This is a genomic window from Ensifer sp. Root127 (assembly GCF_001425225.1).
Taxonomy (GTDB): Bacteria; Pseudomonadota; Alphaproteobacteria; order Rhizobiales; family Rhizobiaceae; genus Ensifer; species Ensifer canadensis.
Genome location: NZ_LMDX01000020.1, coordinates 55,106 through 111,533 on the forward strand (window position 1 = coordinate 55,106; position 56,428 = coordinate 111,533).

Consider the following 56,428-nt stretch of genomic DNA (forward strand, 5'->3'; position numbering starts at 1 on the left):
AGGAACGTCGCGCCGTCCTCGAGCTCGACATCGAGCGAGCGTGTCAGCGATGCGCGGTCGAACAGGATCGTCTCCTGCGGCAGCCAATCGACGCGTGCGCCAGCCGCCACGTCGATGCGTGTCGTGACATCGACCGTGCCGGCACTCGCCTTGTAGATCTTCTCGCAGGCCTGCGTGGTGACGGTGAGCTCGGTCGCCGCACCGGCCTCGATCTCCCAGAGCATGCGGTCGCCGCCGGTGAGCCCACCCGACGAGTTGATCAGCACGGCTTCCATCGAAGTATCGAAGGTTTTCGGCAGCCGAATCTTTGCGCAGCCTTCCTGGTAAAGCTCGGCAACGCGCGTTTGACCGACGGCCACTTTCGCGACCAGTCGTCCTTTTCCGAACGCCCGCTGCGGGGCGATGATAGCCGCATTGCTCATGTTCATCGGCCGACATCGTCGGCATCCCGAGGCGCCAAGTCAAGCTATTGTTTTGCAAAGAAAATCGGCAAGGTGATTGCTTTATGGGCAGCGTTTGCCCATCAAACAGCCACCATCTCAGGCGACCCTATCCGGCGGCTCTCGCCCCTCGAAGAAGGCGGTGATGTTGTCGACCACCTTCATGCCCATCGCGACGCGTGTCTCCTCGGTCGCGCTGCCGAGATGCGGCAGCAGAACGACATTTTCGAGCGCCCGCAGGCCCTCCGGCACATTCGGTTCCGCCTCGAAAACATCGAGGCCGGCGCCTTTGATCACTCCGTTCTTCAGCGCCTCGATCAACGCCGGCTCGTCGACCACATCGCCGCGCGCGGTGTTGACGAGATAGGCGCCCTTTTTCATCATCGCCAGCCGCTCGGCATTGATGAGGTGCCGGTTCTCGCCACCGCCGGGGCAGTGCAACGAGACGAAATCCGCAATCGCAAGCACCTCGTCGACGGTACCGAGCTGGCGCGCGCCATAGCGTGCGGCTTCCGCCGCATCGACACGCGAGCGGTTGTAGAACACCACCTCCATGTCGAACCCGAAATGGCAGCGTTTTGCCATCGCCTTGCCGATGCGGCCGAAACCGATGATCCCCAGCGTCTTGCCGGTCACCTTGCTGCCAATCATGTGGGTCGGCCGCCAGCCGGTCCATTCGCCGGCCCTGATCTGACGCTCCCCTTCGCCCGCACGCCGCGCGACGGCAAGCAGCAGCGTCATGGCGATATCGGCAGTGCAATCGGTCAGAACGCCGGGCGTGTTGGTAACGGCGATGTTTGCGGCCTTGGCGGCGGCAACATCGATGTGGTTGTAACCGACACCATAGTTGCCGAGGATCTTTGCCCTGATGTCGCCGCCGTCGAACAGGCTTGCCGGCAGGCGGTCGGAGACCGTCGGCAGCACCGCGTCAAAGCCGCGCAGCGCCTTTGCCAGCTGATCGGCCGACATCGGTACGTCGCTCTCGTTCAAGACGCCATCAAACCGCTCGGCCAGCACGCGCTCCACCGCTTCGGGCCAACGGCGGGTGACGAGAATGCGCGGCTTGGAACTCATGGGACAACCTCTAAAAACAGAATCGTTCGGCGATAGTGCACGAAATGACGGCGAGAGACAGCCCGCGCGGCCCAACGAAAGAGGCCCGGTGCAATGCCTTGCCGAGGCGAAGTCCGACGAGAATCATCGCCATCCCCGTTAACACCCGTCCAGAAACAAAAAGCCCGGCGATCGCTCGCCGGGCTTTCGAAGTTCTGACGTGGTTCAACGAACCTCGAAGCGAGATTTACTCGTTTTCGAAGTAGCTGTACTTGCCGTCTTCACCCTTCTTCCAGGTGTACATGACGTAGTCCGGACGGGTGATGTCGCCCTTTTCGTCATAGCCGAGTTCGCCAATTGCGGTCTTGAACGGGCCTTTGGCCTTGATCGCTTCGGCAACGGCCTGCGGATCGGTCGTGCCGCCAGCCTTGGCAGCTTCGGCGACAACCTGCAGAGCAGCGTAGGCGTAGAGCGTGTAGGCTTCCGGTTCGAAGCCGGCGGCGCGGAACTTCTCGACGAGTTCCTTGGCAGCCGGGTTCTTGCGCGGATCCGGAGCAAACGTCATCAGCGTGCCGTCAACAGCGTCGCCTGCGATCGAGGCCAGTTCGTTCGAAACGATACCGTCGCCCGACATCAGGGTAGCCTTGAGGCCCTGGTCCTTCATCTGGCGCATGATCAGGCCAGCTTCGGTGTGCAGACCGCCGTAGTAGACGATCGAGACGCCGGCTTCCTTCATCTTGGCGATGAGGGCCGAGAAGTCCTTGTCGCNGCATGATCAGGCCAGCTTCGGTGTGCAGACCGCCGTAGTAGACGATCGAGACGCCGGCTTCCTTCATCTTGGCGATGAGGGCCGAGAAGTCCTTGTCGCCGGTGTTGATGCCTTCATAGAGGGCTTCATTGAGGCCGGCTTCGTTCATCGACTTCTTGGTTTCGTCGGCAAGGCCCTGACCATAAGGGGTCTTGTCGTGAATGACGGCGATCTTGGCGTCCTTGTGGTTGGCGGCAAGGAAGGCGCCGGCAACTGCGCCCTGCTGGTCGTCACGACCGCAAGTGCGGAAGGTGTTCCAGAGGCCGCGCTCGGTGAACTGCGGGTTGGTGGAAGCCGGCGTTACCTGGAGAATGCCGTTTTCGGCATAGACTTCCGAAGCCGGGATGGACACGCCCGAGTTGAAGTGGCCGACAACGAACTTCACGCCGTCAGCGACGAACTTGTTGGCGACCGAAACGCCCTGCTTGGCGTCGGAAACGTCGTCGCCGAGTACAACCTTGATCTGTTCCCCATTGATACCGCCGGCAGCATTGATGTCTGCAGCAGCCTGTTCGGCACCTTTCTGCAGCTGTGCACCGAACGCAGCGTTCGGGCCGGTCAGCGGGCCAGCAACGCCAACGAGAATATCAGCCCATGCGGTGCCGCTGAAAGCGACCATTGCCGACAGCGCAACGGCCGACAGAAGAGACTTTTTCATTTTGTTACTCCCAATTATCCGAGCGGGTCTCGTTACCAACCTGCGCAATGCCCACCGTAATTCGCGCCGGTATTTCTTTCGCACCGGCCGCGGCGGCCGGCGCGCGCTGTTCCCATTATTTGGCTTTCCAGGAGAAAGGCGAAGCCTTCTCATAGAGCCAATAGTAGTTATTGGTCATTTGCTTGGTCCGGTAGTACCGGAAACCTGCGGTAGCAAACAACAAAAGTACGACCGTGTCCACGATATAGTAATGCAGACTGAACATCGTACCTCCGAACAGGGCGTGGTGCACGAAGCGGATCCCAAGCCCCAGCAGCGCCACATAGACGAAGAGGCGCGGAAGCTCCTCCCAGCCCTCGGCGACGCTCTTTCCCGTTCTCCACGCGGTCCAGCCGCCCAGAACACAGGTGATGAAAAGAAACTGCCAGACCGACACTTCTTCGTAGAGAATACCCTGCATGTCACAAACTCCAGATGCGGCGCATCAATGGCGGCCGCCTTCGAGATAGGCCGCGCGGACTTCCGGATTGGCGAGCAGTTCCTTGCCCGAGCCGCTCATCGTCACGCGGCCGTTGACCANCATCAATGGCGGCCGCCTTCGAGATAGGCCGCGCGGACTTCCGGATTGGCGAGCAGTTCCTTGCCCGAGCCGCTCATCGTCACGCGGCCGTTGACCATCACGTAACCGCGGTCGGAAAGCTTCAAGGCGCCGAACGCATTCTGCTCGACGAGGAACACGGTCAGTCCCTCTTCCTTGTTCAGCTTCTTGATGGCTTCGAAGATGCCCTTAACGATCAGCGGCGCCAGGCCGAGCGATGGCTCGTCCAGCAAAAGGAGCTTCGGGCGCGCCATCAGCGCGCGGGCGATCGACAGCATCTGCTGCTCGCCGCCCGAAAGCGTACCGCCGCGTTGAGCCTGGCGCTCCTTAAGTCGCGGGAACAGCGAGAACACCTTCTCGGCGTCCTCGTTGAAATGTTTGAGGTTGTCGAGGCTTGCGCCCATCTGCAGGTTTTCGAATACGGTCATGCGCGGAAAAATGCGACGGCCTTCCGGCGACTGCGCGATGCGAAGACGCGCGATCTCGTGCGTCGGCATGCGGGTAATTTCCTCACCTTCGAACATGACCGCGCCGGTGCGCGCCTGCGGGCTGCCGCAGATCGTCATCATCAGCGTCGACTTGCCAGCGCCGTTGGCGCCGATCAGGCAGACGATTTCACCGCGATGCACTTCGACGTCGACGCCGTTCAGCGCCCGGATATTGCCGTAGTAGGTCTCGACGGCCTTTACTTGCAGCAGAGGCGCGCTCATGGCTTGGATCCTCCCTGTCCGCCTTCGATTTCCTCGATTTCTTCGATCACCTCTTCGACCTCTTCATCCTCGACACCCAGATAGGCCGCAATGACCCTCGGATCGTTCTTCACGAAATCCGGGTTGCCGTCGGAAATCTTCTGACCGTATTCCAAAACGACCACGTGGTCGGAAATCTCCATCACCACCGACATGTCGTGCTCGATCAACAGGATCGAGGTGCCGGTTTCGCCGCGGATACCCTGCAGCAACTCGTTGAGCGCCAGCGATTCACGCGGATTGAGACCGGCTGCCGGCTCGTCAAGGCATAGGAGTTCCGGTCCGGTGCACATGGCGCGGGCGATTTCGAGCCGCCGCTGGGCGCCATAGGGCAGATCGCCGGCCGGGTCGTCGGCACGATCGACCAGCGACGCCTTTTCCAGCCAATGGCGGGCAAATTCGATCGATTCTTTCGAGGCCTGCTTGTAGGCGGGAAAGCCGAGCAGTCCGAGGAAGGTATAGCCCGACGCCTGCATCAGCTTGTTGTGCTGTGCGACCAGCAGGTTTTCCAGCACCGTCAGGCCGGAGAACATCCGGATGTTCTGGAAGGTGCGCGCGACCTTGGCGTGCTTGGTGATCTCGAAATCCGGCAGGCGCTCCAGCAGATATTCCTTACCGGANACCGGAGAACATCCGGATGTTCTGGAAGGTGCGCGCGACCTTGGCGTGCTTGGTGATCTCGAAATCCGGCAGGCGCTCCAGCAGATATTCCTTACCGGACTTCTGCTTCATGGTGATCATGCCCATGGTCGGCTTGTAGAAGCCGGTGATGCAGTTGAACACCGTGGTCTTGCCGGCTCCGTTCGGGCCGATCAGCGCGGTGATGTCACCGCGATAGGCTTCGAAGGAGAAGTCGTTGATGGCCATGAGACCGCCGAAGCGCATCGACAGGTGCTCAACCGAGAGAATGGGATCTTTTGTCATTGTCGTTGTCTCGAGGGCCATCAGCCATGCCCTTCCTTGGTGAAGCTGCCGGAGATCGCCTTGCGTTCGCGCAGGAACGCTGTCGGCTCACGCGAGCCGACAAAACCGCGCGGCTTCCAGACCATCACGACGACCATCGCCAGGCCGAAGATCAGCATACGGTAGAGTTCAGGCGTGAAGTCCGGTCCGAAGATCGCCTTCAGGAAGGAAAGCTCGCGCAGGATTTCCGTGCCGCCGATCATCGCCACCGCGGCGATGGCGATACCGGTGAGCGAACCCATGCCACCGAGAACAACGATCGCCAGAATGACCGCGGATTCGAGGAACACGAAGGATTCCGGCGAGACGAAACCCTGGCGCACGGCGAAGAACGAACCTGCGATGCCGCCGAACATGGCGCCCGTTGCAAAGGCGGTAAGCTTTGTCGTGACCGTGTTGATGCCGAGCGAGCGGCAGGCGATCTCGTCCTCGCGCAGCGCTTCCCAGGCGCGGCCGATCGGCATCCGGCGAAGGCGGATGGTGACGAAGGCCGTCAGCATGCAAAGGCCAAGGATCAAATAGAACAGGAAGATCTTGTAGTAGGCCGACGACATGGGGAGCCCCATCATCGCTGCAAAACCATCCTTGGAAGCGTCGAACTTGATGCCGAACAGGGTCGCCTTGGCGATGCCGGAGACGCCGAACGTTCCCTTGGTCACTTCGGTCCAGTTTATGAGGACAAGCCGTATGATTTCCCCGAAGGCGAGCGTGACGATCGCCAGGTAGTCACCCCTTAGCCGCAAGACCGGGAATCCGAGGACCATGCCCCAGCAGGCCGAGAGAATACCGGCAACCGGCAGCAGAACCCAGAAGGAGAGCCCGAAATAAGTCGACAGCAGCGCGTAGGAATAGGCACCCACCGCGTAGAAGGCGACATAGCCGAGGTCCAGCAGACCTGCCAGGCCGACGACGATGTTGAGGCCCCAGGCGAGCATCACGTAGATCAGGATCTGGACGCCGAAATTGTCGACCCACTTCAGCGAGCCCTGCGCACCGACGAGCGCCACGATCACAGGCGGATAGAGAACGAGCGCAATGATCGCGATCTTCGAGAAATTGCGCTTGAAGAAGCTCTCTTCCCTAACGACCTCCTCCGCTTCGGCCTTGGCGGCCTTGCGGCGCGCCATTGCCGGCTGGATATAGGCGACCATCAGGAACCGGCCGACGGCGGCGACGATCACGAAGATCGCAAGCAGACCCCAGCGCTGGTTGAGGACCAGCTCGTTGCGAATGTTCTGGTCGCTCTTCAGGCCGACGAACAAGACGAAGAGGCCGAGAGAGATAAGGCCCGCGAAGACAGCCTCGCGCAGGGCCCGCGCCGTCAGATCACTGCCGGCGCTTGCAGATGTAGAAGCAATGTTTGCCATTGATTTATACCTTCTCGACTTCCGGTCGTCCGAGTATGCCAGACGGCTTGAAGATCAGGACGATTGCGAGAATGGAGAACGTCGCAACATCCTTGTAGTCGATAGTGAAATAAGCGGACCAGAGGGACTCGATGAGGCCGATCAGCAACCCGCCGAGAACAGCGCCCGGCAAGGAGCCGATGCCGCCAAGAACAGCTGCAGTAAAGGCCTTGACCCCCGGAACAAATCCGTCGGTGAAGACGACCACACCATAATACATCAAGTACATGGTGCCGGCGACAGCAGCGAGCGCTGCGCCCATGATGAAGGTCACCGAGATGGTACGGTCGACGTCAACACCCAGGAGGGCCGCCATCTTGCGGTCCTGTTCCGTTGCGCGCTGAGCGCGCCCGAGCGGCGTCTTGTTGACGATGTACCAGAACACGGACAACAGGATCGCCGTGATGATGATGATGATGATCTGCTTCAGCGAGATCGTGATGCCCAACACCTCGTAAACCGAGGAAACGAGCGGCGGGATCGGCTTGTTGCGCGGTCCCTGCGTCACCTGGATGAAGTTCGACAGGGCGATCGACATGCCGATTGCCGTGATTAGCGGAGCCAGGCGGAACGAACCGCGTAGCGGCCGGTAAGCCACCCGCTCGATGGTCCAGTTCCAGAGCGCCGCCGTCAGCATGCCGACGATCATCATCAGCAACAGGGCAAGTACAACCGGTATGCCAGCCATGAATGTTGTGAGAAGCAGAAAGACAATCAAAGCGGCAAAACCGCCGAGCATGAAGATATCGCCGTGGGCGAAGTTGATCATGCCAATGATGCCGTAGACCATGGTATAACCAATTGCGATCATACCATAAATAGACCCAAGAGTCAGCCCATTGACGAGCTGCTGGACGAAATACTCCATCAATCTTCCCCTGGACCAGATCCATAAGGTCCGGTCTCTTGTTTTTTGAGCTCATTGTTGAGCGTTCTGTTGATCGATTCCATACCTCTTTCAAACGAAAAGAAAAGCTAAAAAACGTGGGAGCGGCAAAATCTTCGCCTATAAAATCGATTTGACGCTTTTGAAGTCATAAAAAACAAAAAAAATGCACGTCTCGCCTGGGGAATAGTCAACTTTAGTCTAAAACCGCGTGCAATCCGGCCTGTGGATGAATCGGCAAGCAACAAGACCAGCTCGCCGATTTGCCTCCCGTCAACCACGCATGCGCTCACCGTTTGCGTCGAACAATGGGTAGGGTTGCAACCGCGCCGGCAGGATCTCACCGAGCAGTTCGATCGCCCAGCCTGCCTCTTCATCAGCGATCTCCTTGGGCACGTAACCAAGCGCCACCGACACCCCGCTGGCGTGGGCATAGCCGCCGGATGTCACCCAACCGCGCACCGCGCCGTCGAAATAGATCGGTTCGTCGCCGATGACATCGGCATCGCGCGTCTCGAGCAGGAAGGTGCGCAGACGAAGCTGTCCGCCTTCTGCCTTCTCGCGCATTGCCGCCGCCTTTCCGATGAAACCCGCCGGTTTACCGAGCGCCACAAACCTGCCAAGGCCGGCCTCCAGCGGACCGTAGAGCGGCCGAAACTCGCGCGACCAGCTGCCGAACGATTTTTCGACCCTGAGGGCATTGAGGGCGCGAAGGCCAAACAGCCGGATGCCGAAGGCCGCACCCTTTTCCAGGATCAGATCGAACAGGTAGCGCTGGTATTCCGGCTTCATCCAGATCTCGTAGCCGACGTCACCGGTATAGCTGACCCGACCGACGATCGCCGGCGCCATACCGAGATTCATCCGGCGAATATCCATGAACGCAAAGGCCTTATCACCGACGTCGAGATGGGTCAGCGCCGCCAGCACGTCCCGCGCCTTCGGCCCGGCGATCGACAGCCCGACAAGCTCCAGCTTCAACGGACGGATCGAGACCGAGCCATTCTCTGGCAGGTGCGCCTCGAACCAGCGCATATGATAATCCTCGGCGATGCCGGAGCCGATGAGGAGGAAATCCTGTTCACCGAGCTTGGCGAGCGTGAAGTCGCCGATCAGCTTGCCATCGTCTTTCAGCATCGGCGCCAGCGACATCCGCCCCACAGCCGGGATACGGCAGGCGAGCATCCCATCGAGCCAGGCTTCCGCCCCCGCCCCCTTGATCTCGTATTTGGCAAAGCCGGAGGTTTCCATCAGCCCGACAGCGGCGCGCACCGCGCGGGCTTCGTCGCCGACCGTGTCGAAATCGGTCGAGCGGCGCCAGGAGAAGTGATCCTCGACACCGGCAGGTGCAAACCACAGCGGCGTTTCCAGGCCATAGGAAGCACCGAACACGGCACCGGCCGCCTTCAACCGGTCATAGATCGGCGTCGTGAGCAGCGGCCGTGCGGCCGGCAGCTCCTCGTTCGGATAACGGATGGAAAAACGGCGCGAATAGTTCTCGCGCACCTTGGCGTTGGTATAGGCAAGCGTGGCGAAATCGCCATAACGCGCCACGTCCATGGCAAAGACGTCGAAGCCGGGATCGCCGTCTATCATCCAGTTGGCAAGCGCCAGGCCGACGCCGCCGCCCTGGCTGAAGCCGGCCATGACGGCACAAGCCGACCAGAAATTGCGCAGCCCCCGCACCGGCCCGACCAGCGGGTTTCCATCCGGCGAAAAGGTGAAGGGCCCGTTGATGACCTTCTTGATGCCGGCTCTGTTGAAGGCCGGGAAATGCCGGAAGCCGACCTCGAGTTCCGGCGAGATGCGGTCGATGTCCTCGGCCAGCAGCTCATGGCCGAAATCCCAGGGTGTCGTCACCGGCGACCAGGGGCGGCAGGCTTTCTCATAGGTGCCCATCAACATGCCATTGCGCTCTTGGCGCAAGTAAATCTCGCCATCGAAATCGACACAGTGCATCAGCTCCTTGCCGCGCGTCTGGTTGAACTCGATGACCTCGGGCATATCTTCGGTGATGAGATACATATGCTCCATCGCCAGAACGGGCAGCTCCAGCCCGACCATGCGGCCGACCTCGCGCGCCCAGAGGCCCGCGGCGTTGACCACATGCTCTGCAATGATTTCGCCCTGATTGGTGATGACGCGCCAGGATCCGTCCTCGCGCTGCACGAGATCCTCGACCTTTGTGTGCAGATAGATCTCGGCCCCATTCTTCTTGGCCGACTTGGCATAGGCATGGGTCGTTCCATAGGGATCGAGATGGCCCTCGACCGGGTCGAACACCGCGCCAACGAACTGATCTGGATCCAGCAGCGGCATCAGGTCGTGCGCTTCCTTGGGCGTCAGCAGCTCGGCCTCGAGCCCCATGTAGCGGCCCTTGGCGAGGATCGACTTCATCCAGTCGAAACGCTCCTTGGTCGCGGCCAGCATCATGCCCGACGTCATGTGCAGGCCGATGTCCTGGCCGGAATATTCCTCGATCTCCTTGTAGAGTTCGACGGTGTATTTCTGCAGCTTGGCGACGTTGGGGTCGCCGTTGATCGTGTGCATGCCACCGGCGGCATGCCAGGTCGAACCGGAGGTCAGCTCCGATCGCTCCAGCAGCACCACGTCGGTCCAGCCGAACTTCGTGAGATGGTAGAGGATCGAGCAACCGACAACGCCGCCACCGATCACGACGACTCTGGCATGGCTTTTCATGCGCACACTCCGCTTTCCCGCGCATCCGGGCGAAGCGCGGCTCAGTTTTCAGGAAGAAAGGGTCAGGCACGACTACCGCCCACCCGGTCTGTTCAGGCACGGGAACAGCGTGCGGCGAGCAGGGCAAAGCCTAGTCAGAAAGATGGCCGCGTTAAAGACGTGGCTGCGAAGAACGCTTGTCCGTTTCCGCCATCTGCTGGCGGGTTGGCGACCCAAATGCGGCATTCGATGCCGCATTTGATTTTAGTCGGAAAAAGCGGCCGAAAGGTCGAACGCGCGGCCCATCGCCATCAGGTCGTCGAAGAGCGATTCGGCAAAGCTGCGCGAAACGATCAACTCGAATGCGTTCTCGCCGGTGCGCGCCAGGTTGATGCCGATATGGCCGCAAAGCACATTGGTGCTGCCACCCAGTGCGAAGGCCGCAGGGTGGAGATCGACGCCGATGCCCTTGGCCAGGATCTGCCGCACGGACGGCCCGGAGAGGCGCAACAGAACGCGGCCGTCGCTCTGGTCGACGACATGCGCCTGCGTGCCACACAGCATATCGAGACGGCGCATGAGCCCGACTGGCGTATCGACCTGCGACACCACCAGCCACTCGCCGGGTCCGCAATAACGCAACGACAGGTCGGGTGTCGACGAAAGCGCCCGTTGTACCGCCGCTTCAAGTCCGACATGGGCGAGCACAGTCGCGATTGCCTGCCAATGGCCGACCTCGAGGTGATCCGCATTCGCGGGCTTCGGGGTGCCGCGCAGCTTCTGGTCGAGCGCATGGCGGTTGTTGTAGTCGCGAACCATCACCGCCTCCTCAGGCTTTCAGCTTCTTGTTTTCGGGATCGACGAACGCCGGGTCGCAGACCTCGGCGATGACCTCGTGATCGCGCAGCTTGTCCCAGACGACGATCTTTTCGCCGTAGCGCTCGCGCCCGGACTTGAGGAAGGCAAGCGCGATGTGCTGCCCCAAAACCGGCGAATAGCCGGCGGAGCTGACCCAGCCCTGATCGTTGAGCGTCGACGGCTTCATGCCTTCTTTCAGAAGATGAGCGCCGGCACGCATGTCCTTGTCCTTGTCCACCGGCCTCAGCCCGACAAGCTGCATACGGTCTGCCGCCGTCAGGCCGTAGCGTGCGGACAGATGTTTGCCGATAAAATCGGGTTTCTGCGCCGAAAACATGCGCCCAAGCCCGGCATCGTCGGGTGTCACGCGGCCGTCGAATTCCGCATGAGTCAGAAGCCCCTTTTCAAGCCGCAGCACGTTCAATGCCTCGACACCGTAGGCGCAGATATCATGCGCTCGCCCGGCCTCCATGATCTGCTCGGCAACCGCTTCACCGTAACCGGCGGGAACGGCAAGTTCGAAGGCCAATTCGCCGGAAAATGAGATGCGGAACAGCCGGGCGTGGATGCCGCCGCGAAGCGCCGTTGCGCGTGCCGACAGGAACGGGAAAGCCGTTTCCGAGATATCCTCGTCGACCAGTTGCTGCAGCACATCGCGCGCCTTCGGGCCGGCAATCGCCATCTGCGCCCACTGATCGCTTGACGAGCAGAACCTGACCTTGAGATCGGGCCACAGCACCTGCGCGCAATAATCGATGTGGGACATGACCGCGCCGGCCATGGCAGTGGTCGTCGTCACGAAGAAGTGGTCCTCCGCCAGCCGGCTCACGGTGCCGTCGTCGAAGACGAAGCCGTCCTCGCGCAGCATCAATCCGTAACGGGCCTTGCCGACCGGCAGCTTCAGCATGGCGTTGCAATAGAGCCGGTTGAGAAACTCCGCCGCGTCAGCTCCGAAAACCTCGATCTTGCCGAGCGTCGACACATCGCAGAGCCCGACATTGGCGCGAACATTGAGGACCTCGCGGTCGACGCTTTCGCGCCAGGTCTTTTCGCCGGCGCGCGGGAACCAGGCCGAGCGGAACCAGAGGCCGGAATCGACGAAGGTCGCGCCGTGCTTCTTCGCCCATTCGTGTAGCGGCGACTTGCGGGTCGGCGTCGCGTGGCTGTCGCGGGATGTCCCCGCCAGCGCACCGAAGGAGACCGGCGTGTAGAACGGCCGGAACGTGGTCGTGCCGACCTCGGCCGGACTCACCCCACGCATGCCGGCGAGAATGCCGACCGCATTGATATTGGAAAGCTTGCCCTGGTCGGTCGCCATGCCGCTGGTGGTATAGCGTTTGGCGTGCTCCACATGGCCGAAACCCTCGCGCAGCGCGAGACCGAGATCCTTCGCGTGCACATCGTTCTGGAAATCCACGAAGGCCTTCGACTTGGCGCCGGGCACATACCATACAGCAGCAAACGAAGGTTCAACCTCGGGCTCAGTCACCGGCAGCAGTGCTGCGGCCGCGTTGAAGCCAAGCTCTGAGGCAATCGCAGTCGCCTTCTCGGCACCGTCGCGCAGGCAGCCGGCAAGCGTGTAGACACCATTGGCCGCTCCAGCGACCCGAAGGGCATTGCCGACATCGGGTGCTGCGAATGCGTTAAGGGTATCCGACCACACCGGCCGAGCGCCGCGCTGGCAGGCGAGATGAATGACCGGGCTCCAACCACCGGACATGCCAAGCGCATCGCAGGCGATCAGTTCCTCAAAGCCCGAGCGCTCGACGACGATGCCCGACAGCCGCCTCCTGCCCCTGGTGTCGACGATCGAGCCGGAGCGGATCACCCGCACGCCATCGGGTGCGACATCGTTGGTCTCCGGTCGGCTGTCGATGATAGTCGAAACCGCAACGCCCTTCGCCGACAGGTCGCGAGCCGTGCGATAGCCGCTGCTGCCGCTGGTGAAGATTGCAACCGACTTGCCGGCAGAAACGCCATAACGCTTAGCGTAGGTCGAAACGGCGCCGGCCATCATCACGCCGGGGCGATCATTGCCGCCAAACACCAGCGGCCGCTCTTCAGCGCCGGTCGCCAGCAGAGCGCGCTTGGCGGCAATGCGCCACACGCGTTCGGTCGGCAGCTTGGTCGATGGCTCGGCCACATGTTTCTGCACGCGCTCGACCGCACCGAAGACATTGTCGTCATACCAGCCGAAGACCGTGGTGCGCGGCAGAAGCGTGACGTTTTCGAGTGACTTCAGTTCAGCGACGGCACGATCTGCAAACGCGGGCGCCGACGCACCGTCAACCGTTTCGGTTTCCGACAGCAGCGATCCGCCGAGGCGAAAATCCTCATCCGCCAGGATAACGCGAAGCCCGGCGCGACCGGCCGTCAAGGCGGCCATCAGACCCGCCGGTCCGCCGCCGACGACGAGCAAATCGCAGAAGGCCCAGGATTTTTCATAGCTCTCGGGGTCGCGTTCCAGCACCGCCCGCCCGAGACCGGCGGCCCGCCGGATCACCGGCTCATAAAGCTTTTCCCAGAGCTGGCGGGGCCACATGAAGGTCTTGTAGTAGAAGCCGGCGCCGAGAAACGGCGAAAGCAGGCCGTTGACCGCGCAGACATCGAACCCGAGCGATGGCCAGCGGTTCTGGCTCTTCGCCGTCAAGCCGGCATAGAGCTCGGCGACCGTCGCCTTGGTATTCGGATCGCTGCGGGCGCCCGAACCAAGGGTCACGAGCGCGTTCGGCTCCGACGGCCCGGCACTGACGATGCCGCGCGGCCGGTGGTACTTGAAGCTGCGGCCGACCAGCATCTGGTCGTTGGCAAGCAAGGCAGAGGCAAGCGTATCGCCGGCAAAGCCGCGCAGCGGGTTGCCGTCGAAGGTGAAGCTCAGCACTTTGCTGCGATCGACAAGACCGCCGGCGGACAGGCGATAAGCGGTCATCGCTGCGCCTCACGCGCCGCGGCCGCACCGTCGACAGCCGAATAGACCTCATGGGTGACCGTGTCGCGTTCGACAACCAGGAACCGGCGACAGCCGGCAACATGATGCCAATGTTCTACCGTTCGGCCGCGTGGGTTGGCGCGCACATAGACATAGTCATGCCAGGCTTCATCCGAGGCTGAAGGCGCCGGCCGAATGACCGACGCATCGCCACGGATTGCGAACTCTTCCTTCGGGCGGACCCCGCAATGGGGACAGGTGATCAGGCTTGCCATTGTCTTCCGTATCCTGGAGCCTCAACACAGCTCCCTCAATATTCCTGGTCAGCCGGATGGTCGTCATCCGGCTCGCGCCGATCTAGAGCGCCGTGCGTTCAGATGAACGCACAAAGGACGCTCTAGCACTTTGATTCTAGAGCATCTTATCCGCTTTCAGTGATTCCACTTGAAAGCGGTTGGGCTGCGGCCCGGCCCCTGCCTCGTCGACCGCATAGCCCCGCGCGAAACGATCGAGCCGCAGGGCGCGCGCCACCGGGTGGGTGTCGTTCCTGGCGATGAGATGCGCGAAACAGTAGCCCGAGGCCGGCGTCGCCTTGAAGCCGCCGTAGCACCAACCGCAATTGAGGTAGAGGTTGTCGATCGAGGTGCGGTCGATGATCGGCGATCCATCCATGCTCATGTCCATGACACCGCCCCAGGCGCGCAGCACCCGGACGCGCGACAGGCCGGGGATCATCGACACCCCCTCCTCCATCACATGTTCGGCCGTCGCTAGATTACCGCGCTGGGCATAGGAGGAGTAACCGTCGATCTCGGCGCCGAAGACCAGTCCGCCCTTGTCCGACTGCGAGATATAGAAGTGTCCGCCGCCATAGACGATCACGTGATCGATGCACGGCTTCAGCCCCTCGGTCACGAAGGCCTGCAGCACGTGGCTTTCGAGCGGCAGCTTCAGGTCGGCCATCTCGCCGACGCGCGAGGAGTTGCCGGCCGCTGCCAGCGCCAGCTTGCCGCAACCGATGAAGCCCTTTGACGTTTCCACCCCGGTGACGACGCCATTCTCGCGGCGAATGCCGGTCACCTCGCAATGCTCGATGATGTCGACGCCGTGCTGGTCCGCCCCGCGCGCATAACCCCAGGCGACGGCGTCATGGCGGGCGGTGCCCGCGCGCCGCTGCAGGAGGCCCCCGAGGATCGGGTAGCGCGCATGATCATAATTGAGGAAGGGGATCATCTTCTTCAGTTGTTCGCGCTCGATCAACTCGGCCGCAACCCCTTCCATCCACATCGCGTTGCCGCGCCTGACATAGGCGTCGCGCTGGGCGTCGCTGTGGTAAAGCATGATGACGCCGCGCTGGGAGAGCATGACGTTGTAGTTCAGGTCCTGCTCAAGCCCTTCCCAGAGCTTCATCGAGAATTCGTAGAAGGGTTCGTTGCCGGGCAGCATGTAATTGGAGCGCACGATCGTGGTGTTGCGGCCGACATTGCCCGATCCGAGATAGCCCTTTTCGAGCACCGCGACGTTCTTCACGCCGAATTCCTTGGCGAGATAGTAGGCGGTCGCAAGACCATGGCCGCCGCCACCGACAATGATTACGTCATAATGGGATTTCGGCTGAGGCTGTCGCCATTGCGGTTTCCAGTTCAGGTTTCCGGAAAGGGCGTTCCTGACGATCGAGTATGCGGAATAACGCATGAAGTCATCCAGTTCAGTTGCGTCGGCACATTTGCACAGCCGGCGCGAGGAGCAAAGATGCAAGCTTCTCGCAGCTGCAAAAATCAAGCCGGCCATTTGCCGCAAGGCACGAAAACTCGCGTAACCGGCGCCTGCGACACGACATTTCGTAGGAACCGTCTAAAACTATGGGCAACTTCTGTCGTTGAGTGTGGTATGGCCCGACAAAGGCCCGAAAGACGACAGGCAATGCTCGACATTCTGCAAAAATCCGCGATCGCCGCCGGGCGCGCCATCCTCGACATCTACAACGCCGGCCCGGCAGTGACCTACAAGCCCGACTGTTCGCCCGTGACGGACGCCGACGCGTGTGCGGAGCGCATCATCCTGGCCGATCTTGCCGCCGCCTTTCCTGACATTCCCGTCGTGGCTGAGGAATCGGTCGCGGCCGGCTCCATCCCCGACATCTCAGGCAAGTCATTCTTTCTCGTCGACCCGCTCGACGGCACCAAGGAATTCATCGGCCGCCACAACGACTTCACCGTCAACATCGCGTTGATCGAAAACGGCGCGCCAGTTGCCGGCGTCGTCTACGCTCCGGCACTCGGCATCCTCTACGCCGCCGCCGGCGGCAAGGCACTGAAAGCAGTGGTCTCCGAAGCCTTTCACGTCGGACCTGAAACCGTGATCGGCTGTCGCAGTCGCGGCGATCGGCTGGTGGCGCTTGCGAGCCGCTCGCACAACAGTGCCGAGACCGTTGCCTATCTCGCCGAACATGGGATCACCGACTACGAGGCCGTCGGCTCCTCGCTCAAGTTCTGCCTGCTGGCCGACGGCCTTGCCGACGTCTACCCGCGCTTCAGCCGTACGATGGAGTGGGACACGGCCGCCGGCGATGCCATCCTGCGCGCGGCCGGCGGCGAGACGCTGACGATGGAAGGCACGCCGCTCACCTATGGCAAACGCAATCAGACGAGCGACAGCGATTTTGCCAATCCCTGGTTCGTCTCCCGCGGCAAGACCTGAGGCCGGAATCGGCCAGAACGAGCGTCATTACGATATGGACGTGAGACCGGTAACGCCTCGCCGCCACGCGATGTCATTTCACCATCGCCACCGCCGCTCTCAGCCGGTGGCTTGATGCAGAACCCGGCGAGATTAAGAGACCGAGGCTACGGCTCTAGCCGCCTCACCGCCTGGTGGCCGTGGCGATCAGGTTGCCGATCGAACTCTCGTTGAATGGCTTGTCGATCCTTGGGATACCCCGCAGATGCGCCGGGAAGATCTCCGCGTCGCCGTAGCCGCTGGTAAAGCCGAAACACAAGCCGCGGGCGAGGATCGCATCCGCTACCGCAAAGCTGGTCTCATCCTCGAGATTGACGTCGAGGATGATGAAATCGAACGACTGGGCGGCAATCAGCTTCATCGCCTGATCGGCGTTGGCGGCGATCTGGACATCGCTGATACCCATCGATTTCAGGATTTCTTCGGCATCCATCGCGATGATGAAATTGTCTTCCAGAACGAGCACTGTTCTGATCGACGGTGGAATCTCGATCGTTGGCATTCGGTCCACCTTTCGCGAGAACCATGCGCCGGCCGCAGAAGCGGTCGCCGCATTCAACCTTGATCTATAGACCCCGCGAACCCACCCGGCATTTAAAAAAGACATGTCGGGCACCCCCAGCGATTTTGTCGCATCTCTACCCGCGCCAGCGAAGGAACAAGGCGCGCTGGGGGGCGTTCAATAGGAAGCGGCGCATCGCCGGCTGAAAGCTGCATTCGCGGCCGCGTCTCGATACTCAGGATGAATTTCCGAAACGGATTGGAGAAAGATCATGGCACAGGCAGCCTCCGTGCTGAAACCGAAGGTCAAGGACGAGGAATTCGACATCGGGCTGAAGAAGGCCTATCGCCAGCAGATGGCGGCCGCGCTCTCCGACATTCTCGCCGACACGTACAAGCTTGTCATCAAGAGCCACATCTATCACTGGAATGTCGTCGGTCCGCTGTTCAAGCCGCTGCATGAACTGACCGAGGAACACTACAACACACTGTTCAAGGCCACCGACATCATCGCCGAGCGCATCCGCGCGCTGGGGCACCTGGCGCCGGCAAAGCTTGGCGAGGCCAATCAGTTTGCGCCGACCAGCGCCTCGGTGAACCACACGACCGCCGCCGAGATGGTCGCCGACCTCATTGCCGACCACGAGGCTGCGGCCCGACGCATGCGCGACGCCGGCACCAAGGCCGACGACAACGGCGACCTGGTGACGACGGACATGCTGACCGACCGGCTCAATTTCCATGAGAAGGCGCTGTGGATGTTGAGAGCGATCGTCGCCGCCTGACGACCGATGAACGGTGTCACCGAGCCCCGCCGTCCGGCGGGGCTTCTTGCATATCAGTCCAGACCGAAGCGTCAGATCAGCGGCCGCTTGGCCTCGCTGAAACCTTCCCAGCCGGCGATCGTCAGCAGGCCGTCGATATCGCGAACGTTGCAGCCCTTGTCCGCCCAGCGGATCATGCCACGCTCGGCCAGCTTCTTCAGTGTCTTGTTGGTATGGACGATCGAGAGGCCGAGCGTATCGGCCACGTGCTGCTGCGTAATCGGGATCGCCACGCGGCTGCCGTTGAAGAGGTCCAACGCCTTGGCACGCTGATAGAGAAAGGCGATGAGATAGGCGGCACGTTCCAGCGCCGACCGGCGGCCGATGCTCAAGAGGTTCTCGTCGAGGATGCGCTCTTCGCGCGCGGCGATCCAGGTCAGGTCATAGGCGAGATCAGGATAGCTGCTATAGAGCCGATTGAGCTTGCCGCGTTCGAAGACGCAGAGCGTGACAGGCGAGAGGGCCTCGATCGAATGCTGCATCTCCCCCATGAGGCTGCCCTGTAGTCCAACGAGATCGCCGGGCATGATGTAGTTGAGGATCTGCCGGCGCCCGTCGTCGAGCATCTTGTAGCGAAATCCCCAACCGCTCAGCACGGTAAAGAGATAGGCGCTGTGTGCGCCTTCCACCAGGATCGTCGCCCCGCCGTCGACTGCGAGTTCCCCTGTCTTGAACTGTGAGACGAAGGCCAGCTCGTCCGCGGTGAATGCCCGGAAATGATCGAGCTTGCGCAAGGGACAGCTTTCGCATGGGATGCGTTTGTCGTTGCGGGTTGCCGTTCCTGCCATCAATCCATCCGATACCTGTTGCGGCAGGCCACTCTGGCTACCGATGGTTCTTATCGGAACTAGTGTGCCCGGTCGGGGTGACAAGGTTTGGCGTGCTGAAAACGGATAGATTTCAGGCGCTTCAACGCTAGGCGCAACGGACCACAGTGATGGACAGGCGCCTCCTTGCGCCCTATCTCTTGCGTTCGATCCTGACCGCTGGAGCTTCCGCCATGTCTCACCCCGCCTTTGCCCCCGATCACCTTGCCGTCGTCACCGGCGCCGCTTCCGGCATCGGCCTTGCCAGCGCCCGCCGTTTCGCGCGGCTCGGCATGCGTGTCGTACTCGCCGATCTCGACGACGAGCGCCTGACGCGAGCTGCAGCCGAGGTCGCAGAGTTGTCGTCGCAGGGCACGGACTATGTTGCAGCCATCCCGGCGGACGTTTCTCGCCTTGAAGAGATCGAAGCGCTGGAGCGCGACGCCCGCGCGCGCTTCGGGCCAGTCCATGTGCTGATGAACAATGCCGGCATTCAGCCCGGCAGCGCGATATTCGGCCCGCAGGCAAACTGGGAGGCGGTACTCGCCGTCAATCTCTGGGGCGTCATCAACGGTTCACGCGTCTTCGCCTCGCACATGACCGCCCATGGCCAGCCGGGCGTCATCATCAACACCGGCTCGAAGCAGGGCATCACCACGCCTCCCGGCGACCCCGCCTACAATGTTTCAAAAGCCGGCGTGAAGGCGTTCACCGAGGCGCTGGAACATGAATTGCGCAACATCGCCGGCGGCCAGGTCCACGCCCATCTGCTCATCCCCGGCTTCGTCTACACGTCGCTGACCGCAAGTGGCCGCACGGAAAAACCGGAAGGCGCCTGGACGCCGGATCAGACAGTAGACTTCATGATGGAAAGCCTTGAGCGCGGCGACTTCTACATCCTCTGCCCGGACAACGACGTGATCCGGTCGACTGACGAGAAACGTATTCTGTGGGCAGCCGGCGACATCGTCGAGAACCGGCCGCCGCTGTCGCGCTGGCACCCGGATTATGCCGACGCCTTCAAGGCCTTCCTCGCCAAGGAGCGGAGCTGACTTTTCCGCCCACGTGAACACAGCGTTCTCCGCCGCGGTTCTGGCGCCAGCGATCCGCATGTGGTTTGTGAGCGCATCATCTCGGGAGACGAAAAATGACGAGCGGCATCCACCACATCACGCTGATTGCTCGCAAGGTGCAAGCGAACGTCGATTTCTACGTCGGCTTCCTCGGCCTGCGCCTGGTAAAGCGAACCGGCGGCTACGAGGATGCCACCCAGCTCCATCTCTTCTACGGCGACGCTGAGGGCTCCCCCGGCTCGCTTGTGACCTTCCTGATGTGGGAGGACGGCGCACCCGGCCGCGTTGGCCACGGCCAGCCAAGCGAGATCGCCTTTGCCATCGCGCCGGAAAGCATCGGCTTCTGGCTGACGCGGGCGCTCCAGTACAACATCAAGATTTCCGGTCCTGCCCAGGAATTCGGCGAACCGGTGCTGCGGCTCAAGGATCCCGACGGCGTCATCGTCAAGCTCGTGGGAACCAATGCGCTTTCGGCAGCGGCACCATGGAGCACGCGCGACATTCCCCAGGCAGACGCGATCCGGCGCCTGCGCGGAGCGACGATCCTGACGGAGCAGCCGGCCGACTCCGCCCGTTTTCTCGCGGAGCACTTCGGCTATAGCGAAACCGGCGCCACCGACACGATCCGCCGCTTCACCTCGCAATCGGGCGACATCATCGACGTGCGCGACGCCACCGGTTTCTGGACATCGGCACCCGGCACCGGCACGATCGACCATATCGCCTTTCGCGCCCCGGACAAGGAAACCGTTCTGAAGGTCCGCGACGACCTCAAACGTGACGATGCCGGCGTCATCAACGCCCACGACCGCAAATACTTCTATTCGCTTTATGTCCGCGAACCCGGCGGCTCGCTCTACGAGTTTGCAACCGACAAGCCCGGCTTCACCGTCGACGAGCCGAAGGAGACGCTCGGCACGGAGCTGTTCATCCCCGCCCATTTTGCCGACCGCACTGCGGAAACGCTGGTCAGCTTGCCGCAGTTCGCGCTGCCGGGGGAGCCGCGCCTGGCGGAGCGGGACCTGCCCTTCGTTCATCGCTTCTATCATCCGGAGACGCCCGACGACCGCACCTTCGTGCTCCTGCACGGCAGCGGCGGCAACGAGACGCAGCTTCTGCACCTCGCCCATCAGGTGGATCACGACGCCACGCTGCTCGGCGTTCGCGGTCGCTCCACCGAAGAAGGCTCGCCGCGCTGGTTCCGGCGCTATTCCTCGACCACCTTCGACCAGAGGGATGCGCGCTCGGAGGCCGACGCCTTTGCGGCCTTTCTTGAAGGCGCGCGCGATGGCTACGGTATCGATCTCTCAAAGGCCGTTTTCATCGGCTATTCCAACGGCGCCAACCTGCTGGGCGCGCTGATGACCTTGCATCCAGGCCTGATCCGGCAGGTGGTGTTGATGCGCTCGATGGTGGTTCTCGACGATATGCCGACGCCCGATCTCGCCGGCACGAACATCCTGCTTTTGACGGGCAAGAGCGACGGCTACGGCCAGTTTGCGCCGCGCCTCAAAACTGAGCTGGAGAAGACCGGCGCCAGGCTCACGGCCATCGATCTCGACATGGGGCATGAAATCGGCGCTCCCGATATCGCTGCCATCCAGCAATGGCTGACAGAAAACAGCGTCTGAGGGCTCGCGGACGAAGGAAGAGTTCGCGTTGGCAGCGTAGCAGGCGCACCCTCCATTCTCTCCGTCATGCTCGGGCTTGACCCGAGCATCAGGCTTGACCCGAGCATCCACGGCCTCAAGGCTTTGAGCCACGTTGCACCGACGGTGCGCGCGCAGATGGATCCTCGGGTCAAGCCAGAGGATGACAAAATTCGGTCTTTCGCCACCTCGTGGGAGGCTAGACAAGTGTCCCCTCAGGACTGAAGCCCTTAATTCCCACTCTTTGCCGCAGCAAAGTCTGCGAAAGCCTTGACGAAGGCGCGCAGACGGTCGCTCGCGTCCGTGTCCGTCAGCAGCCCGTCCTGATCGAACAGGCTTTCCGCGCGCGGCAGCATCAGCCGCTTGCCCGACCACAGCTCGGCGCCGAGCGTACGCATGACCGGCAGCCAGGCGTTTTGGCTGAGGATCGTGCCGAAATTGCCCGGCGACGCACCTGCGAGCGCAAAATGTCGCCCACGAAACACCTTGGCGATATCGGCCGATGGCCGGCTCAACCAATCGATCGCGTTCTTGAAAACCCCCGGCATCGAATTGTTGTATTCGGGTGTGAACAGGATCACGCCGTCGGCTGCCATGATCTTCTGTTTCAGCGCGGTAACGGCCTCGGGGATGCCGTCCCTGGCCTCGACATCGCCGTCATAGAGCGGAATGCCATGCAGCGTCGCGGTTCCGAATTCGACACCATCGGGCGAGGCTGACGCGGCAGCCTTCATCAGGCCTGTGTTGAACGACGCCTTCCTGAGGCTTCCTGAAATGCCGAGGATTTTCACCATGATCTGACCCTTTGCTGCTTGTTGCCGCCATCATGGGTCGATGCGACGGGAAAGCCAATGGGATCAGGGGGATGTAAAACCGAAAAAGCCGGGGACGAGCCCCGGCTTTCTGCTTTTGATCGTTATTCCAGCGGCTTCAGCCGTGCCTCGATCTGGGCCCGCTTCGGCTCCAGGAACGGCGGCAGCGACAGGCTTTCGCCAAGCGTTTCCATCGGTTCGTCGACGGCAAACCCCGGCCCGTCGGTGGCGATCTCGAACAGCACGCCGTTCGGCTCGCGGAAATAGAGCGAGCGGAAATAGTAGCGTTCGACCTCACCGCTCGACGGCAGGCGGAAGCCCTGCAGGCGCTCCGTCCACGCCGTCAGCGCATCTGTATCCGGCGCCCGGAAGGCGACGTGATGCACCGCGCCGGCACCCTGGCGGGCGGGCGGCAGGCCGGGCTGAACGGCCACATGCAGTTCGGCTGCGGGACCACCTTCGCCCATCGAGAACACATGCACCTGGCCCTCGCCATCCGGCGACGGATAGCGTCTTGCCTCGGTCATGTTCATCACCTGCGTCAGCACCAGCTCGGTGTTGGTGATATCAGGCACGCTGATGGTGATGGCCCCAAGACCCTTGATCTGGTGCTCGGCCGGAACCGGGCTCTTTTCCCAGGGGTGCGAGGGTGAAAGTCCGCCGTCGTCGATCAACCGGAAACGCTGGCCTTCGCCGTCTTCGAAGTCGAGAGAGATGCGGCCGTCGATTTCGCGCACATCGCCGGCGGTCACCTTCATCTCGTCGAGGCGACCCTTCCACCAGCGAACACTATCGGCACTGCCGACCCGCAGGCCGGTGCGCGAGATGCTGTGCGTGCCGCGGCCTTCGCGTCCGACCGGCCAGTCGAAGAAGGTCAGGTCCGTTCCCGGGCTCGCTTTGCCGTCGGCGTAAAACAGGTGATAGGCGGTTGTATCGTCCTGGTTGACGGTTTTCTTGACCAGGCGCAGCCCGAGAACCTTGGTGTAGAAGTGCAGGTTCTCCGGCGCGTTCGCCGTGATTGCCGTCAGATGGTGAATACCCGTCAGTTGCAAACTCATGATTGCCTCCAATGCGTGGCTTTTCTGTTGAGCACAATATGGGGCGGCACGGCGATTGCGAAAGTGGACAATGTAGAACGCAATGTTCTTCTGGAGTGAACGATCTCCGCACAACCTCGGAGCATTTCCAGGAAAAGCGCGAAGCAGTTCTTCGTCAGGAAATGCGTAAAACTAGGAGACAGAGCGTTTCCACGATCGTCCAAACCGGAGAAGCCTACGTGCGATTGAGATCACCGAGATAGGTATTTTCCAGCCGCGAGATCGCGAAGCTCGCCGGATTGATGTCGGCAAAAATCAGCGCCTCGTGGCCGGCGTCACCCTTGGCCAGCACCTGTCCGTCCGGCGATGCGATGCGCGAGAGGCCGGCAAAGGAGAACATCGGGTCCGAGCCGCAATGGTTGATATAGGCAACGAAGACCTGGTTCTCGAAGGCGCGCGTCTGGATCATGTGGTCGGTGATGAAGGTGCCCGACCATCCGGCCGGCAGCGCCGTCGGCACCAGCACCGCTTCGGCACCCGCCAATGCCAGCCTGCGCACATTCTCAGGAAACTCGACATCGTAGCAGATCAGCATGCCACAGGTGACGCCACGGTGGGCGAACAGCCGTGTCGACGGTTTTTCGGCCCTAAACAGCGACCGCTCGTAGTCGCCGTAGAGATGCGATTTGCGGTAAACGGTCGGCGTCGCATCGCCATCGACATAGACGGCGCTGTTATAGATGTCGTTGCCATCGAGTTCGGCGAAACCGGCGATCAGCGCGATGCCGCTTTCCCGCGAAATCTGCGCCAGGCGCCGGACGATCAGTCCATCCGCCGGCTCGGCGAGATCGCGGATCGCCCCCCCCGCGCCATACCCGGTAAGGCCGAGTTCCGGCGTCATCAGCAGCGTCGCTTCTCTCGCAGCCGCCTCCTTCGCCGCCCGCGCAAGGCGGTCGAGATTGGTGGCGACATCGCCGCAGGCCGATTGCATCTGGAGCGCGGCGAGCTTCATCATTTTCCGTCCGACGACATGGCGCCCAAAAGCTTCGGCAGGTCGCCGAAACGGGCAACGAGACCGAAGATCACGGCGGCCGTAGTGACGAACAGGATCGTCACCGACGCCATGGTCGGCGTGTAGCCGTAGCGAAGCGCATTGAAGATCTTGATCGGCAGCGTTTCCATGGTGAAGCCGACGGTCATGTAGGCAACGATGTATTCGTTGAGCGAAAGCACGAAGGCGAACGCGTAGCCCGAGACGATATAGGGCAGGATCAGCGGCAGGACGATGGTGCGAAAGATCGTGCGCTCATCGGCCCCCATGGTCGCGGCTGCCTCGACCAGCGATCGGTCGATCGCGGTGAAGCCGAGCGACAACGTCACCAGCGGCAGCGTCACGAAGAAGATCGCGTGGCTGACGACCGCCGTCCAGGGCTGGCCGTAGAAGCCGACCGTTGCCCAGAAGGTGAGCATGCCAAGCGCGGTGATCACGGGCGGCAGCGTAAAGGGCGCGACGCCGAGCAACTGGAAGATATTGGCCCAGGGCGCGATCCGGCGCCAGAGGAACCAGGCCAGCGGCAACGCTATCGCAACGGCAAGGGCCGCCGACAGCAACGCCAGCGTGACGGAGGCGAAAAGCGCGCTGCGCCATTCCGGATTGAGGAAGATCTCGCCGTACCAGGACAGCGAAAAGCCCTGTGGCGGGAAAGCCAGCGTCTGCTTGGCATTGACCGATACACCGGCAACGACGATCAGCGGCAGCGCCAGGAAGAGCCCGATCAGGAAGAAGTAGGCCTTGCGGAAGATCGAGGTCATACCGCTTCTCCCTTGCGTCCGGCAATCACGGTCAGCGCCACGAGCCCGAGCGTCACCAGCACCAGGAACACCGCCATGGCCGCGGCAAAAGGCATGTTCGACTGGTAGATCGCCTGGTCGGTGATCAGCACCGACAGGGTCCAATGCTGCGGCCGGCCGAGCAGCTGCGGCAGCAGGTAGGAACCGAGCGCGAAGATGAACACCATGATCAGCGTTGCAGTGATGGTGTTTCTGAGCGCCGGCACGACGACGGTGAAGAAGGCTTTGAGCGGCGATGCGCCAAGCGTCCGGGCAGCCTCCGTCAGGGTCGGGTCAAGCCGCACAAGTGCCGGGAAAAGCACCAGCACCGTATAGGGGAAAGCCTGGTAGACCATGCCGGTCAGCACCGCGCCGAAACTCGGGGTCAGTGCCTTCGCCTCGCTCATGATGCCGAGCGCCACCAGAATGTTGGTAATGCCGGCCGTGCGAGAGAACAGCGTCGACCAGGCAAAGCCGATGATGACTTCCGACAGCGACAGGATCGACAGGAGCGCCACGAGCCAGAGCACCTGCACCTTTCGTCCCATGCGGGTCAGCATGTAGGTAAAGGGCAGCGCCAGCACGACGCAGCAGATCGCCACGGTGATGGCGAGCAGCAGCGAAAAGCCGAGCACACCGCCGAAGAAGGCGGAGAGGAAGCGCGCATAATTGTCGAAGACGAAGGCCGGCGTGTAGAAGCCGCCCTGCTGGCGCTGGAAGAAGCTGACGGCGATCATGGTGCCGAAGGGCACGACGAAGAAGATCGTCAGCATCGCCGCGGGAAAGAGGAGCGGCGCGTAATCGCCAAGGGTCTGGGGCGGTTCGCGTCTCATTTCTTCAACACCACGCAAACGTCGGGGGTAAGCGCAATGCCGACCTCCTGGCCGACGGTGACGTCTGGCCGGCCGCGCGGCGTCGAGACCGCGACGATCTGCCGGCCGGCAATGTCGACGAAGGTTTCGATCGTGCCGCCGAGATCGCGCACAAAGGTGACCTTGCCAGTGAGTGCGCCGGCACCGGGTGCGGTCAGGTGCACATCTTCAGGACGAACCGACAGCGTTCCCTTGGAAGCGCCTGCAGGCAATGCAAGGCCGGCAATCGGCTGCCCCAGCACCTCGACGCGGCCGGCACTGTCGGCCTGCACCTCGAGAAGATTGGTCTGGCCGATGAAGTCGGCGACGAAGCTGTCGGCGGGGCGGCGATAGATCTCGATCGGCGACGCGGCCTGGCGGATCTCGCCACCGTTCATCACGACGACCGTGTCGGCCATGGTCATCGCTTCGCGCTGGTCGTGGGTAACGACGATGGTGGTGATGCCGAGCTTCTGCTGCAGCTGGCGCAATTCCACCTGCATCGCCTCGCGCAGCTTGGCGTCGAGTGCCGACAGCGGCTCATCGAGAAGGAAAAGTTTGGGCGAGATCGCCAGTGCGCGCGCGATCGCGACACGCTGGCGCTGGCCGCCTGAAAGTTTGGCAACGGGCCTGTCGGCATAACCGGTCAGATGGATCATCGACAGCAGTTCGTCGACGCGCTTCTTCTGGTCTTCCTTTGCCGCACCGCGGATGCGCAAGGGGTAGGCGATGTTCTCGCCGACGGTCAGATGCGGGAAAAGCGCCAGCGACTGAAACACCATGCCGAGATTGCGCTTGTGCGTCGGCACATGGGTGATGTCGTCGCCATCAAGTTGGATCGCCCCGCCGGTCGGCAGGTCAAGGCCGGCGATCATGCGCAAAAGCGTGGTCTTGCCGCAACCGGACGGGCCGAGCATGCAGACGAACGTCCCGTGCGGCACGTTGAGGTCGACATTGTTGACGGCTCTGAAGGATCCGAATTCCTTGACGACGTTTTGAAGGGCGAGTCCGGACATTGTCTCTCCGCGGGATAGTCCCCTCCCGTCTGCGGGAGGGGTGGCAAGGGAGACGATGCCCCCTTTCGTTTAAGCTCCGGCCCTCCCCTTTAAAAAAGCGGAGGGCCAACGTCTTGTCATCAGCCGACGATCAGCTCGGTCCACTTCTGGTTGAGCCAATCGGACTTGGACTGATAAAGGTCGTAGCGCGGCACGATCGGCTCGATGTCAGACGAAACGGCTGCAAATTCCTTATCCGTCAGATCGGTGACTTCGCGCTTGACGGTCGGCGACGTGCCGACCTTGCGCGACAGGGTCGCCTGGATCGAAGGCTGGCACATGTAGTCGATGAAGACATGGGCTTCCTCGGACTTCTGCGAGGCGCGCGACAGTGCCCAGCAACCGGAATCCTGGATGCCGCCTTCCTTCGGGAAGGTCGAGCGCACCGGATTGCCGTCGGCGGCCGCAAGGCCGGTCACGTCGTGATAGTACTGGCCCATCGGGATTTCACCCGACTTCAGCGACTGCTCGAACTGTGCCTCGTCGCGGTACCAGAGCCGGACGTTCGGCTTAACCTCGGCGAGCTTTTCGAAGACCTTGAGGATGCCCTCTTCGGTATCAAGCGCATTGGTGCCGCCGAAGTAGGTCTTGGCGGTCACTTCCAGTAGGAAGGAGTTGGAAACCAGCGCCAGCAGGCCCAGCTTGTCGGCATTTGCCGGATCCCAGAACGCGGACCAGGAGGTCGGCGCTTCCTTGTAGACATCGGTGTTGGTGACCAGCGTGATGTACCAGGACACGGCCCCGATGCCGGCAACGCGGCCATCCGGATATTTGTTGACGAAGCGGTCGAGCAGGTTCGAGCTGTTCTTGATCTTCGCCATGTCGATCGGCGTCCACAGCTCGGTCGACTGTCCCTTGAGCATCGCCACCTGCGACATCATCGAAACGTCGGCCGGCGCCTGGCCGGCGCGTGCGGCCTGCTCCAGCTGAACGAGCCAGGCTTCGCCGGTCGGCTCGGCGATCGATTCGATCGCAATGCCCGTCGCCTTGGTGAATTCCGGGAAGATGTTCTTGTCGAACGAGGTTTTGAAATAGCCGCCGTAAACGCCGACCTTCAGCGACTTGTCCTGGGCGCGCAGTACCGAGGGCATCGCCAGCATCGAAGCGCCGGCAAGACCCGCGCCGAGCAGCGTGCGGCGCTTGATGGAAGTGGTGATCATCATCTTTCTCCTTTGTTTCGGCGGTGATCCGCCTTGTTCCCTGTTCTCTTTGATTTCTTGCACATTTTCGGTCTCAGTGCGCGGGCATTTTGCGTTCCAGCATGCGTGCATATTGTGTCAGCGGATAACACAGCACGAAGAAGATCACCGCGACCAGCCCATAGACCGTGAAAGGTTCGAAGGTTGCATTATTGATCGCATTGGCGGTTCTGAGAAGCTCCTCGAAGCCGATGATCGACGTCAGCGCCGTGCTCTTGATGAGCTGGACGAGGAAGCCGACAGCCGGCGGCCGGGTGATCGCGAACGCCTGCGGCAGGATCACCAGGCGCAGTTCCTGCAGGCGATGCAGCCCGAGGCTGGCGCCGGCATCCCACTGGCCGGCCGGCAGGGCTTCGACGCCGCCGCGCCAGATCTCGGCAAGATAGGCGCTGGCATAGAAGGTCAACCCCAATGCTGCCGCGGTCCATGGCTCGATGCGAAAGCCAAGCATCGGCAGACCGAAGAACATCAGGAACAGTTGCATCAACAACGGCGTGCCCTGAAACAGCGCGATGTAGCCCGAGCCGAACCGACGCAGCCACTTCTGTTTCGATATGCGCGCAAACAGGATCATCAGGCCGACGGCAGCCCCACCGGCAAAGGCGACAAGCGATAGAAGCAGCGTCCAGCGGGTCGCAAATACCAGATTGCGCAGGATGTCCCAGAAGGTGAACTCGATCATGACACGCCCGCCCCAAGCATGCGCCGGCCGCCCGCCACGAACAGACGGCGGATCATCATCGACAACGCGAGATAGATCAGCGTGACGACAAAATAGGTTTCGAAGGATCGGAAGGTCCGCGCCTGCAGCAGGTCCGCCTCATGGGCGAGTTCCCGCACGGCGATCTGCGACACGACCGCCGATTCCAGCATCATGATGATCACCTGGCTGATCAGCGCCGGAAAGATGACCTTCAGAGCCTGCGGCAGAATGATCTTGACGAACACCTGCCGTGGCCTCAGCCCGAGTGCAAAGGCTGCCTCGCCCTGGCCCTTCGGCACGGCGTCAAGGCCGGCACCGACGATCTCCGTGGTGTAGGCCGCCATGTTGAGCGTCATCGCCAGGATCGCCGCGACGATCGGATCGAGCCGGATGCCGAGGCTCGGCAGACCGAAGTAGATGAAGAACAACTGCACCAGGAACGGCGTGTTGCGGATCACTTCGACATAGACGGCAACCGCCTTGCGCAGCACGCCGTAACGGCTGCGGCGGGCGGCTGCAAAGACAATGCTGATCAGAATGCCGAGCACCATGGTGCAGGCGATCAGAAAGAGCGTCATCGCAGCGCCATGGGCGATCGCGCCCGCGGCATCCCGAAGCCACCCGAAATCGAGGCTGTAACCCATCGTCGCAACCTTTCCCCGAAAGGCACCCACGGAGACGCATGTCCCCGTGGGCGTCAAGTGCTGATTAGTCTTTCAGGTTTTCGGGGTTGAGCGGCGTCTTCAGCCAGGCCACGGAGCTGGCATTCAGCTTGCCATCGGCAAGCATCTTGGCAACCGCGTCGTTGACGGCCGTCTTCAGGGCTTCCTCGTTCTTGTTGAGGCCGATATGCGACGGCGAGGTCAGGAGCTGGAACTTCTGTTCCGGCTTCAGCGCCTCCTGGCGGGCCAGCACCTGCGCACCGACGTCGTTGCCGACGACCATCAGCTGGGTCTGGCCGGAGATGAACGCCTGGATCACGGCATTGTAGTTGTCGAAGCGCTGGATCGCGGCGGTCGACGGCGCTGCCTCGGTCAGCGACGTATCTTCCAGCGTGCCGCGGTTGACGGCGATCGTCTTGTCCGCAAGGTCGTCCTTGCCGGCAACCTTGAGCTCAGCCGGACCGATGACCGCGATGTAGTAAGGTGCGTAGGCCGCGGCGAAGTCGATCACCTCGGCACGTTCCTTGGAGAAGCCGACGCTCATCAGGATGTCGACGCGCTTGTCGTTGAGATAGGGAATGCGGTTCTGGCCGGTGACGCTGACCAGGTTGAGCTTGACGCCGAGGCCGTCGGCGATCTGCTGGGCGACATCGACGTCATAACCCTTGATGCTCATGTCGGCACTGGCCGAGGAGAAGGGCGGGAAGTCCGAGAAGATGCCGACATTGATCTGGCCGGCCGACTTGATGTCGGCGAGCGCGTCGGCACGTGCGATACCGGTTGCCGCGCCCAGCATCAGAGCGGCGGCGAATGCTGCTTTCATCGTCTTGTGAAGTGTCATTGTCGTTCCCCTGTCCGGAAGCATTGTTGGTTGTGGCATTTGCTGGTCGGCCGCAGCTTCCAGTCCGGCAGCCGACAATCTTTCTTTCAGGCGTCAGGCGGACTTGCCGGTAACGGCCGGGCTGAACACCATGAGGCTGAGGATCTCGAACAGAACCTGGGCGCCGGCATGCGCCGTGTTGGTCGTCGCGTCATATTGCGGCGCGACCTCGACGACGTCGCCGCCGACAAGGTTGATGCCCTTGAGGCCGCGGATCAGTTCCAGCACTTCGCGGGTGGTGAGACCACCGATTTCAGGCGTGCCGGTGCCCGGTGCAAAGCTCGGATCAACGCTGTCGATGTCGAAGGAGAGATAGGTCGGGCCGTCGCCAACGATCTTCTTGGCCTTCTCGATGATCGCGGGAATGCCGAGACCGGTGACTTCCTCCGCATGGATGACGGTCATGCCGGACTCGTAGGAGAACTCCCAGAGATATTCGGCCGAGCCGCGGATGCCGATCTGCACGACACGGGTCGGATCGAGCACACCGTCGAGCACCGCGTTGCGGAACGGGCCGCCATGGTGGAACTTGGTGAGGTCGTAGGCGCCGCCGGTGTCGCAATGGGCATCGATGTGGATCATGCCGACCGGCTTCTTCTTGCCGACGGCTTTCAGGATCGGATGGGTGATCGAATGGTCGCCGCCAACAGACAGCGGAATGACGCCGGCATCGACGATCTGGTTGATGCGCTTTTCGATATCGTCGTGGCTAAGCTCCAGCCGGTAGCGGCTCTGGAACGGCACGTCGCCGATGTCGGCGACACGCAGTTCGTGAACCGGCGCGCAACCGAGCACATGGTTGTAAGGGCCGATGCGCTCGATCGAACGCAGCGCCCGCGGTCCGAAGCGCGAACCAGGACGGTTGGTGACGCCAAGATCCATGGGGATGCCGACGATCGCGACCTGCAGATTGCCGAAATCGGGCTCGTCCGCATCAACAGCCATGTGCGGCGCCGTCAGGAAGGTCGGGATGCCGGAATAGGGCGCAAGGCGCGTGCCGCTCTTGGTGAAGATCTTGTCGGCGACGCGGCGGAAGGTCGGGTCGAACAGCTCGCCGCCATGGCTTTCACCGTATTTCGCCTTGAGTTCGCCAAGCTTCTTTTCGTCCCAGGCCATCCGCTCAAACCTCCGTCATGTCAGCCGGGGAATGCGCACAAAGGCGCCACAGATCAGCATCTGCGGATGGGGCCGGTTCTCTCCGGCTCAATCAAGTTCCCCAGGCTTTTTGCCCTGTTGAGTTCCATTAGGTGACAAATCCTCTGGAAAATCAATTGACATTGTTATAGCGTTTCGTGTGAGAAAAATTCACATGACAACAGCCCGCCGGAACCAAGCTTTTTGTCCAGCCGCCTGCCGCCCCTGAACCCCTTGCGCGCCTTCGAGGCGACGGCGCGCCGTGGCTCCGTGTCGGCTGCCGCGCGCGAACTGAACGTGACGCACGGCGCCATCAGCCACCAGATCCGCGCGCTCGAACTCTCGATCAACGCCACGCTATTCGTGCGCGGCGGAAAGCGGCTGAAGCTGACGCCGCAGGGCGCGCTGCTACTTCCGGCGGTTACCCACGCCTTTGCCGAAATCGCCGCCGCAACAGCCGCCATGACGCGCCCGACCACCAGCGGCGAGTTGCGCATCACCTGCGTCCCCGCCCTGCTCTCCTTCTGGCTGATCCCGCGCCTGCACCTCTTCACCGAGCAGTTTCCCGATGTGCGGCTGACGCTGATCGCCTCCAATGATGCCGCCTATCTCGATGCGTCCGATGTCGACGTCTGCCTGATCTATGGCGACGGCAACTGGCCGGGCTGCTGGTCGAAGCTCTGGAGCCGGCTGGAACTGTTCCCGGTCGTCAGCCCGACATTGCTGAATATGCGGCCGTTGCGCTCCGTGCGCGACCTGCGCGACCATGTGATGCTGCATGGCGACGACGGGCGCGAATGGAACACGTGGCTGGCAGCGGCCGATGCCAGCGACCTGCAGCGCGGTCGCCAACATTTCATGAGCGATGCGCGGCTTTCGACCGAAGCGGCGCTGCACAATCAGGGTGTCGCGCTTGGCGACACCATCACCGCCGGCAGCCTGATCGCGCGCGGCGAGTTGATCGCTCCCTTCGACCTGACGGTTCCGGCCAACGACGCCTTTTACGTCGCCTGCCGCAATGAAGTGCTGGCCGCCCCGATCGTGCGTATCTTCATCGACTGGATGTTCTCGGCGCTGGAAAACGACCCGATGCCGGAACTGCAGACCTCCGCGCGCACGATTATTCGCAGCCGAGCCTCGAAATCCGAGCCGACAGACCGTAAATCGGTGAAGGACGGTTTTCAGCCGGTTTCAGCGCCGGCCCGCGGCCGGCGCACGGAACGCCCACAGAAACGCAAGAACAAAGCCTGAGCCATAGGAACACCTGCCATGCCGCATTTCAATCCGCTCGTCGAAAAGCTCTCGTCGCCGCCCGTGCCGTCGGTGCTCGCCTGGGCGAAAAGCTATGATGGCTCCCGCGGGCCGCTGATCGACCTCTCGCAGGCGGTGCCCGGCTATCCGGCGCACCCGGACATGCTGGCATGGCTGGGCGAAGCCGCGGCGTCGACTGCCTATACCGGCTATGGCGCGATCGAGGGTGAAGCGGCGCTGCGCGAGGCCTATGCCGCGCATGTGGCAGGCCTTTATCGCGCCGCGATCACGGCCGACAACATCCACATCACCTCTGGTTGCAACCAGGCATTCATCTGCACCGCGATGGCGATCGCCTCAGCCGGTGATACGATCCTGATGACCAACCCCTATTACTTCAACCAGGAAACGACGCTCGCCATGCTCGGCATCAATGTCGAGCTGGTGCCCTGCGACGCCGGCGCCGGCTTCCTGCCGGAGATCGACGCAATCACTGCTGCGCTGCGGCCGGGTATCCGGGCGCTCGCGCTGGTATCGCCGAACAATCCGACCGGCGCGATCTATCCGCCCGAGCTTCTGTCGCGCATCTACGAAGTTTGCCGCGCCAACGGCACCTGGCTGATCCTCGACGAAACCTATCGCGACTTCCTGCCCGATGCCGGCGCTGCACCGCACGGCCTGCTGCAGACGGAGGGATGGCAGGACAGCTTCATCGGCCTCTACAGCTTCTCCAAATCCTTCTGCATTCCGGGCCATCGCCTCGGCGCAATCACCGCCGGGCCGGCGCTGGTCGAGCAGGTCACCAAGATCATGGACAACCTGCAGATCTGCGCGCCCCGTTCGGCGCAGGCCGCGGTCGCCAAGGCTATTCCAGCACTTGCCGATTGGCGTCTCGGCAATCGCGCCGAGATCGCTGCGCGTACAGACGCGCTGCGCGATGTCATGGGCCGGCTGCCGCAATGGAAGCTGCAGGCGATCGGCGCCTACTTCGCCTATATCCGGCATCCCTTCGCGGACATCGATTCGCAGTTCGTGGCCGAGAAGCTGGCGAAACTCGCCGGTGTCATCTGCCTGCCGGGCGACTACTTCGGCGAAGGCCAGGAAAACTACCTGCGCTTTGCCTTTGCCAATGCCGACGCGGGCACGATCCGCCAACTGGAAGAGCGGCTCGCCGGCTTCAACCTTCCCGGCCTGTAACAGGGCAAGAGCGTATCCGGTTTCGACGCAGCCGCGGAAACGCTCTTGCTCCATGTTTTTACACATTTCCTGACGGAAGACCGCGTTCGCACCTTTCCTGGAAATGCTCTAACCGCGGCGGGCGATCAGGATGCCGACAAGCACGATCGCCCCGCCGATTGCCTGCATCAGCCCGACCGGCTCGGAGAGCAGTATCCAGGCGAGGATCGCCGCGACCACCGGCTGCAGCAAAAGCGTCAGCGACGAAAACGCCGGCGGCAGATAGGCGAGCGCATAGGTGATCGCCACCTGCCCGCCCGCATGGCTGACGAAGGCGAGGCCGAACAGCATCGACCAGCCGAAGAGCGTCGGCGGCAATAGCGTGGGCTCGGACAGAAGCACGATCGGCAGCATGCAGATGGCGGCGGATGCCGTGCTCCAAACCATGATCCGGATGGTGCTGAACAGGCTGCGCAGCCGCCCGATTGCCAGGATGTAACCGGCATAGAACATCGCAGCGATGACGGCGACGCCGTCGCCCAGCAGATTGCCGTCGGCAAGCGCCATCGGGCCGCCCTTGAGGATGATCACGCCGGCGACCGCCGTCGCAAGTCCGATGGCAAACACGGTGCTGATGCGGGCGCGAAAAAGCAGCCAGCTCGCAAGCGTCACGAAAACGGGGGCAAGGTTGGCCAGCAGGGTGGCATTGGCGACCGACGTCTTGGTCAGCGCATAGTGCCAGGCGGCAAGGTCGATTGCGAGGAAGACACCCGGCAGCACCAGCAGCGCATACTCCGACAGCCGCTCGGGCCGCCGGTCGGACGCCGGCGCCCCACGAAACCAGGACCAGGCGAGAAGCGGGATCAGCGCCAGCGCCACGCGCCAGAAGGCCGTCGCCATCGGTCCGACCTCGGACAGGCGCACGAAGATCGGCGAGCCGCCGATCGCAGCCCCGCCGATCAGCAGGGCAGCCATGGCAAGGCGATTATGAGAAGAGGCGGCGGCGGGTGCTGAGGTCACGTCAATGTCCGGCTCTCTGCTGGCGGGCGATCATGGCGCCCCTGAGAAGGCAGCTAGCAGAAGTGCGGCATCGGCAACAGTCGCAATAAATCGCCCGCAGCAACAAAGACGGCCGCCATGCGCAAACACGGCGACCGTCCAATGGTTCTATCGCGCCTCGTCGGCGCAATGCTTGGTGTCGTCAGGCCGCGTCCGGAATATGCACGGTCTTGACCTCAAGGAAATCCTCGAGCCCGAACATGCCGCCTTCGCGTCCATTGCCGGACTGCTTGTAGCCGCCGAAGGGGCTGCCATAACGATGGGGGCCGCCGTTGATGTGGACCATGCCGGCGCGCAGGCGTGACGCCACCCGCTCCGCCCGCTTGGGATCGCCGGTCTGCACATAGGCGGCCAGCCCGTAATTGGTGTCGTTGGCGATCGCGATCGCTTCCTCCTCGGTATCGAAGGGGATGATCGCCAGCACCGGCCCGAACACCTCCTCGCGAGCAATGCGCATGGTGTTGTTGACGTCGGCAAAGATGGTCGGCTTGACGAAGTAGCCGGTCTCGAAGCCCTCGGGCTTGCCGGCACCGCCGACGACAAGACGCGCGCCCTCGGCGATACCCGCTTCGATCAGCGCCTGCACGCGGCCGAACTGGACGTCGCTCACCAACGGGCCGATGTGGCCGCCTTCCTTGGTCGGATCGCCGACCTCGGCTCCACGACCGACGCGGCCGGCGATCTCGACGACCTTGTCGTAGACGCTACGCTCGACCAGCATGCGCGTCGGCGCATCGCAGGACTGGCCGGAATTGTTGAAGCATTCGAGCACGCTTCCGCTCACTCGGTCTTCGAGATCGGCATCGGCAAAGACGATGTTCGGTGACTTGCCGCCGAGTTCGAGCGTCACGCGCTTGACCGTTTCGGCCGCATCCTTGCTGACGGCGATGCCGGCGCGGGTCGAACCGGTAAACGACATCATGTCGATGTCCCGATGCTTCGACAGTGCGGCACCGGCATTGATGCCATCGCCATTGACGAGGTTGAAGACGCCCGCTGGAAAACCGGCCTCATCGATCATTTCGGCATAGAGCATGGCGTTGAGCGGCGTGAATTCGCTCGGCTTCAGCACGCAGGTCGAGCCGGTCGCAAGTGCGGGAACGACCTTGAGCGCGATCTGGTTGATCGGCCAGTTCCAGGGCGTGATCAGGCCGCAGATGCCGATCGGCTCGCGCAGGATCACGTCGCCGTTCGCCAGCGTATCGCGCGTCTTCAGCCGCTTCAGCGCATCGATGAACCCCTGCAGATGGCCGACGCCGACATCCGCCTGCTGCTCGCGCGTCATTGTCGTCGGAGCGCCGAGCTCCATGGTGATGGTGGCCACCATCTCGTCATAGCGGCGCTTGTAGATCGACAACAGCTTTTCGAGCAGCGCCAGCCGCTCGTCGACGCTTGTACGGCTATAGGTGGCGAAGGCCTTCTTCGCAGCGGCAACGGCGCGATCGATATCGGCGGCCGAACCCATCGAAATCACCGCGATCGGCTTCTCGGTCGCCGGGTTCAGCACCTCCAGATCGTTAGGCGTGATCGGATCGACCCATTGGCCGTCGATATAAAACTTCCTTTTGTCGAGCATACGCTCCTCCTTCCCGTCAGATTGTGTTTTCTTTCTCCGCGAGCCAGTCCTTGATGAGCGCGCGGTAGCGCTCGCCTGAAAAGCTCGGAAAATGTCCGCCGTGGACGATACGCGCCGGAATGCGCAGCAACCGTTCCATCGACGCCAGATAGTCGTCGGCATTGGCGTGGTAGGTATCTTCGATCAGCGGCCCGTCGTAGAGGATGTCGCCGGAAAAGAGCACGCCGCTCTTCTCCTCCCAGAGTGCGATGCCACCGGGCGAATGCCCGGGCGTGTGGATCACCTCGAAGACGCGATCGCCAAGATCGATATGATCGCCATCGGCAAGAACAATCGTCGCAGGCGCAGCCTTCACCGCGTAGGTGGTCGAGGCATAGGGCTCGGGCGGCAGCGCGTCGAAAATCTCGTCGGCGACATAGGGGTCGGCAAGCGTGTTGATGCGCGTCGGATGCGCCAGCAGCTCAGCTTCGGCCGCATGCACGGCGCGGCAATCGAATTCGTGATGGCAGCCGATATGGTCGAAATGCGTATGGCTGGCAACGGCGGTCAGTTTGCGCTCGGTGACCAGCGGCACCCACGCGCGCAACGACACCACGCCCATGCCGCTATCAACAAGCATGTCACGGTCGCGCCCGCGCACGTGCCACATGTTGCAGCGGTAGAACTCCTGGATAAAGGGTTCGCAGATGTAGGTGACATCGTCGTCGAGACGCTTCGCCGCATACCAGTCTTTCGGAGCAATTCGCCGCATCTTGCTACAGGGTTCCGCTTGCCGCCGGCAAGGCTACGACGTCGGCAGCCCGCACCGCAAGGGGGACGATCTCGCCGTCGCGCACGTCGGAGGATTGCGGCAGATGCGCCACCAACGCATCGCCGTCGGTTGCGCAAGGCTTGAGGTGGCAACGGTAGTGCGTACCGAAGAAGGCGCTGCCGGCGACCCGCGCATCGCCGAGCGCGAACATCGGACCGTCCGATTTGTCGTTCCCGCGAAAATGCTCCGGCCGAATGGTGAGCGTGATCGCGTCGCCGGCCCTGGGCGCTCTCGCAGTAAAATTGGCGGCGGGAAGCGCCAAGTTGCCGAGCGAGGTTTCAACCTCGGCCGACGAAGCGTCGGCGGCCTTGATCCGGCCGGGAACAAAATTGACCTCGCCCATGAAGCCCGCCGAAAACAGCGATCGTGGCCGCATATAGATCTGCGATGGCGGACCGAAATCCTCGATTCGCCCCTGGTTCATGACGACGATCCGGTCGGCGATCGCCATCGCCTCTTCCTGGTCGTGGGTCACATGCACGAAGGTGGTGCCGACCCGCTTCTGGATCGCCTTCAGCTCATCCTGCATCTGGCGGCGAAGCTTCAGGTCCAGAGCGCCCAAGGGTTCGTCAAGCAGCAGCACTTCGGGATCGACGGCAAGCGCGCGGGCAAGTGCAACGCGCTGACGCTGGCCGCCGGAAAGCTCGTGCGGCCGTTTGCCGGCGGACGCCTTGAGACCGACGAGGTCGAGGAAGCCGAGCGCCTTTTCGTCCCGCTCGGCCTTGCCGAGACCGCGCATCCGGAGCCCGAAGCCGACATTGTCGACGAGCCGCATATGCGGGAAGAGCGCATAGTCCTGAAACATCGTCGTGGTCGGGCGTTTGGCCGGCGTGACGAAGGTCATGTCGCGATCGCCGATGACGACGCGCCCGGAGCTTGGCGACAGGAACCCGCCGAGAATGGAAAGAAGCGTGGTCTTGCCGCAGCCCGAGGGCCCAAGCAGCACGATGAACTCCCCTGCCCGGATGTCGAGCGAGACCCTGTCCAGCGCCGTGAAGTGGCCGAACGTCTTGCTGACGTTTTCGATCGAGACGGGAGCGGTCATTGTTTCTTCGTCCTTCCGAACAGGGAAAACTCGAGGATCAGCAGCAGCGCCACCGAGGCGAGAAAGACCAGCGAGCCGATCGCATTGGTCTTGGGATTGAGGCCAGAGCGCAGCATGCTCCAGATCTCGACGGGCAGGGTCACGTCGAAACGCGACAGCAGGAAGGCGATGATGAACTCGTCCCAGCTGAAGGTCACCGACAGGAAGAAGGCAGCCAGGATCGAAGGCATCAGCATCGGCGCGGTCACCAGCGCCATGACCTTGAAATCATTGGCGCCAAGATCGCGCGCCGCCCGCTCGATGTTGATCTGGTGGTCACCCATCGCGGCATAGATGATCGCAAAGCAGAGCGGCAGGTTGATCACCACGTGACCGATGCCGACCGTCAACAACGAGAGCGGCATGTGCAGCGCATTGAGAAGCGCCAGCAGTCCGAGCGCGATGATCAGATAGCTGACCGTCATCGGCGCGATCAGCAGGCCCCTTTGCAAGGCCGAGCCCGGCAGCCTGTAGCGCGCCAGCGAATAGGCGGCGAGAAAGCCGAGCACGCAGGAGACCAAGGACGAGGAGATGGCGACCAGCATCGAATTGCCGAGTGCTGCCATCAGCTTGCGGTCGACGAAAACAGCCTCGTACCATTGGGTGGAAAAGCCGTTGAACGGCGGCACCGGCAGGCGCCCGTCCTGGAAGGAAAACAGCACGAGCACCGCGACCGGAAGGAAGATGAAGGCGTAGACGAGAGCGAGATAGGCCCAGGACACACCGCCAATGAAAATTCTGCGCAGCATCAGGCCCTCTCGATCTTCAGCCAACGGGCACACAGCACATAGGCGACGGTGACGGCCAGCATGAGGATGATCGACAGCGCCGCTGCCATCGGGAAATCGGCGCGCCGGCCGAGCTGCAGCATGATGATCTGCGGCAGCACCAGCTCGTTGTTGCCGCCGAGGATCTGCGGCGTGACATAGTCGCCAATGCAGAGCACGAAGGTGAGAAATGCGCCGGTCATGATGCCGGGCAAAGTCAACGGCAGCACCACATGCCAGAAGGTCTGGAAGGCGTTGGCGCCAAGGTCGGCGGCCGCGCGGCGATAGTTCGGCGAGAGCTGGATCAGGTTCGAATAGATTGTCAGCGTCAAAAGCATGACGAAGAAGTGGACGAAACCGATCACCGTCGCCGTGCGCGTGCTGGCGATCGCGAGCGGCTCGGAGATCAGCCCGACGCCCGTCAGTATCTGATTGATGACGCCGTTTTTCGACAGCACGAGCAACCATGAGTAAGAGCGGACGACATAGGAGGTCCAGAACGGCAGGATCGCCAGGATCAGCGCCATGCGCTGAAACCGTTTCGGCACGCGCTCGGCAATGATCCAGGCGAGCGGGTAGGCAAGCAGCACCGAAAGGATCGTGACGATAACCGTGATTTCGAGCGAATTGACCAGGCCCTGCAACAGCGCGTTCTCGGAGAAGAAGCGCAGATAGTTGTCGAGATTCCAGACGCGGACGATCTCCCGTCCCTCGCGCTTCCAGAGGCTCATCGCCGCCATGAACAGGAAAGGCACAACGAAGAAGGCGAACGTCCACAAAAGTGCCGGCGCAGCAAAACCCCAGGCTTTCCGGCGGTCGGCATCTTCGAGAGTTGTCGCGGTCATGAAAGCTCCAGATCTGAGCGCCCACCAGACAAGGATGGTGGCCGCAGTTCACCGTCCCACCGGACGGTGGGGCGGCGATCGGCTGCAGGATTGGCGAACGCCGTTCGGGGCGTTACTGCTGCAGCATTTCCGTCCAGGCATCCTGGAACTGCTGATCCAGTTCGGTGGACGGGATCGGATAGAGCTGCGTCTTCTTCAGGTATTCGGCCTGCTCGTTGAACCGCAGCGCCGCCTTCTGCTGGTCTGTCAGGTGCTCGCCGGCCTTGCTGTTTGCCGGCATCGCCCAGTAGCAGGAGGATGTCGCAAGCCGTGCCTGGCCTTCGGGGCTGACGATGTACTGCACGAATTTCAGCGCCAGATCCTGCTTGGTCGAATCCTTCATCACGCCAATCGACTGCGCCCAGCGCACCGCCCCCTGCTCCGGGATCGTCCAGTCGAGATTGGGCTTGTCGGCCGACAGCACCGCGGTGATCCACTCGCCGCCACCGACCAGGATATCGACCTCGCCGGTTGCCAGCGCCGTCTGGGAGGACACGACATCGCTGACCTGCTTGGAAACCGCACGCATTGCCGCCAGCTTTTCCTTGATCGCCGGCATGTCCGCCTCGGTTAGCTCTGCGGTCTTCTTGCCGAGCCCGAGACCGACGAGGCCGATCATCGGCAGGTAGTAGTCGTAGAGCGCGATGCGCCCCTTGTACTTGTCCGACCAGATCACCGAGAGATCCTGCATGTCCTTCGGATCGACCTTGGACTTGTCGTAGGAGATGGTGTTGTAGCCGAACTTTTCCGTGACGGCATAAGTCTTGCCGTCCTTGGTGTTGTTGGCCTCCATCCGGACTTCGGGGAAGAGGTCTGATGTCGGCAAGGCATCGGCCGGCATTTCGGCGAGCAGATCGAGATCGATGGCGCGGTGAACATCGACGCCGTCGATGACGAGGACGTCCCAGTCGCCCGGACGGGACTGGTCGAGGATCGAGAGCGCGGCACCGGTGCCTTCATAGACCTTCAGGTTGACCTTGACGTCGTTGGCCTTTTCGAACGGCTCGACCAGGGCCGGATCCGTGTGGTCGCACCAGACGAGCGCATTGAGTTCTTCGGTCGCGAAAGCCGGTGCCGGAACCGAGACAAGCGAAGCGGCGACGATCGCGCCTGCAGCGACCGAGGAGAAAAATCGGCGCAGGTGCGCGCCGTCATGAACTGACTGCATCATGCTGTTGCCCTCTTGTTTGACGCTCGTTTCGGCGTCTTCAAAAAAAGATTGAATGAATTCATTTTTTAAGTCAATCTCAAATTTGAAGACATTCAGAATTCAAGGAAATCCACATGACAGGGTTGCGCGCACGGCAGAAAGCCGACCGGAACAGACGTATCCTGGACGCCGCCGCTCAGTTGTTTCGCGAGGTCGGCTACGACAGCGCCCGCATCGAGGACATCGCCGAACGGGCCGAAGTGTCGGTCGGCACCTTCTACAATTACTATGAAAACAAGGGCGACATCCTGGTCGCCACGGTGTCGATGGAAGTGGAGGAAGTTCTCGCCGCCGGGCGCACCATCGTCGACAATCCCCCCTCCTCCGTCGAAGGCGCGCTGGAGGCCCTGATCGGTCAATATTACGATCACTCGCTCGTCTATCTCAGCAAGGAGATGTGGCGCACTGCGATGGCGATTTCGATCCAGCAGCCGGAGAGCCCCTTCAGCAAGCGCTATACCGAGCTCGACCGCCGGCTTTGCGACCAGGTGTCGACGCTCATCCACAAGCTGCAGGTGAAGGGCCTCGTCGCCCCCGGAACCGACATTCGCGCCGTCGGCGAGATGCTGTTCAACAATCTCAATCTAATGTTCATCGAATTCGCGAAGCACGAGGCGATGCCGCTCGATGAGCTCAAGGCGCGTGTCAGCAGACAGAACCGGCCGCTCGCAACGCTGATCGCGGCGCCATGATCCAACCCGGACAATGAAGCCAACTCTCACAATAAAGAGCGTATCGATGCAAGACTTGGAACAGTCGGTGCTTGCCGCCGCCGATCGGCTCGTCGCAGCCTTTGCCCGCCATGATGCCGCCGCCTACTTTTCAGCCTTCGCGCCGAATGCGACCTTCATCTTCCACAATCTCGATCGACCCCTGCGCAGCCGGGCAGAATATGAGGCGGAATGGGCGTTGTGGGAGACCCGCGACAGCTTCCGCGTCCGAGGCTGCCAGTCCAGCGATCGGCATGTGCAAATGATCGGCAACGTTGCCGTCTTCACGCATGGCGTTCGAACCGAACTTGAGATCGGCGGTGAAGCACTGACGTCGCAGGAAAGAGAAACGATCGTGTTTGAACGGGATGGGGCCGGAACCTGGCTGGCGGTCCACGAGCATCTGTCGCGCGCCGGATAGCAGTCCCGAAACGCGTTTAGAGGGCACCGATGACGACGGCGGAAACGAAGCAGAAGGCAGCGACAAAGGCGATCGCGTGCGGAAACAGGGTGATGGGTGAGCGGCGCGGCGGGGCTGCAGCGTAGGACGCATATCGGGACTGGATTGTCGGCTTCGCAGCGTTCATCGCGTCTCTCCGTCGTTCAGGCCGGGAACTTGGCCGTTAATAGCCATGTTCTCCGATATTCTCGATTGAGTTTATAGATATTAATTTCTCGATTCCACCCCAAAAGTAAAAAATCGTCCGCCAGGCGGCGCCTTCAGTGGCGATCACGGTCGCGTTCCTGCACATGTCGCGACCAGCTTTCGCTGAACCATGGCGTCAAAAGCGACACATTGGCATCGCGATGAGAGCGGGTGAGACCGCCATCGGCTTCGACGCAGGTCCAAACCGTAAACCCCGTCAGCTGGTGTTTTCCAAAGGTCTGGATCAGCGGAATGTCAGCGGCGTCGCGGCCCCGGGCAACGGCAATGCGCCCCGCACGGCGCGCATTGTTCTTGGCGTCGAACGTGTACCAGCGATCGCCGAGAAAGACATCGAACCAGGCATTGAAGTCCATCGGCGCCACTCTGTTCTCGGTTTCAAGGTCGGCCATGTAGCCGTTGACGTAGCGCGCCGGCATGTTCATGCAGCGGCAAAATGCGATGGCAAGGTGCGCATAGTCACGGCTGACGCCGAGGCGATCCTCGTGGGCTTCGAGCGCCGTGCGCATCGCCTGGGCGTAGCCGTAGCTGAACACCAGGCGCGCATGCACATAGTCGCAGATCGCCTGCACCCGCGGCCAACCGGGCGCCACCTCCCCGAAAAGCCTCCAGGCAAGCGCGCCCAGCCGATCGGTTTCGCAATAGCGGCTGGCGGCCAGATAGGGCAGCGTGTTCGGTGGAAGCTTCTCGACGGGCACGGCCTGCGCCTGCGGATCGGAAACGTCAGGCCGGCCGTCGTCTTCGATGACGGCATCATAGCTGAGCTTGAAGTCCCCTTCCGGCGCGATCATGCGCAGGCACGCATTGCGGTGCGGGTCGACAATCTCCTCCATCTTGACGATCGGCGAGGTTACGGGGCCACGTTCGCGCCGGATGTCAGGGCGCTTTTCGCTGGCGACGGAAAGATAAGTCATCATCGGTGTCGGCTGGGGGCAGCGGATGCCGATCTCATAGCCAATGCGCACGAACATCTCCAACCTCCCTCGTTCGGCAGGAATGTTTCGCGAACCCTTTTGTTCCCGGGATCGACGGTGAAATGGCGCTACCGTCGCCAATTGTGAACTCACGCAAAGAGAAACACCCGGCCGCTTCGATCCGGGTACGAATGGAGGGCACACGAACCACGGCGAGGCGCCGTAGCGCACCCCTTAGTCGCCCCAGAACGACGGCACTTGGCGGCATTCCTGCCCGTCTTCCTGCCCGGTCGATTTTATGCCCGAACGCGGCAGGCGACAACCGCATTCGGCGAGCCGTCCGGCGCCGCAGGAACACGGCACCGCCGGGTTTTCCGGCTTTTCAGACGGGTCGCATTGCCGTGCGGAAAGGTGGCCCGAGTGGTGCGTTCCCGCCCTACCAGCCAACGACATCCTTGAACGAATACCACCAGGAGCCGATCGTCGAATACTGCGCACGGAACATTCGCCCGCCCGGGAACGGGTACCAGGGCAGTTTCTCGAACATGTCGAAGCGCGTTGCGTCACCGTCGATCGCCTCGGCAAGCGTGCGCCCGAAAAGATGCGATCCCGTCACGCCATGGCCGCTATAGCCGTGAGCGAAATAGATATTGGCACCGATGCGGCCCATCTGCGGCACGCGGGTAAACGAGAGCGCGAAGTTGCCGCTCCAGGCATAGTCGATCTTCACGCCTTTCAGCTTCGGGAAGACCTTTTCCAGATTGGGCTTGAGCTTGGCCACGACGTCCGCCGGGTCGGTGCCGCCATAGACCGTACCGCCGCCGAAGATCATGCGCTTGTCCGCCGACAGTCTGAAATAATCGAGGATGTATCGCACGTCCTCGACGCACATGTCGCTGGGGATCAGCGAATGGGCGAGCTCCTCGCCGAGCGGCGCGGTGGTGATCATCTGGGTGGAAACAGGCATCACGCGCGAGACGAGCTTCGGCACCGCATCGCCGAGATAGGCATTGCCGCAGAGAACAACGATCCGCGCCGTGACTTCGCCACCGGCGGTATAGACCGTCGGCCTTGCCGCCTCATGGTCGACCCGCGTGACCGGTGACTGTTCGTAGATCGTGCCGCCAAGGCTTTCCAAGGCGCGCGCTTCGCCGAGCACCAGATTGAGCGGATGCATGTGGCCGCCCGTCGTATCCAGCATGCCGCCGCAATAGGCGTCGGAATTCACCAGCTTGCTGAGCGCGTCGCGGTCGAGAAGCTGATGATCGTCCATGCCGTACTTGCGCCAGAGCGCCTGCTTGGCTTCCAGTTCCTTCATGTGCGCCGGGGTGTAGGCCGCATAGATGTTGCCCGGCTTCAGATTGCAGTCGATCTGATACTGGCTGACGAGCCGGCGGATGATCTTGCCGCCCTCCTGCACCAGCCCGCCGACGAAGCGGGCTGCGTCCTCGCCGTAGCGGCGCTGGATGGTCGCAAGGCTGGCGTTGAGACCGTTGACGACCTGGCCGCCATTGCGCCCCGATGCGCCCCAGCCGACCTGCGCGCCCTCGACGACGACGACCTTGTAGCCTTTCTCGGCGAGATGGATTGCCGTCGACAGACCGGAATAGCCGGCGCCGACGACACAGACATCCGTCTCGACGCGCCCTTTGAGCGAAACCGGCGTGCGGATGATGTTGCGGGAGGAGGCGTAGTAGCTCGTGGGATAGCTGCCGTCGCCGGCATAGGATTTTTGGTTTCTCGACATCACACGATTTCCAGGTAAGCGCTGAATTCATAGTCCGTCACCTGCTCGGCAAAGCCGGCGATCTCCTGCCTCTTGCAGGCGATCAGCATCGAGCGCAGCGTCGGATCGAAGATCTCGGCGGCAATCGGCCCTGCCTCGAAGGCATCGACCGCCTGCCCCCAATCGGCGGGAATTTTGGGCAGTTTCTCCGCCGTATAGGCCCGGCCCGTCACCGGCGCCGAGGGTTTCCATTTGTTGCGGATACCGACGAGAGCCGCGCCGAGGATCGCGGCGATGACGAGATAGGGGTTAGCGTCAGCGCCGGCCACCCGGTGCTCGATGCGGCGCGCTGCCGGATTGCCGCCGGGGATGCGGATCGCCGATGTCCGGTTTTCATAGCCCCAGCACACGGCCGTCGGCGCGTGCGTATCCGGCCGCAGTCGACGGTAGGAATTGAAATGCGGCGCAAACATAAGCGTCGTTTCCGGCATGCCGCGCAAAAGGCCCGCGACGGCATTCTTGAGGACCGCCGACCCTTCGTCGCTGCCGTCGTTGAAGACATTGTTGCCATCAGCGTCGAGCAGGCTGAAATGGATGTGCATGCCGTTGCCCGAGCGGGTGCCATAGGGCTTGGCCATGAAGGTCGCCGCCAGCCCGTGCTTGCGGGCGACGCCCTTGACGATGCGCTTGAAGAAGATCGCGTCATCAGCCGCCTTCAAGGGATCGTCGGTGTGCAGCAGGTTGATCTCGAACTGGCCGATGCCATTCTCGGCGATCGCCGCATCCGCCGGCACGTTCTGGCGGGCACATTCCTTGTAGACGTCGGAGAAGAACTCGCCGAAATCGTCGAGTTCGTCGATCGACAGGATCGCATCGGAATCGAGCCGCTTGCCGGTATAGGGCGAAATCGGAGGCACGGCGCTGTCGGGCTCAGGGTCGATCAGATAGAATTCCATTTCGGTCGCGACCACGGGGCGCAACCCCAACTCCTGATACTCGCGTACGATCGCCGCCAGCGCCTGGCGCGGATCGGCGAGGAACGGCTTGCCGTCCTCGAGCAGCAGCCACAGCGGCACCAGAGCACTTGGCCGCGAGGTCCAGTTGACCGGCAACGCGCCGCGCCCGGTAACGGCGCAGATACCGTCCCTATCGCCGCTAGCAAACACCTGCTCGCTGTTGATGATGTCTTCGCCCCAGACGTCGACGCCGACGATCGACAGCGGCATGCGGATGCCGCCCCCCAGCACCTTGGAGGCCTGCTCCACGGGTACACGCTTGCCGCGCATGATACCGTTCAGGTCGCAGACCACGGCCTGGATGCTTTCGATAGGGCCGTTCTGCTCCAGCCAGGCCTTGAAGGCGCTCGGGTCTTCCGCGTCGAGGGACATATCGCAAATCTCATTTTGTGATCACATTTGCAGAAAGTTGACATAATTTAGAAGTTGGAGTCAACCTCGACGGATGTTATCAGCCCGCGATCATTCCCGCGTGGCAGAAGGAGCCTGCTGATTTGAAGACCCCATCGCTGCCTCTTCTCGACCGGCCAGAGGGCATGACCACGCATGACTATGCCTTTGCCAGGCTTCGCCAGGCGATCATGGTCGGCAGCTTCCGCCCCGGCACTTCGGTCACGATCAGGGGGCTTGCCGAAGCGCTGGAGAGCAGCCCGACGCCGGTGCGCGAGGCCCTGCGGCAGCTCACTTCCATCGGCGCTCTGCAATTCCTTGAAAACCGCCGCATCGTCGTGCCGCGCATCACGCCCGCCCGTTTCGAAGAGCTGATATCGCTTCGCATCGCGCTCGAGAGCCATGCCGCGCGCCGAGCCGTCGCCCATCTTTCGGAGCGGCAGATCGAACGAATCTCAGCGATCGACGACAGCATCGAGGACGAAATCCAACGCGGCGACCAGGTGGCGGCGCTGATCGCCAACCAGGCCTTCCACCGGACGATCTACACCGCCAATCCGGACCAGATCGTCATGCCGCTGATCGAAAGCGTCTGGCTGCAACTGGGTCCGATCCTCGGCATCGCCATGGAGCATGTGAGCGAACTCTATGTCGTCGACCGCCATCGCGAGGCGATCGACGCCTTGCGCCAACGCGACGAGGATGCCGTTGCCGATGCCATTGCAGCCGATATTCGCGAGGGTATCGGCGGCTTCGACCAGCAGGCCGTCGCGCGCCTGCTGAAGCTTGCAGCCTGACATTAAACCAACGCCATCAACTGAAATTTTAGTGTGGCTAAAATTTTCATTGACAAGCCGCGATCGCCGCAGCAAAGTTCAGGAAATACAAGTGCATAGCCCTGAAATCCTAGCGATTTCCGGGCGTGTATGTCTGTACCCACGCAGGAGATCTTCCCTTGGGGGAGGATGTGGGATGAGGGGGATTTCACAGTGGATTCGCAGTCTCGGCCGGGTGATCCGGCATCGGAGCTTCCTTCGCTCGGCGATCGGCTGCGCGAGCGGCGCAAGGCCCTGAAGCTGACGCTCAAGGAAGTTGCCGATCGGGCCGATTTCTCTGTGGGCTTCATCTCCCAGATCGAGCGCGGCATCACCGTGCCGTCGCTGACGTCGCTGGTCGCGGTCTGTCGGGTGCTGAAGGTCGAGGTCGGGACATTCCTCAATTCGCCGAGGGTGGCAACGCCATTTACCCGCCACGATCAGCGCCGCGCCTATGCGCTCGCTGGGTCGCCCGACAACAACATATCCTATGAACGCCTGTCGGCTTCCTTTCCCGGCAGCGTTCTGCGCAGCACCGTGGTGCACACACCGCCCGGCCACCGCAGCGAAGCCATGACCCACGAGGGCGAAGAGATGTTCTTCGTTCTCCAGGGCGCACTGACGATCGAGATTGATGGCGAAGAGACGGTGCTGGAAACGGGCGATTCCGCACATTTCCTGTCGGGTCTGACCCACCTCACCTGGAACCACACCAGCGAACCGACGGTGATCCTGCACACCTGCACGATGGATGTCTTCGGCGACGCGCAGGCAATGGAGACGCCGGAAGGCGCATTCGCGGTAACACGCGCCGAGGACCGTCGCAGTGCCTCGGCAAGCCCCGGCAAGGGCGCCGGATAGGATCGCCCTACAGCGCCGCGCGTCTAATTAGACGCGTAAAGGTCGCTGTAGCGCTTTGAATTGCTGCATGCGCAAACGCGTCAGCAATTGCGCCCATCAGATCACCAGCCTTTCGTCTGGACGCCTGCGTCTAGCGACCGCCGCGCGTCGATCGACGCCCGAACACGAGAGCGACGCGCGGCCCCTCACCTCACCCACAACCCTGCCGGAACCAGAACTGGAAACGCCATGAAAGAACAGACGAAAGCACGCCTTGCCGCCCTGCGGACCAAGATGAACGAAACCGGCAGCGGGCTGGTGGCACTCGCCCCCGGATCGCACATGGATTGGTTGATCGGCTATCATCCGCATCCCGACGAACGCCCCTGCCTGCTGCTGATCGGCCCGCAGAAGGAAGCCTTCCTGATGCCGGCGCTCAATGCCGAGGGCACCCGCGAACATACGGATATCGATTTCTACAACTGGTCCGATGCCGAAGGACCAGTTGAGGCTCTGACTTTGGCGCTTGCCGGGATCGGCGCGGAAAAGCCCGGCCGCGTGGTGATCGACGAGACCATGCGCGCCGATTTCGCGCTGCTGCTCATCGACAATCTGCCCGAGGACACTGCCCGCGACTTTACACCTGAGACGCTCGGTGCCCTGCGCATGCGCAAGGACAGGAGCGAATACGAGCTGCTGAAGATGAATGCCGGCATCGCCGATCGCGCCATGCAGGCGGCCTTCGCCAAGATCCGCCCCGGCATGACCGAGAAGGAACTGGCCGCAGAAATCCGCTCGCACTTCTTATCCGAAGGTGCGGCACCGGCCTTCTGGATTGTCGGCGCCGGCGGCAACGGCGCTTTCCCACATCATTCCGCCAGCGAACGGGTCATTGCCGAAGGCGACGCCGTCGTTATCGACATCGGCGGCCGCAAGCAGGGCTTCCCGAGCGACATCACCCGCATGGCGATCGTCGGCCGCGCACCGGAAGGTTACGGCCAGATCCACACGATCGTCGAGCGGGCCGTTCAGGCAGCGCTCAAGGCGGCTCGTCCAGGCGTTCTCGCCAAGACCGTGGACGATGCAGCACGCAAGGTGATCGCGGACGCCGGCTACGGCGAATATTTCGTCCACCGCACAGGTCACGGCATGGGCATCGACGGCCACGAGCCACCCTACATCACGGCAACGTCGGAAACGGTTCTGGAGGAAGGCATGGTCTTCTCGATCGAACCCGGCATCTACCTGCCCGGTCGCTTCGGCATCCGGCTCGAGGATATCGTCATCCTGCGCGCGGACGGGCCGGAAGTGCTGTCGTCGCTGCCGCGCGACGCCCATATCGCGCAAATCTGATACGGAATTTTGGGGCGCCCTCGGGCGCCACTTTTCTTTGTCCCTGCCACACACTGGCCGCTACAGCGCCGCGCGTCTTATTAGACGCGCAAAGGTCGCTGTAGCACTTTGAATTACTGCATGTTTTTATCCTTAAATCGAATACGGTTTAAGGAAACATGCAGTAGGCTATTGCGCGTAAGTCTTCTTGCGGCCGTCGGATTTGCCGCTGGCAGGCTGGTTCTGCGGCCGTTGCTGATAGACCGGTTCCCGCCTCCACTCTGGCGGCCAGATCCAGAGATAGCTGCCATAGGGCGCGCGCTTGATGCCCTGGTAATACTCGCCCTTGCCCGTGCGCATCTGCGCCTCGGCACCGCTCGTAGCAGTGCCGGCAGCGATTGCGATCGCCGCCAGGGCCACGAGCAGACGTCCTGTTTTCTTCATCTTCGAACTCCTTGCTTCGCCATATCACTCCGTGCGGAGTGCCGGGTCAACCGACGCGTGTTTATAAGTTCCTGCTTGACGACTTCCCGTGCCTTGGTCATATTGATCAGATGTCAGACCAATTTGGCGCCGAGGGGGAGGCTGAATGACTGAACAAGCAAGAGCAGCGCTTCTGCCACTGCCGCCCGCCGACCGGGCGCAACAGGTCATTGCCGCGCTCGCCGATTACATCCAACAATCTGGCCTGAAAGCCGGCGATCGCCTACCGGCGGAGCGCGAACTGATGATGGCGCTTGCCGTCGGGCGCTCGACCGTGCGCGAAGTCATCCGCCATTTCCAGGCGCTCGGCGTCGTCGAAGCGCGCAAGGGCAGCGGCACCTATCTGCTGCGCGCCATCTCGGCCGGCACCGTGCATATGCCGCTGACGCTCGACGCCGGGCATCTTCGCGACGTGCTTTTGATGACGCTCGAGGTCCGCCGCGGCATTGAAGTCGAAGCCAATATGGTCGCAGCGCGCCGACGCACCGACGCAGACCTTGAGATCATCGAAGTGAAGCTCAATGAGATGGAGCGGGTGCACATCGCCAAGGGCACCTCAGGCCCGGAAGACCTCGCCTTCCACCTGGCGATATACGACGCCACCCACAATCCCTTGTTCCGGCAGTTGCTCGAACAGATGCGGGAAGCCTTCGAACGCTTCTGGGAAGAGCCCTTCGACCGTTCGGATTTCGCCCGCCGTTCCTTCCCATTCCACCGCACCCTCTTCAACGCGATCGCGGCAAAGGATCCCGATACCGCGCGCGAAGAAACGCTGAAAATCCTCGCAATCGTCGAGGAAGACATCAAGGAAATGTCCAAATGAACAACGGCTTCGATCCGTTCGACCACGCCTCTTTGATCGTCGCGCACGACGAGGGCAATGCCTTTGACGCCGTCGTGCCGCCGATCGTCCAGACCTCGCTGTTCACCTTCAAGGACTATGACGACATGGTCGCGACCTACAAGGGCGAACGCGTGCGGCCGATCTACACCCGCGGCCTCAACCCGACGGTGCGCATGTTCGAGGAGATGCTGGCGAAACTGGAAGGGGCAGAGGACGCGATCGGCTTTGCCAGCGGCATGGCGGCAATCTCCTCCACCGTGATGTCCTTCGTCGAGCCCGGCGACCGCATCGTCGCCGTCAACCATGTCTATCCCGACGCTTTCCGGCTCTTCGGCACCCATCTGAAGCGCATGAAGGTCGAGGTGACCTATGTCGACGGCCGCGATGAGGAGGCCGTCGCCAGGGCTCTGCCCGGCGCCAAGCTCTTCTACATGGAAAGCCCGACAAGCTGGGTCATGGACACCCATGACGTGGCAGCACTGGCAAAACTCGCAAAACAGCAGGGCATCCTCACCGCCATCGACAACAGCTGGGCGAGCCCGATCTTCCAGCAGCCGATTTCGCTCGGCGTCGATCTGGTCATCCATTCGGCCTCGAAATATCTCGGCGGGCACAGCGACGTGGTCGCAGGCGTCGTCGCCGGCTCGAAGGACCTGATTGGCCGCATCCGTTCGGAAGCCTACCCCTATCTCGGCGGCAAGCTCTCGCCCTTCGATGCCTGGCTCCTGATCCGCGGTCTTCGCACCCTGCCGATCCGCATGAAGGCGCACGAGCGTTCGGCGCTGACGGTAGCGCAGCGCCTGCAGGCCCATCCGCTGGTCGAGACCGTCTGCCATCCCGGCCTTGGCAACACCTTGCCGCCGGGCCTGTCCGGCACATCGGGTCTCTTCTCTTTCATCTTCCGCGACGGCGTCGATGTCAGACGCTTCGCCGACCACCTCGACCTGTTCAAGCTCGGCGTTTCCTGGGGCGGACACGAAAGCCTGATCGTGCCGGGCGAAGTCGTGCTGTCACAGAAAGCCCAGCCCAATTCCGCGGCCGCCTTCGGCATCTCACCGCGGTCCGTACGGCTCCATGTCGGCCTGGAGGGAACGGAGGCCCTCTGGAGCGATCTTGAAGCGGCGATGTCTGCCGCTTCGTCAGGCTGACAGGAGCGGGATGCCGCATCCCGCTCATTGCATGTGGATCAACCATCAAAAAACAAAGGGAACAAATATGAGGAAACTGATTACCGCCACTCTGCTTGCCACCCTGATGGCAGGAAGTGCACTGGCCGATACCAAGCTGAAGCTGGTCGAGGTCATCACCAGCCCCGAGCGCACCGAAACGCTGAAATCGATCGTCGCCAAGTTTGAAGCCGCAAATCCGGGCACCACGGTCGAGATCATCTCACTGCCCTGGGGCGAAGCCTTCCAGAAGTTCGCGACCATGGTTTCGGCCGGCGAGCTGCCCGACGTGATGGAAATGCCCGACACCTGGCTTTCGCTCTATGCCAACAACGGCATGCTTGAAAGCCTCGAGCCCTATCTCGAAAAGTGGGAGCACACGCCGGGCCTGACCGAGCGTACGCTCGAGCTCGGCCGCGACATCAAGAACACCGCCTACATGCTGCCCTACGGCTTCTATCTGCGCGCCATGTTCTACAACAAGAAGCTCTTGTCGGAGGCCGGCGTCAGCGAACCGCCGAAGACCATGGACGATTTCGTCAAGGCATCGGAAGCCGTCTCCAAGCTGCCGGGCAAATCCGGCTACTGCCTGCGCGGCGGTCCTGGTGGCCTCAACGGCTGGGTGATGTTCGGCGCGACCATGGCCGGCAGCAACAAATTCTTCAATGAGGACGGCACGTCGACCATGAACAGCGAAGGCTGGGTCAACGGTCTCACCTGGGTGATCGACCTCTACAAGAAGGGGCTGGCGCCGAAGGACAGCGTCAACTGGGGCTTCAACGAAATCGTCGCCGGCTTCTATAGCGGCACCTGCGCCTTCCTCGACCAGGACCCGGACGCGCTGATCGCCATTGCCGAGCGGATGAAGTCGGAAGATTTCGGCGTCACCACCATGCCGAAGGGACCGAGCGGCAAGGCCTTCACCACCATCGGCTTTGCCGGCTGGTCGATGCTTGCGGCGAGCCAGAACAAGGACCTCTCCTGGAAGCTGATCGAAACGCTCGAAGGGCCCGAAGGCAACATCGAGTGGAACAAGCGCACCGGTGCCTTGCCCGTCCACAAGGCGGCGGAAAAGGATCCGTTCTATGCGAGCCCGCAGTTCAAGGGCTGGTTCGACGAGCTTGCCGACAAGGACGTCGTTTTGACGGTCATGCCGACCTACCTCGAAGAATTCGCCTTCTTCAAGGATTCGCTGGCGATCAAGACGACGCAGGAAGCCCTACTCGGCGACATCACGCCGACGGATCTCGCCAACCAGTGGGCCGAGTACCTCACCAAGGCGCAGCAGAAGCACCTCGCCAAGAAGTGAGCCTTCGACCGGCGGCGGACCTCACCGCCGCCGGTCACTCGATATGTTGAGAACAGGGCACGCCAAAAAACCGGCGGCCGCACAGGGGAAATTTCGACCGATGGCCTATGCCGCCCGCCATGACGGCCTGCCCGCACGCCGGCCGCTGATGAAGCGTATCACCGATGGTGCTGCGCCCTATCTCTATAGCGCGCCGGCGCTGATCCTGATCGTCACCGTCATGCTGGTGCCGTTGGCGCTCGGCGTCTCCTACGCCTTCCGCGATATTCAGCTGCTCAATCCATTCTCCGGCGCCTTCATCGGCCTCGACCACTTCCGGGCGCTGTCGCAGGACCAGGCTTTCTACCGGGCGCTGCGCAACACGCTGTGGTGGACGGGCGCCTCGGTCTTCCTGCAGTTTTTCCTCGGGCTGATCCTCGCTTTGCTGCTCGACAAGCCGTTTTACGGCCGAGGCCTGGCGCAGGCGCTCGTCTTCCTGCCCTGGGCGGTGCCGAGCTTCCTGGCCGGTCTCAACTGGTCCTGGCTGTTCAATCCGGTCGTCGGACCGTTGCCACACTGGTTCTACGCGCTCGGCATCATGAGCGAGCCGTCCAACATCCTTTCCGATCCGCATCTGGCGATGTGGGGGCCGATCATCGCCAATGTCTGGTGGGGCATCCCGTTCTTCGCCATCACCCTGCTTGCCGCCCTCCAGGCGATCCCGCGTGATCTCTATGAAGCCGCCAGCATCGACGGCGCCGGCCCGGTGCAGCGGTTCCTGTCGATCACCCTGCCCTTCCTGGCGCCGACGATCGCCATCACCATTCTCCTGCGCACCGTTTGGATCTCGAATTTCGCCGACCTGATCATCGTCATGACCAATGGCGGTCCGGCCGATCGCACCCAGATCGTCGCCAGCTACATCTTCACCCAGGCCTTCAAGCGGCTCGACTTCGGCTACGCTTCGGCGATCGCGCTGGTGCTTCTGGCACTGCTGCTCGCCTACTCCATGCTGATTGTCATCCTGCGCCAATGGCTGCTGAGCAAGGATTGAGACCATGCGCGCCAAACCCATCCTTCTCGTAGCCGCACATCGACTGGCGATCCTCGCCTATATCGCCTTCGCGCTCTTCCCGCTCTACTGGCTGCTGAAGGTCGCAGTCACGCCCAACGACCTGCTCTACTCCGAAGGCATTCGGATGTGGCCTTCGCGCGCCAGCCTCGAGCATTTCGATTTCGTGCTGCGCCACAGCGCCTTCCCGGTGTTCTTCAAAAACAGCCTGATCGTTTCGGGCTCGACGGCGATCATCGTCACCATCCTTGCCTCGCTCTCGGGATACGCGCTGTCGCGCTTCAACTTCCGCGGAAAGTACTGGCTGGTGGCGCTGATGCTGCTGACGCAGATGTTCCCGCTCGTCATGCTCGTCGCACCGATCTTCAAGATCCTGTCGCCGCTCGGCCTCACCAACAGCCTGACCGGCCTCGTCATCGTCTACACCGCTTTCAACGTGCCGTTTGCCACCTTCCTGATGCAGTCCTTCTTCGACGGTATTCCGAAGGATCTCGAAGAGGCGGCGATGATCGACGGCGCAACCCAGTTCGTGGCCTTCCGCCAGATCATCCTGCCGCTGACGCTTCCGGGCATTGCCGCAACCCTCGGCTTCGTCTTCACCGCTGCCTGGAGCGAGCTTCTGTTTTCGCTGATGCTGATCTCGGGCAACGACCAGGCGACTTTTCCGGTCGGGCTGCTGTCCTTCGTGTCGAAATTCTCGGTCGACTTCGGCCAGATGATGGCCGCCGGCGTGCTGGCGCTGATCCCGGCCTGCCTCTTCTTCCTGCTCATTCAACGCTATCTCGTCCAGGGCCTGACGGCCGGCGCGGTCAAAGGCTGAGGATACCACCATGGCTTCCATCGATATCGCCAACATCCGTAAATCCTACGGCATCCACCCGGTCCTGCACGATGTGGACCTGAAGATCGGCGACGGCGAATTCGTCGTGCTGGTCGGCCCGTCCGGCTGCGGCAAGTCCACCCTGCTGCGCATGATCGCCGGCCTTGAAAGCGTGACGTCAGGCGAAATCCGCATCGCCGGAAAACGCGTCAACGAACTGGCCCCGAAGGACCGCGACATCGCCATGGTGTTCCAGTCCTATGCGCTCTATCCGCATATGTCGGTCGCCAACAACATGAGCTACAGCCTAAGGCTCCGGAAGACGGCCAAGGAAAAGATCGCCAGCGTCGTCTCCGGTGCTGCGTCGAAGCTCGGTCTCGACCCGCTGCTCGAGCGTCGCCCGCGCGCCCTTTCCGGCGGCCAGCGCCAGCGCGTCGCCATGGGCCGCGCCATCGTGCGCGAACCCAAGGCCTTTCTCTTCGACGAGCCGCTGTCAAACCTCGACGCGCGCCTGCGCGAACAGATGCGCGCCGAGATCAAGAAGCTGCACAAGGATCTGGGCGCCACCTCGATCTACGTCACCCACGACCAGATCGAGGCGATGACACTTGCCGACCGGATCGTCGCCATGAACGGCGGTTTCGTGCAGCAGGTCGGCAGCCCGCTCGATCTCTACGACCGTCCGGCAAACCTCTTCGTTGCCGGCTTCATCGGCTCSCCCGGCATGAACTTCTTCGAAGGCACCTAC

The 56,428-nt window shown here is 62.2% G+C and carries 55 protein-coding genes and 3 pseudogenes (2 of these 58 cut by a window edge); 17 read left to right on the plus strand and 41 right to left on the minus strand.

The window, feature by feature from the left end; all coding sequences use genetic code 11:
- The 16 genes and pseudogenes from ASD03_RS21320 to ASD03_RS21385 all read right to left on the minus strand — a co-directional run.
- Positions 1-422, minus strand: the 5' portion of a protein-coding gene (locus tag ASD03_RS21320; protein ID WP_025428140.1) for an urease accessory protein UreD. The gene continues 412 nt to the left of window position 1, outside the view; only the first 422 of its 834 coding nucleotides appear in the window; it begins with the start codon at positions 420-422; its stop codon lies off the left edge, out of view.
- Between the two features lie 117 nt (positions 423-539).
- Positions 540-1,514: a D-glycerate dehydrogenase gene (locus tag ASD03_RS21325; protein ID WP_057216127.1), complete on the minus strand. Its 975-nt coding sequence runs from the start codon at positions 1,512-1,514 to the stop codon at positions 540-542.
- 226 nt (positions 1,515-1,740) lie between these two features.
- On the minus strand, positions 1,741-2,261 hold a 521-nt coding region (locus ASD03_RS40700; protein ID WP_244494678.1), incomplete at its 5' end, for a branched-chain amino acid ABC transporter substrate-binding protein.
- Position 2,262: 1 nt separating this feature from the next.
- Positions 2,263-2,959: pseudogene (locus ASD03_RS40705) on the minus strand (branched-chain amino acid ABC transporter substrate-binding protein); the annotation flags it as partial.
- 115 nt (positions 2,960-3,074) lie between these two features.
- On the minus strand, positions 3,075-3,419 hold the full coding sequence (locus tag ASD03_RS21340) for a DUF6867 family protein (RefSeq protein ID WP_025428143.1): 345 nt from the start codon (positions 3,417-3,419) through the stop codon (positions 3,075-3,077).
- 24 nt (positions 3,420-3,443) lie between these two features.
- A pseudogene (locus ASD03_RS39220) lies at positions 3,444-3,538 on the minus strand (ABC transporter ATP-binding protein); the annotation flags it as partial.
- A 3-nt stretch (positions 3,539-3,541) separates the two neighbouring features.
- On the minus strand, positions 3,542-4,267 hold the full coding sequence (locus ASD03_RS21345; RefSeq protein ID WP_025428144.1) for an ABC transporter ATP-binding protein: 726 nt from the start codon (positions 4,265-4,267) through the stop codon (positions 3,542-3,544).
- Positions 4,264-4,926 (minus strand): ABC transporter ATP-binding protein (locus ASD03_RS21350; protein WP_156408037.1); only part of this gene is annotated, 663 nt, incomplete at its 5' end. The genes ASD03_RS21350 and ASD03_RS21345, both read right to left, overlap by 4 nt.
- A gap of 1 nt (position 4,927) precedes the next feature.
- A pseudogene (locus ASD03_RS39225) lies at positions 4,928-5,251 on the minus strand (ATP-binding cassette domain-containing protein); the annotation flags it as partial.
- The gene (gene livM / locus ASD03_RS21355; RefSeq protein ID WP_025428146.1) at positions 5,251-6,636 is read right to left on the minus strand and encodes a high-affinity branched-chain amino acid ABC transporter permease LivM; all 1,386 of its coding nucleotides are present in this window, start codon (positions 6,634-6,636) and stop codon (positions 5,251-5,253) included. The pseudogene ASD03_RS39225 and the gene livM, both read right to left, overlap by 1 nt.
- Before the next feature lie 4 nt (positions 6,637-6,640).
- Positions 6,641-7,543: a branched-chain amino acid ABC transporter permease gene (locus ASD03_RS21360; protein ID WP_057206532.1), complete on the minus strand. Its 903-nt coding sequence runs from the start codon at positions 7,541-7,543 to the stop codon at positions 6,641-6,643.
- A gap of 291 nt (positions 7,544-7,834) precedes the next feature.
- A complete protein-coding gene (locus ASD03_RS21365; protein ID WP_057216132.1) occupies positions 7,835-10,261 on the minus strand; it encodes an FAD-dependent oxidoreductase in 2,427 nt (808 codons plus the stop codon).
- A gap of 243 nt (positions 10,262-10,504) precedes the next feature.
- A complete protein-coding gene (locus tag ASD03_RS21370) occupies positions 10,505-11,059 on the minus strand; it encodes a sarcosine oxidase subunit gamma family protein (RefSeq protein ID WP_025428149.1) in 555 nt (184 codons plus the stop codon).
- 10 nt (positions 11,060-11,069) lie between these two features.
- On the minus strand, positions 11,070-14,027 hold the full coding sequence (locus tag ASD03_RS21375; protein WP_057216136.1) for a sarcosine oxidase subunit alpha family protein: 2,958 nt from the start codon (positions 14,025-14,027) through the stop codon (positions 11,070-11,072).
- Entirely contained in the window at positions 14,024-14,302 is a 279-nt protein-coding gene (locus ASD03_RS21380) for a sarcosine oxidase subunit delta (protein WP_025428151.1), read from the minus strand. The genes ASD03_RS21375 and ASD03_RS21380 overlap by 4 nt, the downstream gene beginning before the upstream one ends.
- Before the next feature lie 136 nt (positions 14,303-14,438).
- Complete coding sequence (locus ASD03_RS21385; protein WP_057216138.1) at positions 14,439-15,722, minus strand: sarcosine oxidase subunit beta family protein; 1,284 nt, start codon at positions 15,720-15,722, stop codon at positions 14,439-14,441.
- A 228-nt stretch (positions 15,723-15,950) separates the two neighbouring features.
- Between ASD03_RS21385 and cysQ the strand changes: the two genes are divergently transcribed.
- Positions 15,951-16,727, plus strand: a complete 777-nt coding sequence (cysQ, locus tag ASD03_RS21390) for a 3'(2'),5'-bisphosphate nucleotidase CysQ (protein ID WP_025428153.1) — start codon at positions 15,951-15,953, stop codon at positions 16,725-16,727.
- A gap of 163 nt (positions 16,728-16,890) precedes the next feature.
- On the opposite strand, the gene ASD03_RS21395 is transcribed toward cysQ, so the two are convergent.
- A complete protein-coding gene (locus tag ASD03_RS21395; RefSeq protein ID WP_025428154.1) occupies positions 16,891-17,268 on the minus strand; it encodes a response regulator in 378 nt (125 codons plus the stop codon).
- A gap of 271 nt (positions 17,269-17,539) precedes the next feature.
- Here ASD03_RS21395 and ASD03_RS21400 point away from each other — a divergent pair, with 271 nt between their 5' ends.
- A complete protein-coding gene (locus tag ASD03_RS21400) occupies positions 17,540-18,052 on the plus strand; it encodes a DNA starvation/stationary phase protection protein (RefSeq protein WP_025428155.1) in 513 nt (170 codons plus the stop codon).
- A 71-nt stretch (positions 18,053-18,123) separates the two neighbouring features.
- On the opposite strand, the gene ASD03_RS21405 is transcribed toward ASD03_RS21400, so the two are convergent.
- The gene (locus ASD03_RS21405; RefSeq protein ID WP_025428156.1) at positions 18,124-18,879 is read right to left on the minus strand and encodes a Crp/Fnr family transcriptional regulator; all 756 of its coding nucleotides are present in this window, start codon (positions 18,877-18,879) and stop codon (positions 18,124-18,126) included.
- Positions 18,880-19,091: 212 nt separating this feature from the next.
- Here ASD03_RS21405 and ASD03_RS21410 point away from each other — a divergent pair, with 212 nt between their 5' ends.
- Both ASD03_RS21410 and ASD03_RS21415 read left to right on the plus strand, forming a co-directional pair.
- Complete coding sequence (locus ASD03_RS21410; protein WP_057216160.1) at positions 19,092-19,949, plus strand: SDR family NAD(P)-dependent oxidoreductase; 858 nt, start codon at positions 19,092-19,094, stop codon at positions 19,947-19,949.
- Between the two features lie 95 nt (positions 19,950-20,044).
- A complete protein-coding gene (locus tag ASD03_RS21415; RefSeq protein WP_025428158.1) occupies positions 20,045-21,601 on the plus strand; it encodes a VOC family protein in 1,557 nt (518 codons plus the stop codon).
- A gap of 248 nt (positions 21,602-21,849) precedes the next feature.
- Here ASD03_RS21415 and ASD03_RS21420 read toward each other — a convergent pair whose 3' ends face one another.
- The 11 genes from ASD03_RS21420 to speB form a co-directional block, all read right to left on the minus strand.
- Positions 21,850-22,413 (minus strand): NADPH-dependent FMN reductase, encoded by a 564-nt coding sequence (locus ASD03_RS21420; protein WP_025428159.1) that lies wholly within the window; start codon positions 22,411-22,413, stop codon positions 21,850-21,852.
- Positions 22,414-22,535: 122 nt separating this feature from the next.
- A complete protein-coding gene (locus tag ASD03_RS21425; protein WP_057216142.1) occupies positions 22,536-23,489 on the minus strand; it encodes a ring-cleaving dioxygenase in 954 nt (317 codons plus the stop codon).
- 214 nt (positions 23,490-23,703) lie between these two features.
- Entirely contained in the window at positions 23,704-24,483 is a 780-nt protein-coding gene (locus ASD03_RS21430; protein ID WP_025428161.1) for a carbon-nitrogen hydrolase family protein, read from the minus strand.
- Positions 24,480-25,280 carry an ABC transporter permease gene (locus tag ASD03_RS21435; RefSeq protein ID WP_025428162.1) on the minus strand — a complete coding sequence of 267 codons (801 nt, stop codon included), beginning with the start codon at positions 25,278-25,280 and terminating at the stop codon, positions 24,480-24,482. Before ASD03_RS21435 ends, ASD03_RS21430 begins: the two co-directional genes overlap by 4 nt.
- Positions 25,277-26,131: an ABC transporter permease gene (locus tag ASD03_RS21440; protein ID WP_025428163.1), complete on the minus strand. Its 855-nt coding sequence runs from the start codon at positions 26,129-26,131 to the stop codon at positions 25,277-25,279. The genes ASD03_RS21435 and ASD03_RS21440 overlap by 4 nt, the downstream gene beginning before the upstream one ends.
- A complete protein-coding gene (locus ASD03_RS21445; RefSeq protein ID WP_025428164.1) occupies positions 26,128-27,165 on the minus strand; it encodes an ABC transporter ATP-binding protein in 1,038 nt (345 codons plus the stop codon). The genes ASD03_RS21440 and ASD03_RS21445 overlap by 4 nt, the downstream gene beginning before the upstream one ends.
- Before the next feature lie 119 nt (positions 27,166-27,284).
- Positions 27,285-28,364 (minus strand): ABC transporter substrate-binding protein, encoded by a 1,080-nt coding sequence (locus ASD03_RS21450; RefSeq protein ID WP_025428165.1) that lies wholly within the window; start codon positions 28,362-28,364, stop codon positions 27,285-27,287.
- 73 nt (positions 28,365-28,437) lie between these two features.
- The gene (locus ASD03_RS21455) at positions 28,438-29,085 is read right to left on the minus strand and encodes an amino acid ABC transporter permease (RefSeq protein ID WP_025428166.1); all 648 of its coding nucleotides are present in this window, start codon (positions 29,083-29,085) and stop codon (positions 28,438-28,440) included.
- On the minus strand, positions 29,082-29,750 hold the full coding sequence (locus ASD03_RS21460; RefSeq protein WP_025428167.1) for an amino acid ABC transporter permease: 669 nt from the start codon (positions 29,748-29,750) through the stop codon (positions 29,082-29,084). The genes ASD03_RS21455 and ASD03_RS21460 overlap by 4 nt, the downstream gene beginning before the upstream one ends.
- Before the next feature lie 64 nt (positions 29,751-29,814).
- Positions 29,815-30,591, minus strand: coding sequence for a transporter substrate-binding domain-containing protein (locus tag ASD03_RS21465; protein ID WP_244494679.1), 777 nt, complete (start codon positions 30,589-30,591; stop codon positions 29,815-29,817).
- A 111-nt stretch (positions 30,592-30,702) separates the two neighbouring features.
- Positions 30,703-31,764 (minus strand): agmatinase, encoded by a 1,062-nt coding sequence (speB, locus tag ASD03_RS21470; RefSeq protein WP_025428169.1) that lies wholly within the window; start codon positions 31,762-31,764, stop codon positions 30,703-30,705.
- Positions 31,765-31,986: 222 nt separating this feature from the next.
- Here speB and ASD03_RS21475 point away from each other — a divergent pair, with 222 nt between their 5' ends.
- Positions 31,987-33,033 carry a LysR substrate-binding domain-containing protein gene (locus ASD03_RS21475; protein WP_025428170.1) on the plus strand — a complete coding sequence of 349 codons (1,047 nt, stop codon included), beginning with the start codon at positions 31,987-31,989 and terminating at the stop codon, positions 33,031-33,033.
- Positions 33,034-33,051: 18 nt separating this feature from the next.
- Entirely contained in the window at positions 33,052-34,230 is a 1,179-nt protein-coding gene (locus tag ASD03_RS21480; protein ID WP_025428171.1) for an aminotransferase, read from the plus strand.
- Between the two features lie 108 nt (positions 34,231-34,338).
- Here ASD03_RS21480 and ASD03_RS21485 read toward each other — a convergent pair whose 3' ends face one another.
- From ASD03_RS21485 to ASD03_RS21515, 7 genes are all read right to left on the minus strand, one after another.
- Positions 34,339-35,184 (minus strand): DMT family transporter, encoded by an 846-nt coding sequence (locus ASD03_RS21485; RefSeq protein ID WP_025428172.1) that lies wholly within the window; start codon positions 35,182-35,184, stop codon positions 34,339-34,341.
- 226 nt (positions 35,185-35,410) lie between these two features.
- On the minus strand, positions 35,411-36,844 hold the full coding sequence (locus ASD03_RS21490) for an aldehyde dehydrogenase family protein (protein ID WP_025428173.1): 1,434 nt from the start codon (positions 36,842-36,844) through the stop codon (positions 35,411-35,413).
- A 16-nt stretch (positions 36,845-36,860) separates the two neighbouring features.
- Positions 36,861-37,595 carry an MBL fold metallo-hydrolase gene (locus tag ASD03_RS21495; RefSeq protein WP_025428174.1) on the minus strand — a complete coding sequence of 245 codons (735 nt, stop codon included), beginning with the start codon at positions 37,593-37,595 and terminating at the stop codon, positions 36,861-36,863.
- 4 nt (positions 37,596-37,599) lie between these two features.
- Complete coding sequence (locus ASD03_RS21500) at positions 37,600-38,700, minus strand: ABC transporter ATP-binding protein (protein WP_025428175.1); 1,101 nt, start codon at positions 38,698-38,700, stop codon at positions 37,600-37,602.
- A complete protein-coding gene (locus tag ASD03_RS21505; protein WP_025428176.1) occupies positions 38,697-39,488 on the minus strand; it encodes an ABC transporter permease in 792 nt (263 codons plus the stop codon). The genes ASD03_RS21500 and ASD03_RS21505 overlap by 4 nt, the downstream gene beginning before the upstream one ends.
- Positions 39,488-40,351 carry an ABC transporter permease gene (locus tag ASD03_RS21510; protein WP_057216150.1) on the minus strand — a complete coding sequence of 288 codons (864 nt, stop codon included), beginning with the start codon at positions 40,349-40,351 and terminating at the stop codon, positions 39,488-39,490. The genes ASD03_RS21505 and ASD03_RS21510 overlap by 1 nt, the downstream gene beginning before the upstream one ends.
- Before the next feature lie 112 nt (positions 40,352-40,463).
- Positions 40,464-41,561 carry an extracellular solute-binding protein gene (locus ASD03_RS21515; RefSeq protein ID WP_107028053.1) on the minus strand — a complete coding sequence of 366 codons (1,098 nt, stop codon included), beginning with the start codon at positions 41,559-41,561 and terminating at the stop codon, positions 40,464-40,466.
- A 113-nt stretch (positions 41,562-41,674) separates the two neighbouring features.
- Between ASD03_RS21515 and ASD03_RS21520 the strand changes: the two genes are divergently transcribed.
- Both ASD03_RS21520 and ASD03_RS21525 read left to right on the plus strand, forming a co-directional pair.
- Complete coding sequence (locus ASD03_RS21520; RefSeq protein ID WP_025428179.1) at positions 41,675-42,292, plus strand: TetR/AcrR family transcriptional regulator; 618 nt, start codon at positions 41,675-41,677, stop codon at positions 42,290-42,292.
- Between the two features lie 46 nt (positions 42,293-42,338).
- A complete protein-coding gene (locus ASD03_RS21525) occupies positions 42,339-42,731 on the plus strand; it encodes a nuclear transport factor 2 family protein (RefSeq protein ID WP_025428180.1) in 393 nt (130 codons plus the stop codon).
- Positions 42,732-42,747: 16 nt separating this feature from the next.
- On the opposite strand, the gene ASD03_RS40030 is transcribed toward ASD03_RS21525, so the two are convergent.
- The 4 genes from ASD03_RS40030 to ASD03_RS21540 all read right to left on the minus strand — a co-directional run bounded on the left by ASD03_RS40030 (position 42,748) and on the right by ASD03_RS21540 (position 47,002).
- Positions 42,748-42,897 carry a hypothetical protein gene (locus ASD03_RS40030; RefSeq protein ID WP_025428181.1) on the minus strand — a complete coding sequence of 50 codons (150 nt, stop codon included), beginning with the start codon at positions 42,895-42,897 and terminating at the stop codon, positions 42,748-42,750.
- Between the two features lie 133 nt (positions 42,898-43,030).
- Positions 43,031-43,945, minus strand: a complete 915-nt coding sequence (locus tag ASD03_RS21530; RefSeq protein ID WP_057216155.1) for a transglutaminase family protein — start codon at positions 43,943-43,945, stop codon at positions 43,031-43,033.
- Between the two features lie 379 nt (positions 43,946-44,324).
- Positions 44,325-45,638: an FAD-binding oxidoreductase gene (locus ASD03_RS21535; protein WP_025428183.1), complete on the minus strand. Its 1,314-nt coding sequence runs from the start codon at positions 45,636-45,638 to the stop codon at positions 44,325-44,327.
- Positions 45,635-47,002, minus strand: a complete 1,368-nt coding sequence (locus tag ASD03_RS21540; protein ID WP_025428184.1) for a glutamine synthetase family protein — start codon at positions 47,000-47,002, stop codon at positions 45,635-45,637. The genes ASD03_RS21535 and ASD03_RS21540 overlap by 4 nt, the downstream gene beginning before the upstream one ends.
- Before the next feature lie 122 nt (positions 47,003-47,124).
- On the opposite strand from ASD03_RS21540, the gene ASD03_RS21545 reads away from it, so the two are divergent.
- The 3 genes from ASD03_RS21545 (at position 47,125) to ASD03_RS21555 (ending at position 50,028) form a co-directional block, all read left to right on the plus strand.
- Entirely contained in the window at positions 47,125-47,817 is a 693-nt protein-coding gene (locus ASD03_RS21545) for a GntR family transcriptional regulator (RefSeq protein WP_057216157.1), read from the plus strand.
- A gap of 192 nt (positions 47,818-48,009) precedes the next feature.
- A complete protein-coding gene (locus ASD03_RS21550) occupies positions 48,010-48,696 on the plus strand; it encodes an XRE family transcriptional regulator (protein WP_198956869.1) in 687 nt (228 codons plus the stop codon).
- A gap of 228 nt (positions 48,697-48,924) precedes the next feature.
- On the plus strand, positions 48,925-50,028 hold the full coding sequence (locus ASD03_RS21555) for an aminopeptidase P family protein (protein WP_038576383.1): 1,104 nt from the start codon (positions 48,925-48,927) through the stop codon (positions 50,026-50,028).
- A gap of 168 nt (positions 50,029-50,196) precedes the next feature.
- Here ASD03_RS21555 and ASD03_RS39235 read toward each other — a convergent pair whose 3' ends face one another.
- A complete protein-coding gene (locus tag ASD03_RS39235) occupies positions 50,197-50,451 on the minus strand; it encodes a hypothetical protein (protein WP_025428188.1) in 255 nt (84 codons plus the stop codon).
- A 145-nt stretch (positions 50,452-50,596) separates the two neighbouring features.
- Here ASD03_RS39235 and ASD03_RS21565 point away from each other — a divergent pair, with 145 nt between their 5' ends.
- The 6 genes from ASD03_RS21565 to ugpC all read left to right on the plus strand — a co-directional run.
- Entirely contained in the window at positions 50,597-51,313 is a 717-nt protein-coding gene (locus tag ASD03_RS21565) for a FadR/GntR family transcriptional regulator (RefSeq protein ID WP_025428189.1), read from the plus strand.
- Positions 51,310-52,482, plus strand: coding sequence for a PLP-dependent transferase (locus ASD03_RS21570; protein ID WP_025428190.1), 1,173 nt, complete (start codon positions 51,310-51,312; stop codon positions 52,480-52,482). Before ASD03_RS21565 ends, ASD03_RS21570 begins: the two co-directional genes overlap by 4 nt.
- Before the next feature lie 67 nt (positions 52,483-52,549).
- Positions 52,550-53,809 (plus strand): sugar ABC transporter substrate-binding protein, encoded by a 1,260-nt coding sequence (locus ASD03_RS21575; protein WP_025428191.1) that lies wholly within the window; start codon positions 52,550-52,552, stop codon positions 53,807-53,809.
- A 100-nt stretch (positions 53,810-53,909) separates the two neighbouring features.
- Positions 53,910-54,842, plus strand: coding sequence for a sugar ABC transporter permease (locus tag ASD03_RS21580; protein WP_025428192.1), 933 nt, complete (start codon positions 53,910-53,912; stop codon positions 54,840-54,842).
- A 4-nt stretch (positions 54,843-54,846) separates the two neighbouring features.
- On the plus strand, positions 54,847-55,680 hold the full coding sequence (locus ASD03_RS21585; protein ID WP_025428193.1) for a carbohydrate ABC transporter permease: 834 nt from the start codon (positions 54,847-54,849) through the stop codon (positions 55,678-55,680).
- Between the two features lie 10 nt (positions 55,681-55,690).
- Positions 55,691-56,428 carry the 5' portion of a sn-glycerol-3-phosphate ABC transporter ATP-binding protein UgpC gene (gene ugpC, locus ASD03_RS21590; protein WP_025428194.1) on the plus strand. Its footprint extends 330 nt past the window's final position, so 738 of the gene's 1,068 nt are visible here — the first part of the coding sequence; its start codon is at positions 55,691-55,693; its stop codon lies beyond the right edge, outside the window.

Excerpts from the sequence above, each read along its gene's own strand:
- ASD03_RS21325 (WP_057216127.1), bottom strand. The coding sequence starts at position 1,514 with ATGAGTTCCAAGCCGCGCATTCTCGTCACCCGCCGTTGGCCCGAAGCG.
- ASD03_RS21340 (WP_025428143.1), bottom strand. The coding sequence starts at position 3,419 with ATGCAGGGTATTCTCTACGAAGAAGTGTCGGTCTGGCAGTTTCTTTTC.
- ASD03_RS21345 (WP_025428144.1), bottom strand. The coding sequence starts at position 4,267 with ATGAGCGCGCCTCTGCTGCAAGTAAAGGCCGTCGAGACCTACTACGGC.
- livM (WP_025428146.1), bottom strand. The coding sequence starts at position 6,636 with ATGGCAAACATTGCTTCTACATCTGCAAGCGCCGGCAGTGATCTGACG.
- ASD03_RS21360 (WP_057206532.1), bottom strand. The coding sequence starts at position 7,543 with ATGGAGTATTTCGTCCAGCAGCTCGTCAATGGGCTGACTCTTGGGTCT.
- ASD03_RS21365 (WP_057216132.1), bottom strand. The coding sequence starts at position 10,261 with ATGAAAAGCCATGCCAGAGTCGTCGTGATCGGTGGCGGCGTTGTCGGT.
- ASD03_RS21370 (WP_025428149.1), bottom strand. The coding sequence starts at position 11,059 with ATGGTTCGCGACTACAACAACCGCCATGCGCTCGACCAGAAGCTGCGC.
- ASD03_RS21375 (WP_057216136.1), bottom strand. The coding sequence starts at position 14,027 with ATGACCGCTTATCGCCTGTCCGCCGGCGGTCTTGTCGATCGCAGCAAA.
- ASD03_RS21380 (WP_025428151.1), bottom strand. The coding sequence starts at position 14,302 with ATGGCAAGCCTGATCACCTGTCCCCATTGCGGGGTCCGCCCGAAGGAA.
- ASD03_RS21385 (WP_057216138.1), bottom strand. The coding sequence starts at position 15,722 with ATGCGTTATTCCGCATACTCGATCGTCAGGAACGCCCTTTCCGGAAAC.
- cysQ (WP_025428153.1), top strand. The coding sequence starts at position 15,951 with ATGCTCGACATTCTGCAAAAATCCGCGATCGCCGCCGGGCGCGCCATC.
- ASD03_RS21395 (WP_025428154.1), bottom strand. The coding sequence starts at position 17,268 with ATGCCAACGATCGAGATTCCACCGTCGATCAGAACAGTGCTCGTTCTG.
- ASD03_RS21400 (WP_025428155.1), top strand. The coding sequence starts at position 17,540 with ATGGCACAGGCAGCCTCCGTGCTGAAACCGAAGGTCAAGGACGAGGAA.
- ASD03_RS21405 (WP_025428156.1), bottom strand. The coding sequence starts at position 18,879 with ATGGCAGGAACGGCAACCCGCAACGACAAACGCATCCCATGCGAAAGC.
- ASD03_RS21410 (WP_057216160.1), top strand. The coding sequence starts at position 19,092 with ATGTCTCACCCCGCCTTTGCCCCCGATCACCTTGCCGTCGTCACCGGC.
- ASD03_RS21415 (WP_025428158.1), top strand. The coding sequence starts at position 20,045 with ATGACGAGCGGCATCCACCACATCACGCTGATTGCTCGCAAGGTGCAA.
- ASD03_RS21420 (WP_025428159.1), bottom strand. The coding sequence starts at position 22,413 with ATGGTGAAAATCCTCGGCATTTCAGGAAGCCTCAGGAAGGCGTCGTTC.
- ASD03_RS21425 (WP_057216142.1), bottom strand. The coding sequence starts at position 23,489 with ATGAGTTTGCAACTGACGGGTATTCACCATCTGACGGCAATCACGGCG.
- ASD03_RS21430 (WP_025428161.1), bottom strand. The coding sequence starts at position 24,483 with ATGATGAAGCTCGCCGCGCTCCAGATGCAATCGGCCTGCGGCGATGTC.
- ASD03_RS21435 (WP_025428162.1), bottom strand. The coding sequence starts at position 25,280 with ATGACCTCGATCTTCCGCAAGGCCTACTTCTTCCTGATCGGGCTCTTC.
- ASD03_RS21440 (WP_025428163.1), bottom strand. The coding sequence starts at position 26,131 with ATGAGACGCGAACCGCCCCAGACCCTTGGCGATTACGCGCCGCTCCTC.
- ASD03_RS21445 (WP_025428164.1), bottom strand. The coding sequence starts at position 27,165 with ATGTCCGGACTCGCCCTTCAAAACGTCGTCAAGGAATTCGGATCCTTC.
- ASD03_RS21450 (WP_025428165.1), bottom strand. The coding sequence starts at position 28,364 with ATGATCACCACTTCCATCAAGCGCCGCACGCTGCTCGGCGCGGGTCTT.
- ASD03_RS21455 (WP_025428166.1), bottom strand. The coding sequence starts at position 29,085 with ATGATCGAGTTCACCTTCTGGGACATCCTGCGCAATCTGGTATTTGCG.
- ASD03_RS21460 (WP_025428167.1), bottom strand. The coding sequence starts at position 29,750 with ATGGGTTACAGCCTCGATTTCGGGTGGCTTCGGGATGCCGCGGGCGCG.
- ASD03_RS21465 (WP_244494679.1), bottom strand. The coding sequence starts at position 30,591 with ATGAAAGCAGCATTCGCCGCCGCTCTGATGCTGGGCGCGGCAACCGGT.
- speB (WP_025428169.1), bottom strand. The coding sequence starts at position 31,764 with ATGGCCTGGGACGAAAAGAAGCTTGGCGAACTCAAGGCGAAATACGGT.
- ASD03_RS21480 (WP_025428171.1), top strand. The coding sequence starts at position 33,052 with ATGCCGCATTTCAATCCGCTCGTCGAAAAGCTCTCGTCGCCGCCCGTG.
- ASD03_RS21485 (WP_025428172.1), bottom strand. The coding sequence starts at position 35,184 with ATGGCTGCCCTGCTGATCGGCGGGGCTGCGATCGGCGGCTCGCCGATC.
- ASD03_RS21490 (WP_025428173.1), bottom strand. The coding sequence starts at position 36,844 with ATGCTCGACAAAAGGAAGTTTTATATCGACGGCCAATGGGTCGATCCG.
- ASD03_RS21495 (WP_025428174.1), bottom strand. The coding sequence starts at position 37,595 with ATGCGGCGAATTGCTCCGAAAGACTGGTATGCGGCGAAGCGTCTCGAC.
- ASD03_RS21500 (WP_025428175.1), bottom strand. The coding sequence starts at position 38,700 with ATGACCGCTCCCGTCTCGATCGAAAACGTCAGCAAGACGTTCGGCCAC.
- ASD03_RS21505 (WP_025428176.1), bottom strand. The coding sequence starts at position 39,488 with ATGCTGCGCAGAATTTTCATTGGCGGTGTGTCCTGGGCCTATCTCGCT.
- ASD03_RS21510 (WP_057216150.1), bottom strand. The coding sequence starts at position 40,351 with ATGACCGCGACAACTCTCGAAGATGCCGACCGCCGGAAAGCCTGGGGT.
- ASD03_RS21515 (WP_107028053.1), bottom strand. The coding sequence starts at position 41,561 with ATGATGCAGTCAGTTCATGACGGCGCGCACCTGCGCCGATTTTTCTCC.
- ASD03_RS21520 (WP_025428179.1), top strand. The coding sequence starts at position 41,675 with ATGACAGGGTTGCGCGCACGGCAGAAAGCCGACCGGAACAGACGTATC.
- ASD03_RS21525 (WP_025428180.1), top strand. The coding sequence starts at position 42,339 with ATGCAAGACTTGGAACAGTCGGTGCTTGCCGCCGCCGATCGGCTCGTC.
- ASD03_RS40030 (WP_025428181.1), bottom strand. The coding sequence starts at position 42,897 with ATGAACGCTGCGAAGCCGACAATCCAGTCCCGATATGCGTCCTACGCT.
- ASD03_RS21530 (WP_057216155.1), bottom strand. The coding sequence starts at position 43,945 with ATGTTCGTGCGCATTGGCTATGAGATCGGCATCCGCTGCCCCCAGCCG.
- ASD03_RS21540 (WP_025428184.1), bottom strand. The coding sequence starts at position 47,002 with ATGTCCCTCGACGCGGAAGACCCGAGCGCCTTCAAGGCCTGGCTGGAG.
- ASD03_RS21555 (WP_038576383.1), top strand. The coding sequence starts at position 48,925 with ATGAAAGAACAGACGAAAGCACGCCTTGCCGCCCTGCGGACCAAGATG.
- ASD03_RS39235 (WP_025428188.1), bottom strand. The coding sequence starts at position 50,451 with ATGAAGAAAACAGGACGTCTGCTCGTGGCCCTGGCGGCGATCGCAATC.
- ASD03_RS21565 (WP_025428189.1), top strand. The coding sequence starts at position 50,597 with ATGACTGAACAAGCAAGAGCAGCGCTTCTGCCACTGCCGCCCGCCGAC.
- ASD03_RS21570 (WP_025428190.1), top strand. The coding sequence starts at position 51,310 with ATGAACAACGGCTTCGATCCGTTCGACCACGCCTCTTTGATCGTCGCG.
- ASD03_RS21575 (WP_025428191.1), top strand. The coding sequence starts at position 52,550 with ATGAGGAAACTGATTACCGCCACTCTGCTTGCCACCCTGATGGCAGGA.
- ASD03_RS21580 (WP_025428192.1), top strand. The coding sequence starts at position 53,910 with ATGGCCTATGCCGCCCGCCATGACGGCCTGCCCGCACGCCGGCCGCTG.
- ASD03_RS21585 (WP_025428193.1), top strand. The coding sequence starts at position 54,847 with ATGCGCGCCAAACCCATCCTTCTCGTAGCCGCACATCGACTGGCGATC.